This window comes from Klebsiella sp. X13 (assembly GCF_003323835.1).
In the GTDB taxonomy this organism is placed as follows: domain Bacteria; phylum Pseudomonadota; class Gammaproteobacteria; order Enterobacterales; family Enterobacteriaceae; genus Klebsiella; species Klebsiella ornithinolytica.
On record NZ_CP030874.1, the window covers coordinates 4,129,886 to 4,187,556 of the forward strand.

52 protein-coding genes and 1 other RNA gene (1 of these 53 cut by a window edge) are annotated in these 57,671 nt (G+C 55.8%); 25 read left to right on the forward strand and 28 right to left on the reverse strand.

What is annotated here, in order from left to right:
* Positions 1–72: 72 nt before the first annotated feature.
* The gene (locus tag DSD31_RS19625) at positions 73–1,344 is read left to right on the forward strand and encodes a maltoporin (RefSeq protein WP_004858775.1); all 1,272 of its coding nucleotides are present in this window, start codon (positions 73–75) and stop codon (positions 1,342–1,344) included.
* A gap of 139 nt (positions 1,345–1,483) precedes the next feature.
* On the opposite strand, the gene DSD31_RS19630 is transcribed toward DSD31_RS19625, so the two are convergent.
* From DSD31_RS19630 to DSD31_RS19655, 6 genes are all read right to left on the reverse strand, one after another.
* The gene (locus tag DSD31_RS19630) at positions 1,484–1,798 is read right to left on the reverse strand and encodes a glucose PTS transporter subunit EIIB (protein WP_015585016.1); all 315 of its coding nucleotides are present in this window, start codon (positions 1,796–1,798) and stop codon (positions 1,484–1,486) included.
* Between the two features lie 69 nt (positions 1,799–1,867).
* Positions 1,868–3,925: a beta-galactosidase gene (locus DSD31_RS19635; protein ID WP_088402142.1), complete on the reverse strand. Its 2,058-nt coding sequence runs from the start codon at positions 3,923–3,925 to the stop codon at positions 1,868–1,870.
* Positions 3,926–3,956: 31 nt separating this feature from the next.
* On the reverse strand, positions 3,957–5,159 hold the full coding sequence (locus DSD31_RS19640; protein ID WP_004858772.1) for a glycoside hydrolase family 53 protein: 1,203 nt from the start codon (positions 5,157–5,159) through the stop codon (positions 3,957–3,959).
* Positions 5,160–5,163: 4 nt separating this feature from the next.
* Positions 5,164–6,015, reverse strand: coding sequence for a sugar ABC transporter permease (locus tag DSD31_RS19645; protein WP_004858771.1), 852 nt, complete (start codon positions 6,013–6,015; stop codon positions 5,164–5,166).
* A gap of 10 nt (positions 6,016–6,025) precedes the next feature.
* Positions 6,026–7,333 carry a carbohydrate ABC transporter permease gene (locus DSD31_RS19650; protein ID WP_004858770.1) on the reverse strand — a complete coding sequence of 436 codons (1,308 nt, stop codon included), beginning with the start codon at positions 7,331–7,333 and terminating at the stop codon, positions 6,026–6,028.
* A 120-nt stretch (positions 7,334–7,453) separates the two neighbouring features.
* Positions 7,454–8,686 (reverse strand): maltodextrin ABC transporter substrate-binding protein, encoded by a 1,233-nt coding sequence (locus tag DSD31_RS19655; protein WP_113991267.1) that lies wholly within the window; start codon positions 8,684–8,686, stop codon positions 7,454–7,456.
* Between the two features lie 354 nt (positions 8,687–9,040).
* Here DSD31_RS19655 and DSD31_RS19660 point away from each other — a divergent pair, with 354 nt between their 5' ends.
* The 3 genes from DSD31_RS19660 (at position 9,041) to DSD31_RS19670 (ending at position 12,556) form a co-directional block, all read left to right on the forward strand.
* Positions 9,041–10,150 (forward strand): ABC transporter ATP-binding protein, encoded by a 1,110-nt coding sequence (locus DSD31_RS19660; RefSeq protein ID WP_004858768.1) that lies wholly within the window; start codon positions 9,041–9,043, stop codon positions 10,148–10,150.
* Positions 10,151–10,411: 261 nt separating this feature from the next.
* Positions 10,412–11,995 (forward strand): EAL domain-containing protein, encoded by a 1,584-nt coding sequence (locus tag DSD31_RS19665; RefSeq protein WP_032716762.1) that lies wholly within the window; start codon positions 10,412–10,414, stop codon positions 11,993–11,995.
* 15 nt (positions 11,996–12,010) lie between these two features.
* On the forward strand, positions 12,011–12,556 hold the full coding sequence (locus DSD31_RS19670) for a flavin reductase family protein (protein ID WP_032716760.1): 546 nt from the start codon (positions 12,011–12,013) through the stop codon (positions 12,554–12,556).
* A gap of 47 nt (positions 12,557–12,603) precedes the next feature.
* On the opposite strand, the gene DSD31_RS19675 is transcribed toward DSD31_RS19670, so the two are convergent.
* Both DSD31_RS19675 and yczE read right to left on the reverse strand, forming a co-directional pair.
* Positions 12,604–12,957, reverse strand: a complete 354-nt coding sequence (locus DSD31_RS19675; RefSeq protein ID WP_004858763.1) for a DUF1428 domain-containing protein — start codon at positions 12,955–12,957, stop codon at positions 12,604–12,606.
* Positions 12,958–13,049: 92 nt separating this feature from the next.
* Complete coding sequence (yczE, locus tag DSD31_RS19680) at positions 13,050–13,664, reverse strand: membrane protein YczE (protein WP_004858761.1); 615 nt, start codon at positions 13,662–13,664, stop codon at positions 13,050–13,052.
* A gap of 92 nt (positions 13,665–13,756) precedes the next feature.
* Between yczE and yczR the strand changes: the two genes are divergently transcribed.
* On the forward strand, positions 13,757–15,184 hold the full coding sequence (yczR, locus tag DSD31_RS19685) for a MocR-like transcription factor YczR (protein WP_113991268.1): 1,428 nt from the start codon (positions 13,757–13,759) through the stop codon (positions 15,182–15,184).
* Between the two features lie 132 nt (positions 15,185–15,316).
* Here yczR and DSD31_RS19690 read toward each other — a convergent pair whose 3' ends face one another.
* The 3 genes from DSD31_RS19690 to ffs form a co-directional block, all read right to left on the reverse strand.
* Positions 15,317–15,532 (reverse strand): hypothetical protein, encoded by a 216-nt coding sequence (locus tag DSD31_RS19690; RefSeq protein WP_004858752.1) that lies wholly within the window; start codon positions 15,530–15,532, stop codon positions 15,317–15,319.
* A complete protein-coding gene (locus DSD31_RS19695; RefSeq protein WP_015585023.1) occupies positions 15,529–15,786 on the reverse strand; it encodes a hypothetical protein in 258 nt (85 codons plus the stop codon). Before DSD31_RS19695 ends, DSD31_RS19690 begins: the two co-directional genes overlap by 4 nt.
* Positions 15,787–16,180: 394 nt before the next feature.
* Positions 16,181–16,277: signal recognition particle sRNA small type (ffs, locus tag DSD31_RS19700), an RNA gene on the reverse strand.
* Between the two features lie 463 nt (positions 16,278–16,740).
* On the opposite strand from ffs, the gene DSD31_RS19705 reads away from it, so the two are divergent.
* Positions 16,741–17,052 carry an MGMT family protein gene (locus DSD31_RS19705; protein WP_004858749.1) on the forward strand — a complete coding sequence of 104 codons (312 nt, stop codon included), beginning with the start codon at positions 16,741–16,743 and terminating at the stop codon, positions 17,050–17,052.
* 37 nt (positions 17,053–17,089) lie between these two features.
* Here the strand turns inward: DSD31_RS19705 and DSD31_RS19710 are convergent, their stop codons facing one another.
* Positions 17,090–17,602 carry a YbaY family lipoprotein gene (locus DSD31_RS19710; protein WP_004858747.1) on the reverse strand — a complete coding sequence of 171 codons (513 nt, stop codon included), beginning with the start codon at positions 17,600–17,602 and terminating at the stop codon, positions 17,090–17,092.
* Positions 17,603–17,821: 219 nt separating this feature from the next.
* Between DSD31_RS19710 and tesB the strand changes: the two genes are divergently transcribed.
* A complete protein-coding gene (gene tesB / locus DSD31_RS19715) occupies positions 17,822–18,685 on the forward strand; it encodes an acyl-CoA thioesterase II (protein WP_004858746.1) in 864 nt (287 codons plus the stop codon).
* Between the two features lie 98 nt (positions 18,686–18,783).
* Here the strand turns inward: tesB and amtB are convergent, their stop codons facing one another.
* The 5 genes from amtB to DSD31_RS19740 all read right to left on the reverse strand — a co-directional run bounded on the left by amtB (position 18,784) and on the right by DSD31_RS19740 (position 24,729).
* The gene (amtB, locus tag DSD31_RS19720) at positions 18,784–20,070 is read right to left on the reverse strand and encodes an ammonium transporter AmtB (RefSeq protein WP_004858745.1); all 1,287 of its coding nucleotides are present in this window, start codon (positions 20,068–20,070) and stop codon (positions 18,784–18,786) included.
* Between the two features lie 33 nt (positions 20,071–20,103).
* Positions 20,104–20,442 carry a P-II family nitrogen regulator gene (glnK, locus tag DSD31_RS19725; RefSeq protein WP_004858743.1) on the reverse strand — a complete coding sequence of 113 codons (339 nt, stop codon included), beginning with the start codon at positions 20,440–20,442 and terminating at the stop codon, positions 20,104–20,106.
* Positions 20,443–20,684: 242 nt separating this feature from the next.
* Entirely contained in the window at positions 20,685–22,463 is a 1,779-nt protein-coding gene (locus DSD31_RS19730; RefSeq protein WP_032716758.1) for a SmdB family multidrug efflux ABC transporter permease/ATP-binding protein, read from the reverse strand.
* Positions 22,456–24,228 (reverse strand): SmdA family multidrug ABC transporter permease/ATP-binding protein, encoded by a 1,773-nt coding sequence (locus DSD31_RS19735; RefSeq protein ID WP_004858741.1) that lies wholly within the window; start codon positions 24,226–24,228, stop codon positions 22,456–22,458. Before DSD31_RS19735 ends, DSD31_RS19730 begins: the two co-directional genes overlap by 8 nt.
* Positions 24,229–24,270: 42 nt before the next feature.
* Positions 24,271–24,729, reverse strand: a complete 459-nt coding sequence (locus tag DSD31_RS19740; protein WP_004858739.1) for an Lrp/AsnC family transcriptional regulator — start codon at positions 24,727–24,729, stop codon at positions 24,271–24,273.
* A 115-nt stretch (positions 24,730–24,844) separates the two neighbouring features.
* On the opposite strand from DSD31_RS19740, the gene DSD31_RS19745 reads away from it, so the two are divergent.
* Positions 24,845–25,897, forward strand: a complete 1,053-nt coding sequence (locus DSD31_RS19745) for a PLP-dependent cysteine synthase family protein (protein WP_113991269.1) — start codon at positions 24,845–24,847, stop codon at positions 25,895–25,897.
* Positions 25,898–25,942: 45 nt separating this feature from the next.
* Here DSD31_RS19745 and cof read toward each other — a convergent pair whose 3' ends face one another.
* Positions 25,943–26,761 carry an HMP-PP phosphatase gene (gene cof, locus DSD31_RS19750; protein WP_004858732.1) on the reverse strand — a complete coding sequence of 273 codons (819 nt, stop codon included), beginning with the start codon at positions 26,759–26,761 and terminating at the stop codon, positions 25,943–25,945.
* 710 nt (positions 26,762–27,471) lie between these two features.
* On the opposite strand from cof, the gene DSD31_RS19765 reads away from it, so the two are divergent.
* Both DSD31_RS19765 and queC read left to right on the forward strand, forming a co-directional pair.
* The gene (locus DSD31_RS19765) at positions 27,472–29,172 is read left to right on the forward strand and encodes an SgrR family transcriptional regulator (protein WP_113991270.1); all 1,701 of its coding nucleotides are present in this window, start codon (positions 27,472–27,474) and stop codon (positions 29,170–29,172) included.
* A 66-nt stretch (positions 29,173–29,238) separates the two neighbouring features.
* Positions 29,239–29,934 (forward strand): 7-cyano-7-deazaguanine synthase QueC, encoded by a 696-nt coding sequence (queC, locus tag DSD31_RS19770; protein WP_004858727.1) that lies wholly within the window; start codon positions 29,239–29,241, stop codon positions 29,932–29,934.
* A 215-nt stretch (positions 29,935–30,149) separates the two neighbouring features.
* Here queC and DSD31_RS19775 read toward each other — a convergent pair whose 3' ends face one another.
* The 9 genes from DSD31_RS19775 to bolA form a co-directional block, all read right to left on the reverse strand.
* Positions 30,150–30,551, reverse strand: a complete 402-nt coding sequence (locus DSD31_RS19775) for a YbgC/FadM family acyl-CoA thioesterase (protein ID WP_004858725.1) — start codon at positions 30,549–30,551, stop codon at positions 30,150–30,152.
* Positions 30,552–30,661: 110 nt separating this feature from the next.
* Positions 30,662–31,030, reverse strand: a complete 369-nt coding sequence (locus tag DSD31_RS19780) for a helix-hairpin-helix domain-containing protein (protein WP_004858724.1) — start codon at positions 31,028–31,030, stop codon at positions 30,662–30,664.
* A 148-nt stretch (positions 31,031–31,178) separates the two neighbouring features.
* Entirely contained in the window at positions 31,179–33,053 is a 1,875-nt protein-coding gene (ppiD, locus tag DSD31_RS19785; RefSeq protein WP_004858720.1) for a peptidylprolyl isomerase, read from the reverse strand.
* Between the two features lie 213 nt (positions 33,054–33,266).
* Positions 33,267–33,539 carry a nucleoid-associated protein HU-beta gene (gene hupB, locus DSD31_RS19790; RefSeq protein WP_002444653.1) on the reverse strand — a complete coding sequence of 91 codons (273 nt, stop codon included), beginning with the start codon at positions 33,537–33,539 and terminating at the stop codon, positions 33,267–33,269.
* A gap of 207 nt (positions 33,540–33,746) precedes the next feature.
* The gene (gene lon / locus DSD31_RS19795; protein WP_004858717.1) at positions 33,747–36,101 is read right to left on the reverse strand and encodes an endopeptidase La; all 2,355 of its coding nucleotides are present in this window, start codon (positions 36,099–36,101) and stop codon (positions 33,747–33,749) included.
* A 183-nt stretch (positions 36,102–36,284) separates the two neighbouring features.
* Positions 36,285–37,559 carry an ATP-dependent protease ATP-binding subunit ClpX gene (clpX, locus tag DSD31_RS19800; protein ID WP_004858716.1) on the reverse strand — a complete coding sequence of 425 codons (1,275 nt, stop codon included), beginning with the start codon at positions 37,557–37,559 and terminating at the stop codon, positions 36,285–36,287.
* Between the two features lie 132 nt (positions 37,560–37,691).
* Positions 37,692–38,315 carry an ATP-dependent Clp endopeptidase proteolytic subunit ClpP gene (gene clpP, locus DSD31_RS19805; RefSeq protein ID WP_004858713.1) on the reverse strand — a complete coding sequence of 208 codons (624 nt, stop codon included), beginning with the start codon at positions 38,313–38,315 and terminating at the stop codon, positions 37,692–37,694.
* A gap of 358 nt (positions 38,316–38,673) precedes the next feature.
* Positions 38,674–39,972, reverse strand: a complete 1,299-nt coding sequence (tig, locus tag DSD31_RS19810; protein WP_004858711.1) for a trigger factor — start codon at positions 39,970–39,972, stop codon at positions 38,674–38,676.
* Between the two features lie 342 nt (positions 39,973–40,314).
* A complete protein-coding gene (bolA, locus tag DSD31_RS19820; RefSeq protein WP_015585028.1) occupies positions 40,315–40,632 on the reverse strand; it encodes a transcriptional regulator BolA in 318 nt (105 codons plus the stop codon).
* A 427-nt stretch (positions 40,633–41,059) separates the two neighbouring features.
* Here bolA and DSD31_RS19825 point away from each other — a divergent pair, with 427 nt between their 5' ends.
* The 7 genes from DSD31_RS19825 to cyoE all read left to right on the forward strand — a co-directional run bounded on the left by DSD31_RS19825 (position 41,060) and on the right by cyoE (position 48,425).
* Complete coding sequence (locus DSD31_RS19825; protein ID WP_004858708.1) at positions 41,060–41,638, forward strand: lipoprotein; 579 nt, start codon at positions 41,060–41,062, stop codon at positions 41,636–41,638.
* Positions 41,639–41,681: 43 nt separating this feature from the next.
* Entirely contained in the window at positions 41,682–43,157 is a 1,476-nt protein-coding gene (ampG, locus tag DSD31_RS19830) for a muropeptide MFS transporter AmpG (RefSeq protein WP_004858707.1), read from the forward strand.
* A gap of 480 nt (positions 43,158–43,637) precedes the next feature.
* Positions 43,638–44,585 carry a cytochrome o ubiquinol oxidase subunit II gene (cyoA, locus tag DSD31_RS19835; protein ID WP_004858705.1) on the forward strand — a complete coding sequence of 316 codons (948 nt, stop codon included), beginning with the start codon at positions 43,638–43,640 and terminating at the stop codon, positions 44,583–44,585.
* Between the two features lie 19 nt (positions 44,586–44,604).
* Positions 44,605–46,596, forward strand: coding sequence for a cytochrome o ubiquinol oxidase subunit I (gene cyoB, locus DSD31_RS19840; RefSeq protein ID WP_004858703.1), 1,992 nt, complete (start codon positions 44,605–44,607; stop codon positions 46,594–46,596).
* Positions 46,586–47,197 carry a cytochrome o ubiquinol oxidase subunit III gene (locus DSD31_RS19845; protein WP_004129790.1) on the forward strand — a complete coding sequence of 204 codons (612 nt, stop codon included), beginning with the start codon at positions 46,586–46,588 and terminating at the stop codon, positions 47,195–47,197. Before cyoB ends, DSD31_RS19845 begins: the two co-directional genes overlap by 11 nt.
* A complete protein-coding gene (locus DSD31_RS19850; RefSeq protein ID WP_004858696.1) occupies positions 47,197–47,526 on the forward strand; it encodes a cytochrome o ubiquinol oxidase subunit IV in 330 nt (109 codons plus the stop codon). The genes DSD31_RS19845 and DSD31_RS19850 overlap by 1 nt, the downstream gene beginning before the upstream one ends.
* A gap of 11 nt (positions 47,527–47,537) precedes the next feature.
* The gene (gene cyoE / locus DSD31_RS19855) at positions 47,538–48,425 is read left to right on the forward strand and encodes a heme o synthase (protein ID WP_004858694.1); all 888 of its coding nucleotides are present in this window, start codon (positions 47,538–47,540) and stop codon (positions 48,423–48,425) included.
* Between the two features lie 51 nt (positions 48,426–48,476).
* On the opposite strand, the gene DSD31_RS19860 is transcribed toward cyoE, so the two are convergent.
* A complete protein-coding gene (locus DSD31_RS19860; RefSeq protein WP_004858693.1) occupies positions 48,477–49,235 on the reverse strand; it encodes an IclR family transcriptional regulator domain-containing protein in 759 nt (252 codons plus the stop codon).
* 152 nt (positions 49,236–49,387) lie between these two features.
* Here DSD31_RS19860 and DSD31_RS19870 point away from each other — a divergent pair, with 152 nt between their 5' ends.
* From DSD31_RS19870 to DSD31_RS19905, 8 genes are all read left to right on the forward strand, one after another.
* On the forward strand, positions 49,388–50,209 hold the full coding sequence (locus DSD31_RS19870) for a shikimate dehydrogenase family protein (RefSeq protein WP_004858692.1): 822 nt from the start codon (positions 49,388–49,390) through the stop codon (positions 50,207–50,209).
* On the forward strand, positions 50,206–51,900 hold the full coding sequence (locus DSD31_RS19875) for an FAD-dependent oxidoreductase (protein ID WP_004858689.1): 1,695 nt from the start codon (positions 50,206–50,208) through the stop codon (positions 51,898–51,900). Before DSD31_RS19870 ends, DSD31_RS19875 begins: the two co-directional genes overlap by 4 nt.
* Positions 51,897–52,217, forward strand: a complete 321-nt coding sequence (locus DSD31_RS19880; RefSeq protein ID WP_004858687.1) for an NIPSNAP family protein — start codon at positions 51,897–51,899, stop codon at positions 52,215–52,217. The genes DSD31_RS19875 and DSD31_RS19880 overlap by 4 nt, the downstream gene beginning before the upstream one ends.
* Before the next feature lie 10 nt (positions 52,218–52,227).
* Positions 52,228–53,931 carry an FAD-dependent oxidoreductase gene (locus tag DSD31_RS19885; RefSeq protein WP_032716755.1) on the forward strand — a complete coding sequence of 568 codons (1,704 nt, stop codon included), beginning with the start codon at positions 52,228–52,230 and terminating at the stop codon, positions 53,929–53,931.
* A gap of 66 nt (positions 53,932–53,997) precedes the next feature.
* Positions 53,998–54,816 (forward strand): sugar phosphate isomerase/epimerase family protein, encoded by an 819-nt coding sequence (locus tag DSD31_RS19890; RefSeq protein WP_004858682.1) that lies wholly within the window; start codon positions 53,998–54,000, stop codon positions 54,814–54,816.
* A gap of 10 nt (positions 54,817–54,826) precedes the next feature.
* Positions 54,827–56,191, forward strand: a complete 1,365-nt coding sequence (locus DSD31_RS19895; RefSeq protein ID WP_113991271.1) for an MFS transporter — start codon at positions 54,827–54,829, stop codon at positions 56,189–56,191.
* On the forward strand, positions 56,188–57,216 hold the full coding sequence (locus DSD31_RS19900; protein ID WP_015585033.1) for a Gfo/Idh/MocA family protein: 1,029 nt from the start codon (positions 56,188–56,190) through the stop codon (positions 57,214–57,216). The genes DSD31_RS19895 and DSD31_RS19900 overlap by 4 nt, the downstream gene beginning before the upstream one ends.
* Before the next feature lie 445 nt (positions 57,217–57,661).
* Positions 57,662–57,671, forward strand: the 5' portion of a protein-coding gene (locus DSD31_RS19905; RefSeq protein WP_004858665.1) for a Gfo/Idh/MocA family protein. 1,169 nt of this gene lie beyond the right edge of the window; the window shows 10 of its 1,179 coding nt (coding positions 1–10); the start codon lies at positions 57,662–57,664; its stop codon lies beyond the right edge, outside the window.

Here is a 57,671-nt window from a genome sequence, read left to right on the forward strand (position 1 = left end):
GCCTGAAGTTACGTTTAGGCATTTCATGACACCGTTAATGTGAACGTAATACAAAACAATAAGAGGATAGACATGAACACTACGCTGCGCACAGTCTCTGTTGCGTTGGCCGCCGCGCTGATTTCACCATCCGTGCTCGCGGCTTCCGCCTCTGTTCCTGGAATCGATTTTCATGGTTATATGCGTGCCGGGGTTGGGGTCTCCGGGGATGGCAGTCTGGCCGAATGGCAAAAAAACAAAATTGGTCGTCTGGGTAACGAATCTGATACCTATGGCGAGCTGGAGTTGGGTTCTGAGGTGTATAAGAAGGATGACGTCAGCTTCTATCTCGATAGCATGGTCAGCATGGTCTCTGACGGTTCTAACGATAACGAAACCACCCTCAATGACGATGCGCAGTTTGGCCTGCGTCAGCTGAACCTGCAAATTAAAGGCCTGATCCCCGGCGATCCTAACGCGGTCATTTGGGGCGGCAAGCGCTACTATCAGCGCCACGATCTGCACATCATCGATACCAAATACTGGAACATCTCCGGTTCCGGGGCCGGGATCGAAAACTATACCTTAGGCCCAGGCGCCGTTTCACTTGCCTGGATCCGCGGTGATGCAAACGACGTCGATTACCGCGTCGACGGCGACAGCAACGTCAATATCAACTATGTCGATCTGCGCTATGCGGGCTGGAAACCGTGGTCCGGCGCCTGGACCGAATTTGGTATCGACTACGCGATGCCCAACACCACCAAAAAACAGGATAGCTACGGCGGGCTGTACGATGCCGATAACGGCGTGATGCTGACCGGCGAAATCAGCCAGGATATGCTGGGCGGCTACAACAAGCTGGTTCTGCAGTATGCAAATAAAGGGCTGGCGCAGAACATGGTCTCCCAGGGCGGCGGTTGGTACGACATGTGGAACTATGTCAACGATGCCACCGGCTATCGCGTGATCAACACCGGTCTGATTCCGATTACCGACAAATTCTCGATTAACCATGTGCTGACCTGGGGCTCCGCCGACGACATCACCGATTACACCAATAAAACGCGTTTACTCTCTCTGGTCGCACGCGGACAGTATCAGTTCACCGAGTATGTCCGTCTGATTGGCGAAGTCGGCGGTTTCTACCAGAAAGACAGCTATAAAAACAATACCGACTACAAACAAGCCGGCGAGAAATACACCATTGCGCTGGGTCTGGCCGATGGCCCGGACTTTATGTCACGCCCTGAATTACGTATTTTTGCCTCCTATCTCAATGATTCCGAGAATGGTAAACCGTTTGAAGATCAAACCGCCAGCAATACGTGGAACTTCGGCGTCCAGGTCGAAGCCTGGTGGTAAACGTATTTTTGTTATCTGAAGCTTTTTATCTCCAGCTGTAAGGTCGTAATTACCCTCCGGTAATGATTATTGCCATTGTTTTCTTTGTCTTGTTTTGGGGATAACTCTATATTGAGTTATCCCTTTTTATTTATGAATTTTATTTACGGCTGGTAAAATGCTCATCTAATAGTTGACGTAAGGTATCAGACTGCTTGCCAAAAATAGCGTGCACCTGTTGCCCGATAATAATTACACCCAGCGCCCCTTGCTGCTGTAGCGCCTGAGAATCGACGATAGCCAGATTATTCACCGTGACCCGTAAACGCGTAATACAGGCGTCGACATTAACAATATTTCCCTCCCCACCAAACGCCTGAATTAAATCCTGTAGCTGTTGCTTTTCAACATCACTTAACGGCACCGGTTGGCGAGGCTGGGCGAAATAATGCAGAAAGGATTTTAAACTTACCATCATGCACTCCTGATAATATCAAGGTAAAAAAAAGCCTGCTCGCAGGAGCAGGCTCGGATAACGCAGTGATTACGCTTTACGACTGAGAATACGGCAGTCCCATGCGGTTAAGGTCAACGGCGCGCTAATGGCCGCACCGGAGAGACTGTCCTGATAGCCCTGCGGCAGGCTTACGCTGTGCTGCTGAGCGCTGTAGTTCTGCAAGAAAACATAGGTCGTTTCGCCATCGGTGCGGGCCGTGGCGACCACGCCCGGCGGAAGCTCACTCTCGATCGCCCGCGGTAAGGCCAGCTCCCGGCTGATAACCGCGAAGAAATCGCGCTGGAAAGCCAGGTCGTTGCGTGAGGCGACATGCCAGGCCTTCCCCTTGCCGAAATGATTAACGGTCACCGCCGGGCGGCCGGCGTAGAAATCATCACGATAGGTTGCCAGCGGCCGGGCGCTTTCGGCATGAATCAGCTCGCACAGATGGCGCACCTGATACGGCCCCTGTAACCCGCCTTCGTTGCCTGCCAGCCCCTGAACCAGGTTGCGCTCGCCGTCATTCAGGCAATCAATCTCCTCCGCCCAAATCCCCAGCAGGTTGCGCAGCGGTCCCGGGAAACCACCAAGGTGGCAAAGATCGGACTCATTAACGATCCCCGTCCAGTAAGTGGTCACCAGATTGCCTCCGTCGGCGACAAACGCTTCGGCGCGCGCGGCAAACCCATCGCGAACCATATACAGCATCGGGGCGATAACCAGCTGGTAGGCGCTCAGGTCGCCATCGGCATCGATGATATCGACCGCAATACCCTGCTCCCAGAATGGCCGGTAGTGTTCATTAACGGTATTTTCATACTCCATCCCGAGATTACGCGGGCCCTGCGCATCATCCAGCGCCCAGCGGTTTTGCTGGTCAAAGATAATCGCCACTTTCGCATCGGTGCGACAGCCCACCACGCCAGGCAGACGACTGAGCATATCACCCAGCCGGCTGACTTCGCGGCCGACGCGGGTATCCAGATGACCAACGTGGTCAATGACCGCGCCGTGGAATTTCTCCACCGAGCCACGGCTCTTACGCCACTGGAAATACTGAACTGAGTCTGCCCCGTGGGCGACAGCCTGCATGGAGGAGAGAATATGCATCCCCGGTTTTTTCAACTTACTGGTCGGCTGCCAGTTGGTGGCGCTCGGCGTTGATTCCATCAGCACGAACGGCTTGCCGCCCTTCAGACTGCGCATCATGTCATGGTACATCGCGGTATAGCAGGCCAGCGTGGTTTCATCTTTGTCGCGATGCCACATCGGATAGCTATCCCAGGAGATGAAATCCAGCGCCTGCGCCAGCTGCCAGTAGTCGTAATCGTAGAAGTACTCCATGAAGTTGGTGGTCACCGGCAGGTCGGCATTCGCCGCCTTCAGCGGGGCAATCTCATGGCGGCAGAAGTCCGTGACCTGCGCCGTGTTAAAGCGACGCCAGTCAAGGTTCAGCCCGTGAATGGACACTTCCCCCTGCGGTGCCGGCGACTCAATCTGCGACCAGTCGCTGTAGGTATGGCTCCAGAAAGTGCTCCACCAGGCGTGATTGAGATTATCCAGCGTTTGATAACGCGCTTTCAGCCAGTCGCGGAACCGCGCCTGACAGCGTTCACAATGGCAATCTCCGCCATATTCATTGGAAATATGCCAGCCGAGAACCGCCGGATGCTGTGCGTAGCGTTCCGCGAGCAGGCTGTTGATTTTAAAAATCTTCTCCCGATAAACCGGTGACGTCATACAGTGGTTATGCCGTCCGCCGTGCAGCGCCGGTACCCGGTCGCGCCCCACTCGCAGCACCTGCGGATAGGCCTGCGACATCCAGGCCGGGCGCGCGCCGCTTGGCGTAGCCAGAAATACGTGAATACCGGCGGCGTACAGCTTATCCAGAATGCTGTCCAGCCAACCAAATTCAAATACGCCTTCCTGAGGTTCAAGTTTGGCCCAGCTGAAAATCCCCACCGACATGACATTGCATTTAGCCTGCTGCATCATGGCAATATCTTGATCGATAATACCGGGATAATTTTCCCACTGTTCCGGGTTATAGTCAGCGCCATGCAATAGCGCATTGACCTTCGGACTCAAAGGCGCAAATTTATTCATAATAAACATCCTGAAGTGTAAAACTTAACGATTAATTAAAGACTTTTGCTGAAGGTAATACTTTTCCCTGGCAATCAAACAGCGCCTGATTTTCCCGGGCATTACCCTGCTTCCATTCATCGTGGATATATTTCATTCCCGCCGGTGTAGCCCAGGTATTTCCCGGCACGGCGATCCAGGTCGGTTCCCAATAAAAAATACCTTTCCCGCGCTGGTCGGGAACATCGGCAACGGCCTGCATTAAATCGTGGATATAATTATATTGTCCCTGTACCGTGGCCGGATAACCGCCCTCTTTTTCTTCTTTGGCCTGGAAACTGTTTTCCGCGTTATCGCAATTTTCCAGGGTATAGGCATAGGCGGCTTCCACGACGATCACATCTTTGTTATAGCGCCTGCTGATATCATCCATATTCGCTTTCAGCGCACTAATCGGGCCGTTCCAGTAGGTGTACATCGACAGACCGATGATGTCGTACGGTACGTTGCGCTTACTGATTTCATCAAACCACCAGCGGAAGGTATCGTTCTTAGTGCCTTCAGCCAGATGAAGCATGATTTTCACCTGCTCGCCATTCTGCAGATTCTCTTTCAGGCCGTCGATTGCCGCATTCAGCAGGCCAGCCAGACGGTCAAATTCACCGCCGCCCTGCCCCCAGCTTTTGCCTTCCGGCCACAGCATGCCGCCATTTATCTCATTGCCAATCTGCACCATATCCGGCAGAACGCCTTCCTGTTTAAAGCGGGCGATGGTGTCACGGGTGTAGTCGTGAATGGTCGTTTTCAGCTGCGGATAATCCATTTTTTCCCAGGCTTTCGGTTTGAATTGTTTACCCGGGTCGGTCCAGAAATCGCTGTAGTGGAAATCCAGCAGCAGCTTCATACCCTGCGCTTTTGCCCGCTTCGCCAGCGCCAGCGTCGCCGCCAGATCGTTATCACCGCCGCCGTAGCCCTGACCCTGCGCATCTTTCGGGTCAACCCACAGGCGCAGGCGGACATAGTTCACGCCATCGGCCTTCAAAATGGCGATCGGATCCTGCTGCTGGTTGTTGTGGTTATAAAACTTTGCCCCGTGCTTTTCCGCATCCAGCAGCGTAGAGATATCAGCGCCTTTAATAAAATCCGCAGGCAGCGCGCGAAATGCGCGCGTTTGCAGCGCCTCGGCGGCCAGTGCAGCGGGGGAAAAACTGCATGCCAGACAAACAGCAAGCAACGCGGGTGTTAATCTTTTCATGGGGTTATCCTTTTGTACTGCCAGAGGTCAGGCCGGAAACAAAGTATTTTTGTAATGCCAGGTAGAGAATCGCGACCGGAACGGCAATCAGCACCGCTCCTGCTGCGTAAGTGGTGTAGCTGGCGCCCATTTTTTGCGCCACCAGGTTGTACAGGCCAATCGGCAGCGTGTATTTGTCCGGCGTACGCAGGATGGTGCTCGACAAAATAAAATCGCCCAGCGGACCGGTGAATGAAAACAGCGCCACCACCGCGAGAATCGGTTTTGACAGCGGCATAATGATCTCAAAGAAAATACGGAAGCTGCTGGCACCGTCCATTCTTGCCGACTCATCCAGATCTTTCGGGATCGCGTCGAGATAGCCCTTCATCAGCCAGGTATTCATCGGGATCATGCCGCCAACGTAGATCAGCACCAGCGCCAGATGGCTGTTGATCAGTCCCAGCAACTGCGAGAGCACGAAGATCGCAATCAGCGCAGAAAACTGCGGGATCATCTGCAGCAGCAGGAACAACATCAGTCCATTCTGCCGCCCTTTAAAACGAAAGCGGGAAAAGGCGTAGGCGGTAAAACTGACGCTGATTAAGGTCAGCACCATGGTCATGAAGCTGATTTTCATCGAGTTCCAGTACCAGGTGAGGTAGTTCACATTGCCGTTGAACAGGTCGGCATAGTGCTGGAATGACAGGTTCTCCGGAATAATCGAGGTGCTGAGCAGGCTGTTTCCGGCATTCAGCGACGCGCCGACGGTCCAGACCAGCGGATAGATAATCACCACCGAGACCAGGATAACAATCAGCCAGGTGAGTGACAGGCGAATCCACTTTTCGCGTTTAATACTGGGTGATTTAGCCATGTTGCTTCCCTTACGCCATGTCATCGTTTTTGAAGGATTTTGTGGCGCGGAACTGCCACAGTGCCAGGCCGACGACAAATATCGACAGCAGGATAGTAATGGTCGCCGCAATGGCATATTGCGAAGACGACATCGTCAGTTTGTAGATCCACGACACCAGAATGTCCGTCCCGCCGGCGTTCGAACCGGCGACCGCTGGACCGCCGTTGTTGAACAGGTAAATGATGTTGAAGTTGTTAAAGTTGAAGGTGTACTGGGTGATAATGATCGGCGCGATCGAGTACAGCACCAGCGGTAACGTAATGGTCCGCAGGCGGGTAAAGGCGCTGGCGCCGTCCATGGTCGCAGCTTCATAAAGATCGTCAGGAATCGCCTGCAGCACGCCGGTGGTCATGGCAAAGACAAACGGAAAACCCAGCCAGGTTTGCATCATGATCAGCGCGGTCTTCGTCCAGAACGGATCGGTCAGCCACGCCTTCGGGCCAATGCCAAAGAACGACAGAATCGCGTTGTTGATCACCCCAAACGAGTCGTTAAACATCCCCGCAAACACCAGGATCGTGACAAACCCCGGAACCGCCCACGGCAGGATAAAAATAGTGCGAATCATCGGTTTAAAGCGCAGATCTTTCTGGTTCACGAGGATTGCCAGCAGCACACCGACGGTGCATTGCAGAGTCGTTGCCAGCAGCGTCCACACCACCGTCCACTGCAGCACGTCAAAGAAGGTCGAGCGCCAGATAGAGAGCGTGAAAATATTGATAAAGTTTTTAAAACCCACCCAATCCACCAGCTTCGCCGGCGGCGTGTGGTAGAGGTTGTAGTTAGTGAACGCGATGGCAAAGCCAAAAAGAATCGGGAAGATGACAACGAACACCAGCAAAATAAAGCCGGGGCTGATCATCAGATACGGAAACCCCTGGTTCAACAGCATCTGATACTGTTTGCGCACGCTGTTCAGCGCCACGCCTTCATCGCGCTTTCTGCCGTTAACCCAGGCGTCGCGCAACGAAAGAGAGTAAATGAGCAGGCCAAAAGCGACGATCAGCACGCTGATGATCCCTTCCGCCAACAGGAAAATGGAGTTATCCCTCGGGACTTCCTCGCCCAGGGTGTAGAGCCCCCACAGGCCTTCCTGCAGGAAGTCATAAAAAACCCCCATGAAACTGCTCAGCAGGACCAGGAAGACAAGCCCCTTCAGCCACTGGCGATGATAAAACTGGCCAAAACCCGGCACGACAGCCAGCAGCAGGCCGCACCACGCATGACGTCCTGCGCCGCGCGACTCGGCAATATTTTCGCTGGGATTGATAATCACACACCACTCCTTCTGAAAACGGGAGGTCCTCCTCCCGCTTCTTTACATCTATGCCCTGATAATCCGGGTAACAGGTCAGCGGCCAACGCGCCTGTCACCTTAAAATGACGGACATCACGATTACTGGTTGCTGGCCTGCATAGCCTCGATCTGCATCTTGATCTGTTTCTCGGCATTATCGAGCGCCGTCTGCGGCGGCTGTTTGCCGGTCAGGCTGAGCTCCAGCGCCGCGTTCGCCGGCCCCCACACTTCGCCCATTTCCGGGATACCCGGCATCGCCGTGGCGCGAGCAGATTGCACCGCCACCGCGCTGGCTTTCTCGTCATTCTTGATAAGCGGATCGTCAATCATTGCTTTCAGCGCCGGGATCTCGCCGGTTGCCACATAGCGCGCCTTCACGTACTGAGGCTGGTTGATAAACTCAATAAACTGCTGCGCCAGCGCTTTGTCTTTGCTCCAGGTCGACACCACGTACCCTTTTACGCCAAGGAACGAGCTCATCGGTTTGCCGTCTGGCAGCATCGGCAGCGGCGCAACGCCGTAGTTAATCCCCGCCGCTTCGTACGGCTGGAACGCCCATGGACCGTTGATCACCGCCGCCGCTTTCTTCTCCGTGAATAACGAGTCGATAGCATTCAGCCCGTTATCTCCGAGGATCCCCGCCGGGAAGACCTTGTCGCTATAGAATTTTTTCAGGAAGGTAACGGCTTCGACCGCGCCGGGTTTATTCAAACCGACGTCCTGCGGATTAAAACCGCCCTTCTCGTTTTTGCCGAAGATATAGCCGCCCATCGGGCCAATCGCCCCCCAGCTGTAATAGATCTGATCGAACTTGGCCAGCAGGCCATATTTGTTCTGCGCCCGCTGCGCTTTCGAATAGTCAAACCACGCCTGCAGGCTATCCAGCGGTTTGTCGATCAGCTCTTTGTTGTAAATCAGCACCAGGGTTTCCACCGCTTTCGGCACGCCATACAGCACGTTATCCAGCCGGAAGGCATTAATTGACGCCGGGGTGAATACCTCCTGCTTCGCCTGATCCAGCGTCAGCGGCGACAGCAGCCCCTGCACAACCGCCCCCCCGAGCTGGTCATTCGGGATCACCAGCACATCCGGGCCAATCCCGGCCGGACCATCAAGGCGCAGCTTTTCCAGCTGCTGTGCATAAGGCATCTCCTGCACGTTGACCTTAACGTCGTACTGTTTTTCAAAATCGCCGATCGCGGCTTTAATCCCGTCGGATTTCTTGATGTCTTCCCAGACGTTCAGCTGACCGGCGGCGTGCGCCTGCAGGCTGACAAGCTGCCCGGCAGCCAGAGTCGTGAGGATAAGTGCAGCAAGGATGTTCTTTTTCATTATCAACCTCATGTGAAGGTATAACAATTTATTGGTTTTTATTTGATGAATTCATTTATCGCTGTGTTTGAATCAACTGATAAATGGCGACTTACAACGCTAAATCCAGATTTTCCTGATTTGTTATACGCTACGCTTTGAAGGCGTATAAAACTACACCAGACTACCAGTTGTGTGATCGTGATTGCAGAAATGAAACATCGATGTAGGGCTCAAAAATACTGGAAGTTATAGTCATCCCATGATTTCAGCGCTGTTGAGCATTGTTCAGCCTGGTTGTTACACGTAATACAAAAAACCACTGCAACCCTAATCCCAACGGCAAATAACGATTACTAACCCCGGGGAATGTTGATGTCCAATATACGACTGAGGAATGTCACCAAACGGTTTGGTACTACCGTGACGCTGCACCAGGTCAATCTTGATATCGAAGACGGTGAATTTGCGGTCTTTGTCGGGCCATCCGGCTGCGGGAAATCGACCCTGCTGCGGATGATCGCCGGACTTGAGGAGGTCAGCGATGGCGAGGTGCTGATCGGTGATGAGGTGATGAATGATGTGGTGCCCGCCCACCGCGGGGTGGCCATGGTTTTCCAGTCCTATGCGCTCTATCCGCACATGACGGTGGCGGAAAATATGGGCTATGGCCTGAAGGTTAATAAAGTGCCAAAGGACGAGATTCGTCGTCAGGTCGAAATGGTGGCTAAAACGCTACAGCTGACCCATCTGCTGGACCGCAAACCGAAACAGCTCTCCGGCGGCCAGCGCCAGCGTGTGGCAATCGGCCGCGCCATCGTACGTAACCCGCGGGTGTTTATGTTTGATGAACCGCTCTCGAACCTGGATGCGGAGCTGCGCGTCGAGATGCGTCTGCACATCGCCAAACTGCACCATGAGCTAAAAACCACGATGGTGTATGTCACCCACGATCAGGTGGAAGCGATGACCCTGGCCGATAAAATCGTGGTGATGAACTACGGGAAAGTCGAGCAGATGGGGTCGCCGATGGCGCTGTACTACAACCCGGTCAACCGGTTCGTCGCCGGTTTTATCGGCTCACCGAAAATGAACTTCCTGCCCGCCACGGTCAGCGCCTGGCAGCCGGGGCAGCTCACCGTACAGATGGCGCAGCATCATAGCCTGACGCTGAATATCACCACCTCGCCGCTGCAACCCGGTGATGCGGTGACGCTGGGGATTCGCCCGGAACACCTGTCGACCGACGTTCGCAGCGGCACGGTCGTGGAGTTTCAATGTGAAGTGGTTGAACGCCTGGGGAACAACACCTACCTGTTCGGCCAGTGCTATGGACATGACAACGTAAAAATTCTGCTGCCCGGCGATGTTCACTTCCGCCCGTGGCAGAAAATCGACGTCGCCTTCGACGACCGCTTCTGTATGGTTTTCGATGAAAACGATCTGCGGATCAGCGCCGATATTACTGCGCCGGATGCTCATTAAAAAACATCTGGCTGTCATGATTACGCGGTAAACTGAACCCGGATGCTGATAACGCAAGCTATCGGCATCCAGCTCCAGCCCTCGTTTTAATTCGCACCGCTCATTGCCTCGACCGCTGCGGATCATCCACTGTTAGCCCGATATCCGCGCCATGTCGTGATTCGGGCATTTTTTAAATCCAATAATAATTGTCGCTCGTCTGCGACCTTTCTCCGCTATCGGATATACTCATCAAAACCCCAATAACATAAGGACATGCGCATGACGACCAGGAATCTGGTGAGTCTGGTGACCGGGGTATTGATACTCGCCGTTATTGTACCGATTGCCTTAAGCATCTGGCTGGCGACCAGCCAGGCAACAATACTGTTTTATTCCGAACTGGATAACTACTCTTCCCGCGTGCTGATGCGCATTCAGCAGGTGGCGAGCCAGGCAAGAGAAGCGCTGCAGGAAGCCGATGCCCACAGCGCTGCCGCCTGCAGCCCACAGCATCTGCTCGCGATGCGCCGAATCGCCTATACCCATCGCTATGTGCAGGAGGTACTGTGGCTCAAAGGTTCGGTACCGCAATGTTCTTCTCTTGAAGATCGCAGTACCCCGGTCTCCTTTCCAGCCCCCGACCACCTCACCACCGACGGCTATCGGGCCTGGCTCACTACGGTCAACGATCTCGGTCTGAAGCACAAAATGACGGCGTTAGGCAGTCAGAATCATGTCGTGATGATCGATCCCGCCTCATTTATCGATATCATCTCGCCCGGCCATGAAAATATTCACGCCATTCTGTTTGGCATGAAAGAAAAGCAGGTCATTACCAGCAGCGAACCTCTCGACCCGGTGGTCTGGGAGCAAATCAAGCACCTGGATGGCCAGACGCTCACCGTCGATAACACGGTTTATCGCCTCCATCGTATTCCTGAACTGGGGCTGGCTATCGCCACCTGGTCATCCACGCTACCGCTGCAGGAAAAATTCCGCCATCAGCTGGTGCTGTGGCTTCCCCTCGGCCTGTTTATCAGTCTGCTGACCTCATTTTTGCTACTGCGACTGCGCCGCACCTTACGCTCGCCGCGCTATGGGATGCTGGATGCGCTGCACTCCGACGCGATTCGGGTCCATTACCAGCCCATCGTCTCGCTGAAAGATGGCAAAATCGTCGGCGCCGAGGCCCTGGCGCGCTGGCAGCAGCCCGACGGCAGCTTTTTATCGCCGGATATTTTTATTCCGCTTGCCGAAGAGACCGGGCTCATTACCCATTTAACCGAAGATATTGTGCGGAAAATTTTCGCCGAACTCGGCCGGTGGCTGCACATGCATCCGGAACTCCACATTTCGATTAATCTGTCGGTCGACGATCTGCGCTCGCCTACCCTGCCAGCCCTTCTGGCCGATCTGTTGCGGCAGTGGGAGATCGCGCCGGCGCAAATTACGCTTGAGCTGACGGAGCGCGGTTTCGTCGATCCCGAGACCACTCTGCCGGTGATCGCCCGCTATCGTCAGGTGGGGCACCGTATTTCAATCGATGATTTCGGAACCGGCTATTCCAGCCTCAGCTACCTGCAAAAACTGGATGTCGATATCCTGAAAATTGACAAATCCTTCGTCGATACCCTCGAATATAAGCCGCTGACGCCGCATATCATCAAAATGGCAAAAGCGCTCCATCTGGCCACCATTGCCGAAGGCGTCGAAACAGCAGAACAGCGCGACTGGCTGTGTCAGCACGATGTGCTCTACGCCCAGGGCTGGCTATACAGCCCGGCCTTGCCGAAAGAGCAGTTTATTCTGTGGGCGGAAAATAACCTTAAAGCGCATTGCGCTACGCTTAAGGTAAATCCATGAAGGGAGACGTCCCAGATGCAAAAATATCCCTGGCCTTTACACGATGTGCGCCACTGGCTGGAACCCGGCGCCGTCGTCTTAATCAGCAGCCGCTGGCAGGATCGAAATAATATCATGACCCTTGGCTGGTATACGGTGCTGGAGTTTTCCCCCTCGCTGGTAGGTTGCATGATTTCCGCCGGCAATATCAGTTTCGACATGATTCGCCGCAGCGGGGAGTGCGTTATCAACCTGCCAGATGCCGCAATGGCGGAGACGGTCGCCAGAATCGGGAACTGTGACGGTGACGCGGTGGACAAGTTTGCCGCCTTCCGGCTCACCGCGGAAGCCAGTGAACAGGTCTCCGCGCCGTCCATTGCCGAATGCCACGCCAGCTTTGAATGCCGGATCTTCGACGATGCGCTGGTGGACAGCTATAACTTCTTTATTTTTGAAGTGGTGGCGGCACGCGTAAAACCGCAGCCCAGGTGGCCGCAGACCCTGCACTATAGCGGCGGCGGTCTGTTTCGTACCGACGGCGAGGTGCGCGATTATCGCCATCTGTTTACCAAAGTATCCTGACCCCGCCCCTGCCGTCCCCTTGCACAGGAAAGGGACGGCGGGACAGATTATTCATCCAGTAATGGCAGGAAGCCGCCGAAAATCATTCGTTTACCATCAAACGGCATGCTATCGCCGAACGCTTTCATCCTTGGGTCGGCCATCATGGTGGCATTCGCCGCGTCGCGCACCTCTTTTGACGGATATTCTATCCAGCTGAACACGACCTCTTCGTCGCTCTCGGCTTTCACCGCCATGCGAAAATCGGTGAGCTTACCGTCCGGCACATCGTCCGCCCAGCACTCCACCACCCGTAGCGCACCAAACTCTTTAAACAGCGGCGCGGCCTTTGCTGCCAGCTCGCGATAGGCCTCCTTATTTTTCGCGGGCACGGCAACGACAAAACCATCAACGTACTTCATGAGTATGATCTCCGAAGTGAACAGCGCGACCGGCGAACCCGGCCGCATCTGTAAGGCTAAGTTTAGCCCTCATCCCTGGTCACGGGATAAAATCAGGAGACGACCTCACCGGTAGCGTTGACCGCTTTGCGCACCGTCGGCTGGCGAAACCAGGGTAAACACAGCTGGATGAGCGGCCCAATCGTCAGCGCATAAAGCACGGTGCCGACGCCAACGGTACCGCCCAGCGCCCAGCCGATCGCCAGGACCGATAGCTCAATGACGGTGCGGATCCCCCGCAAAGACCATCCGGTACGGGCATGCAAACCGGTCATCAGCCCGTCACGCGGTCCGGGGCCAAAACCGGCGCCAATATACATCCCCGTGGCCAGAGCATTCAGCACGATAGCGCCGATCAGCATCAGACCGCGCAACACCAGCGACTCCATCGGCGGCAGAACGGCCAGCGTGGCGTTTGCCGCCAGCCCCAGCACGATCACATTGCTGACCGTTCCCAGACCCGGCATTTGACGCAGCGGGATCCACAACAGCAGTACCGCAGCCCCGGTCAGAATAATCACCGTGCCAAAATCGAGGCCAAACTGCTTACCCACGCCAAGATGAAAAACATCCCACGGATCGGCACCCAGATTGGCATGAACAAACAACGCGGTCGACACGCCGTACAGAACAAGACCGATATAGAGCTGCACTAATCGACGTAACATTTTTTATTTTACCTCTGGATGATTGCGGACCTCGCCATCATCAGCAAAAATGGATTGATAATTAATGGCCAGTTTTTTAAAAGTGGATCGCTATGGTTTCTCGTCGCTTCGGTACGCAATCGCTGGTACGCCTGCTGGGCCACTGGCAAGAGTCTTCGACCCGAACGCCGCTCTGGCGCCAGCTGGCGGACGCCCTGCGTCTGCTGATTCTCGATGGTCGCCTGACGCTGGAGACGCGCCTCCCGGGCGAACGGGAGCTGGCCGCGGCCCTGAACGTCAGCCGCACTACCATCGCCAGCGCGCTCGGCCAGCTGCGTGAAGAGGGATATCTTTACAGTCGTCAGGGAAGCGGTTCGCGTATCGCGCTGCCGGAACGAGCGGACACGGTGACAAAAGTGGACTTCCGTCCCTCATCGGTCAATCTGGCCACCGCCGCTCTGAGCGCCGGACCTGAGATTCACCAGGCCTATCATCAGGCCCTGACAATGCTGCCGCAGCATCTGTCCAATACCGGTTACGATCAGCACGGTCTGCCGGTATTGCGGGAGGCGATAGCCCGCCGCTACTGCGAACGAGGTCTTCCAACCCGCAGCGAGGAGGTGATGATTGTGAACGGCGCACTGAGCGCATTTTCGCTGGTGCTTCGCCTGCTAACCGGACCAGGCGACCGGGTGGTGATTGATGCGCCATCCTATCCCATGGCGCTCAGCGCCATTCAGGGCGCCTCCTGCCGGCCGGTCGGCGTCGCCCTGCCGCAGCACGGCTGGGACTGCGACGGACTGGCGGCAACCATTGCGCAAACCGCGCCGCGGCTGGCATGGCTGATGCCTGATTTTCATAACCCGACCGGTCGCTGTATGGATAGCGCCACCCGTCAGCGGGTGGCCGATATGGCGGCACAAACGCGTACGACGCTGGTGGTCGATGAGACAATGGTGGACTTATGGTACAACGCTCCGCCACCGCCGCCGCTGGCGACCTTCAATCCCGAGGCGCCGGTGATCACGATTGGCTCGGCCGGAAAAAGTTTCTGGGGGGGATTGCGTATCGGCTGGATCCGCGCCTCCTCACGTACCATTGCCTCGTTAGTTCAGGCCCGGGATTCACTCGACCTGGGCACCCCGCTGCTTGAACAGCTGGCCTGCAGCTGGCTGCTCGAAAACGATCGCACCTGGCTCCCGGCGCGTCGAGCAATGCTGGCCGCGCGCCGCGATATGTGTGGCGCGCTCATGACGGAATACTTTCCCCGCTGGCGCTTCACATCGCCTGAAGGCGGACTGTCGTTTTGGGTAGAATTACCGGGCATGCTGGCGACGATCTTCTCAGCAAGAGCGGAGAGTCTTGGGATTCATATTGGTACCGGGACACGCTTCGGTCTGGCTGGCGCCTTTGACCGCTACTTGCGTTTACCTTTCACCCTCGACGATGAGGAGTTGCGCAATGCGTTTACAACCCTGCAGCCAGTGTGGGCGGGTCTGACGCAACAGAGTGAAAATACGCGAATGCGTAAAATAATATAATAAAATATCGACGGGCTGGGTTCAGCCCGTCAAAAGTCATCATCCATGACGCATATGAGATGTTTTTTATAAATTGCACTTCATGATGTCATTGCTATATGTCAGCCCGATGACATCAATGAATAAATTTCATTAATGCTGGCGTGGGATAGGAAAGCTTTTTAACGAGATAATAAAACCATCTTCATCTTTTTTTATTTTCGCCCCGGTATCACACCAGTCGGAGGCAATGCGAAAGAACTCATCACTACCGATATTCCAGTTGAGGCGAACATGCTTAACATACCCTGAACGTAATAAGTCGCAGGCTTCGCTATAGTTGCTGGCTGTAGAGAGTTGTTGTTTCATTTTTTCTTCTTCAGAATTTTTCTTAATGCTTTGATTTCTTTAGGGGTTAATGGAGAAGCTTCCTCTTCGGTATGCTGGCTATCGATATCCTCTTCCGAAACCCCCGCCTCACCTGCTGAATCTGCTATTTGAAATGCCAGCAGCAGCAGTTTCTCCGTTGCAGTACCCAGATTCTCGTTATTTACTTCCGCATAATGACGCAGCTTTTCTTTTAACTCCGCATCAATTTTTACGTTCAAAACTACTGTAGTCATCGTCATGCTTCCCGTGCAATAAATTTATCATAATTAATACACGAAGTTAACAAACTGATCCAGACATATATTTTCAGCTGCCGATCGGGCAATAAATTCCCAGAGATAATCTGCCAGTTATTTGTGACATGAAAATGACATTAATATTTCATTATTATTTCAAATTTATGACATATGTTTTTAAAGCATAAACCGAGGGGGTTTTTAGAGGCGGTACTGGCAGGCACGATGATCCGCAAACTTTCCGCTACTTCTCGTGCTGGCACGATTCGGGAGCACAATAATCAGGGAAAAACAGTCCAACATGCAGAGTGCGAAAGCGGGTCTTTTTGCTGTACGCTGGAGCATGGGAAAAACAAGGAAAGAGACAGGGATCCCCAGAATTGGGTGGGGGCCCTGCCAGCTACATCCCGGCACACACGTCGTCTGCTCTGGCTGCTTCCTTCCGGATCTGACCTGGTAAACAGAGTAGCGTTGCGGGAGAACCAACAGAGCCCCCATTGAGAGCGTCGTTATCCAACGCGCAGCCGCATTATCCCTACTGGACCAACGAATTGCAAGCTCACCCCAACCGGATGCTGGTTTATTGTGCAGCGACGGGCGAAAAGCTTGTCTAACCCTGGCGAGACCGGCAACGCGACGTCGCCCCGGCTGCGGTGCTCTATTCCACGGTCAGCGTCCTGCGGCGTAGTGATTTGCGCAGACGGCCCTTCGAAGCCCGCGGCCGCCTCGTCTGCCCGATTCTCTGCGGGCCACGCTGATTATCAATCCTCGTTCCCGGTACCTGAAATTTTTCGAAAGCTTGATAGCCATCGGTTCGCACGGCAACGTGCACGGGATGTCGATTTCTGGCCTCGCACTCGATTTCACTATCGTCAACCCCTTATAGCCCCACGCTGTACAGCCACTCAGTCAGCGCTTATTCTGAGCCTTTCCCGGTTTACAGGACGCACGATGGATTCTCACGACACTTTTCCCCGGCGGGTCTGGCAAATTGTGGCCTCAATTCCGGAAGGTTACGTCGCCACCTATGGCGATATCGCACGGCTGGCGGGTTCACCCCGTGCGGCGCGCCAGGTTGGCGGGGTCCTCAAGCGCCTGCCTGAAGGCTCCACGCTTCCCTGGCACCGGGTGGTCAACCGCCACGGCGACATTTCCCTTACTGGCCCGGATCTGCAGCGCCAGCGCCAGGCGCTGCTGGCTGAAGGTGTCCAGGTGTCCGGCAGCGGCCATATCGATCTGCAGCACTATCGCTGGATTTACTGAAGGTAAAAAAATGCCCCTCGGCAGGGGCATAGATGGCTTACTGCGCGGCAGGAGCATCGCTGCTGGCGACCGGTACGGCCGTCTGCTGTACCGGCACCAGAATCAGGTCGGCCCGGTTCCCTCCCCCATTCACCACCGTCTGCACGGTATCGGTGATAAACATCATCTGACCGTTAACCGTAATGGCCGAGCTCAGCAAAATGCGGGCATTCGGTTTAATATCCGCCGGGTTGTAAGGCAGGACAAAGTTATACGGCGGCTGCTGACCTTCGGTACGAACCGTTTTCTGCGCCAGGACATGCGCCGGCGCATCGGCCAGTGACGCATCCGATAAGGTGACAGTCAGTACCGCATCCGGCGGTAGGGCGACTCTCTGCCGGATCGAGATAGTCCCTGATACATTAGGCTGCTGCTGCGAAGAAGTCAGTGACGCAATGCCATATGGATCGGGGGCAGCCGCGTTATTGGCCGTCGTGGCGCCGTGATTATTCGCGCAGGCGGTCAACGCGGTTGCAACGGCTAAAGCACTTAACATATAGGCAAATTTCATTATGTTCTCCTTTTCATCCCTTTACTTGCAGGAGTATGTCCTGCCGACTGGCGAGCAGTAACATTGGCATCGTGGATAAGTGTGGCACAGATCTCAGTTCTCTTCCTGCAAATGGCCCTTTATTCAGATTATTACACCCATCGGACCACTTGCGATTCCAGGTTATACTTGGCCTCAATACGCGCTGCGCAAGGCAGTTATCATTGATTGAGGGTAAATATGAGTCAGGCACTAACCAATCTGCTGGCATTATTGAATCTGGAAAAAATTGAAGAAGGGTTATTCCGCGGGCAGAGTGAAGATCTGGGTTTACGTCAGGTTTTTGGCGGCCAGGTCGTCGGTCAGGCGCTGTACGCGGCGAAAGAAACCGTGCCTGCCGAGCGTCTGATCCATTCATTCCACAGCTATTTCCTGCGCCCTGGCGATAGCCAGAAACCGATTATTTATGACGTCGAAGTGCTGCGCGATGGTAACAGCTTCAGCGCCCGTCGGGTCGCGGCCATTCAAAACGGGAAACCCATTTTTTATATGACCGCCTCTTTCCAGGCGCCAGAACCCGGCTATGAGCACCAGAAATCGATGCCGGCCGCCCCTGCGCCGGATGGTCTGCCTTCCGAAACCGACATCGCGCGCAAGCTGGCGCACCTGCTGCCGCCGCAGGCCAGAGATAAGTTCCTCAGCGACAAACCGCTGGAAATCCGCCCGGTTGAGTTTCACAACCCGCTGAAGGGCCACGTTGCGGAGCCGACCCGTCAGGTGTGGATCCGCGCTAACGGCGCGGTGCCGGAGGATATTCGTATCCATCAATATCTGCTGGGCTACGCTTCCGATTTCAATTTCCTGCCGGTGGCGCTCCAGCCGCACGGCGTCGGGTTCCTGGAGCCGGGGATGCAGGTAGCGACGATCGACCACTCGATGTGGTTCCATCGCCCGTTCAACATTAACGACTGGCTGCTGTACAGCGTTGAGAGCACTTCTGCGTCCAGCGCCCGGGGCTTCGTTCGCGGTGAGTTTTATACTCAGGATGGCACGCTTGTGGCATCAACGGTGCAGGAAGGGGTCATGCGTAACCGTAACGCGTAAGATGTCATGGGCGAGGGATAACGCCTGATGCTGTCCCTCATGACGAAAAAAAGCCTCCCGACGGGAGGCTTTGCTGCTACTGGAGATGACTCAATTTATCAGGCGTTGTAGGCGTTTTCGCCGTGGCTGTTGACATCCAGACCTTCGCGTTCCTGCTCTTCCGGAACACGCAGACCTACGGTCATATCCGCCACTTTATAACCGATGAAGGCCACAATGCCGGACCAGACGATAGTGATGCCGATACTTTCCAGCTGTACCAGCAGCTGATGGCCCATGGTAACGCCTTCCGCATAGCCGACGCCGCCCAGAGAGGTTGCGGCAAAGATACCGGTCAGGATACAGCCCACGATACCGCAGACACCGTGTACGCCGAACACATCGCACGGGTCATCAACACGCAACCAGCGTTTCAGAACCGTTACCCCCCACAGACCCGCCAGGCCGGAGGCGAGACCCACAATCAGTGAGCCGCCTACACCGATGTAACCACATGCCGGGGTAACGCCAACCAGACCAGCAATCGCCCCGGAACAGGCACCTAACAGAGAAGGTTTACCGCGGGTCGCCCATTCGCCGAAGGTCCAGGCCAGAATAGCCGCAGCGGTCGCCACAACGGTGTTGACGAAAGCCAGCGCGGCAATTTCGTTCGCCGCACTCGCGGAACCGGCGTTAAAGCCAAACCAGCCAACATACAGGATTGCCGTCCCGGTGAAGACCATCGGCAGGTTATGCGGTTTGAACGCTTCTTTGCCAAAGCCAACGCGTTTGCCCATCATATAGGCGCCCACCAGACCGGCAACGGCGGCGTTGATATGCACTACGGTACCACCGGCGAAATCCAGCGCGCCGTGCGTCGCCAGCAGACCACCGCCCCATACCATGTGTGCAATCGGCACATAGGAGAGCGTCATCCAGACGACGACGAAAATCAGCACCGCGGAGAAGCGAATACGTTCAGCCAGCGCGCCCACGATCAGGCCAACGGTGATGCAGGCGAAGGAGCCCTGGAAAGCGACGTGGATGTACTGATAGAAGGTCCCCATCAGCGCTTTCAGCTCTATGTTTTTCAATAATACCCAGTCGAAGCTGCCGAAGAAGCTGCCGCCGGTACCAAACGCCAGGGTGTAGCCATAAACCACCCACAGCACACATACCAGCCCAAAGGTGACGATGACCTGGGTCAGCATAGAGAGCACGTTTTTACCGCGAATCAGGCCACCATAGAACAGCGCAATGCCCGGAATGGTCATAAACAGCACCAGCGCGGTGCAAATCATCATAAAGGCGTTGTCGGCTTTATCTGCCACCGCCGGTGCGGCCATCGCCAGCCCCGGAAGCAGTGCCAGCGAACCCAGACCCGTTTTCATTGTTGCTATTTTCATTTTCTCGATCCCCATCACTGTGTGGTCTGGACGTTACAGTGCCGCTTCGTCGGCTTCGCCGGTGCGGATGCGAATAACGCGTTGCAACTCGGCGACGAAAATTTTGCCATCGCCAATTTTTCCGGTGTAGGCCGCTTTACTAATCACATCAACGACCTCATCAAGCTGATCGTCGGCAATCGCGACATCAATCTTCACCTTTGGCAAAAAATTGACGCTGTATTCGGCACCACGGTACAGCTCGGCGTGGCCTTTCTGACGGCCAAACCCTTTTACCTCAGTGACCGTCAGGCCCTGAATGCCGATGGAAGATAACGCTTCACGCACATCTTCCAGTTTGAATGGTTTGATTACCACGGTAACCAGCTTCATAAGTCCCCTCCGCTCTGAATTCGTAATGGCAGCAGCTAACACACAGGGAATAAAGCAAGGGCTATGCCAGAAATGAAAAAGGGCCGCATAGCGGCCCTTTTAACGAAGAAAACAGCACAACAGTGGCAGAAGGTAGCGGAAAAACGCCGACCACAGCCAAAAACGCACCATTTCAGTGCATCAGGCGTTGCATTTTTGCACCATGCTAAACCGCGCCAGCACGGGTGCTTGCTTATAGTGCATCAGGCGATCAGCGACTCTTCCTGCGCGCTGGCAGCCAGCTCTTCGCCGGCCAGCTGCAGCTGATACATTTGCCAGTAGCGCCCTTTTGCTGCCAGCAACTGCTGATGATTGCCACGCTCAACCGCCTGCCCACGGTGGAGCACCAGAATGGTGTCGGCATCAACAATCGTCGACAGACGATGTGCAATCACCACCAGCGTGGTGTGCTGACGAACTTTAGCCAACGCTTGCTGAATCGCCTGTTCGGTGCCGGAATCGATATTCGCCGTCGCTTCATCGAGAATCAAAATCTGCGGGGTATCCACCAGCACCCGCGCCAGCGCCAGCAGCTGCTTCTGTCCCACCGACAGATTATTCCCCTGCTCGCCCAGCTGCGTATAAATCCCCTCGCTCATTCCGCGCGCCAGTTCTGCCAGCTGCACCGACTCCAGCGCCTCCCAGACCTGCGCCTCGCTGATATCGCGACCGAGCGTGACGTTGGCATAAAAGGTATCCGCCAGCACCACCGGATCCTGCTGCACCATGGCAACGCCCTGGCGCAACGCGCTGTGGCTCAGTGAAGCGAGCGGGCGACCGTCGATACGAATTTCCCCTTTGCTCAGCGGGTAGTAGCCCATCATCAGACTGGCCAGGGTGCTTTTACCGCTGCCGGTGTGCCCCACCAGCGCCACAAAACCACGGGACGGAATATCCAGGTTAATGTCCTGCAGTACCAGACGATCGCCACGATAAGCAAAAGAGAGATTCTCAATTGACACGGTGCCGCTGCGCAGCGGCGCACTGTCCTGGCCCCACGCCTGACGCGGGCGATCCATCAGTTCGAAGACGCGCTCGCCGGCGACGACCGCCTGCTGAAGCATCGACTGCTGGGTTGTTAGCTCGATCAGCGGCTCATTCAGGCGCCCCAGGTAGCTGATAAAGGCGTACAGCACCCCGACTTCAATTGTGCCGGCCGAGCTGAATCCAAACAGCATCAGCAGCCCGCAGAGCACCAGCGTTGAGAACAGGCTCAGCAGCGGACGCAGCAGGAAACCATCGAGGCGCAGCGTTTGCATCCGCGCCAGATAGTGCGCATAGCTGGCTTCGCGCATCCGCTCGCCAAAACGCGCCTGCTGGCGGAACTGCTGGATCACACCCATCCCGTTGATGACTTCATTAAAGCCGTCGTTGATATCGGCCAGCCAGGCCCGTACCCGACGCACGATCGGCGTGCTGTAGCGTTGATAAATCATCATCACGATCAACACCGCCGGGAAAATAGTCAGCGCCACCAGCGCCATGCGCCAGTCAAGGCTGAACATCGCCACCAGCATTGCGCCTATCAGCGCCGCGCTACGCAGCACCGTCGCCACCACCGTGACGTACAGATCGCGGATCACTTCCGTGTCGTTGGTGACGCGGGAGATCAGTTGCCCGACCGGCTGGGTATCAAATTCGCTCAGCGGCTGGCGTAGCGCGGCATCCATCACATCACTGCGCAGCTGCTGCACCACGCCAACAGCGGCGCGGTTAAACAGCAGCGACTGGTTATAGTGCAGGGTCGCCGCAAGGATCTGCAGGCCGAGGTAGGCCGCGGCAAGACCGCAGACCAGCTTCAGCGGCACCGAGTTCTTCGCCACCATATTATCGATAAAGTAGCTAATCAGCAGCGGACCACTGACCTCGGCGGCCGCGGCAATCCACATCATCACCACCGCGATAATCAGCGGTTTACGCCACGGGGAACCGTAGGCCAGCAGGCGTTTTAACGTCGGCCAGAGCTCGGAAAAACTACGCATCAGCGGCCTCCTCGTGATCCTGCGGCGCATCGTCCAGCGCCGCTTCCAGCTGTTGATAGCGATACATATCGCGATACCAGCCGGGCTGCGCCACCAGTCCATCGTGACGACCACGCTGGACAATATGCCCGTGTTGCATCACCAGAATCTCGCTGGCCTCAGTCAGTGCCGACAGGCGATGGGCGCTGATAATAACCGTTCGCCCCTCTCCCCACTGCCGCAGATTATGCAATATCTGATGCTCGGTCCGGCCATCCACCGCCGACAGCGCATCGTCAAGAATCAGAATCTCGGCTTCCAGCAACAGCGCGCGGGCGATGGAAATGCGCTGTTTTTGCCCGCCGGACAGCATCACGCCGCGTTCGCCGACTTCCGTTTCATATCCCTGCGGCAGGCGCAGAATATCGTCGTGCACGCTGGCCAGCCGCGCAACATGCTCAATTTGCTCCGGCGTTGCATCGGGCCTGCCGAGCGCGATGTTGTTGGCGACGGTGTCGGAAAACAGAAACGGCGTCTGGTTCACTACCGCCAGCCGGGCGCGCCAGCTATCGAGCTGCAGCCGCGTCAGCGGAATATCATGGAAGCGAATATCCCCTTGCGTGACGTCAAAGTGGCGCTGAATCAGCGCCAGAATCGTGCTTTTCCCTGCGCCGGTTGGCCCGCAAATGCCCAGCATTTGCCCAGGCTGGAGCACGAAGTTGACCTTCTCCAGCGAGGCCTTATTCGCCTGCGGATAGATAAATTCGCGTACGGCGACGCTCAGCGCACCGCGCCCTTCCGGGGCCAGCTCATGACCATCGTTGACGGTCGGCGCCTCCTCGAGCATCGTGCGGATCCGACTGTAGGCCGCGCTGCCGCGTTCCACGATGTTAAACATCCATGCCAGCGCCAGCATCGGCCAAATCATCAAACCGAGATACATCACAAAGCTGGTTAGCTGGCCGAGGGTCATACTGCCCTGCAGCACCATCCAGCTCCCGCCGCCGATCGCCAGCAGGTTAGCCGTGCCAATCGCGATATAGATAGTCGGATCAAAGCGCGCATCAATCCGCGCCACGCGCATGTTTTTCCTGCCGGTATCCGCCGCATCGGCAGCAAACTGCGCCGATTGCCGGTCCTCCAGGCCAAAGGCCTTAATCATGCGGATGCTGGTCAGGCTCTCCTGAGTACGATCGTTGAGGCTGGAGAATGCCGCCTGCGCGACGCGGAAGCGTTCATGGAGCGCATCACCGTTACGCTTGATAACCAGGGCCATCACCGGCATCGGCAGCAGCGCCAGCAGGGTGAGCTGCCAGCTGATTTGCGTCGACATCACGATCAATACCGCACAGCCCATCACCATCGAGTCCACCAGCGTCAGCACCCCTTCCCCCGCAGCAAAAACCACTCGATCAACATCGTTGGTGGCGCGCGCGATCAGGTCGCCGGTGCGGTGGCGCAGGTAAAAAGCCGGATGCTGACGGCTGAGCTGACGGTAAAAGTCCTCCCGTAGCTCCACGGCCAGCTGATAAGAGGCACCAAAAAGCAGCACGCGCCAGACGTAGCGCAGCAGATAGACCATCACCGCGATCAGGACCAACGCGCCGATCCACATCCACACCTTCTCCGCGGTGTAATGTTGTCTGGTGACGCCGTCAACCACGATTCCCACCACCTTTGGCGGAATCAGCTGTAAAACGGCGATAATGGCCAGCAGGGCAATAGCACCGAGATAACGGCGCCACTCCCGGCGGAAGTACCAGCTAAGTTGAGCAAATAATCGCAAGCAGTTAAATCCTGAGTGTATAAATCGTCGCGGCAAACGCCGTTAATCAATAGGTAAGGCAGTGGTGTATTTTATCTGTTCCATCGCGAAACTCGAAGTGACATCAGACAGCCCGGGGACGCTGTTCACCAACCGTTTATAAAAATCATCGTAGCGTTTCATATCCGCCACCTGCACCCGCAGCAGGTAATCATACTCTCCCGCCATACGCCAGAAGCCGAGGACTTCCGCCATCTGCGTGACTTCGCTGACGAAGCGGCAGTACCAGTCGCTGCTGTGATGCTGGGTCTTAATCAGTACAAATGCCGTCAGACCGAGCCCCAGCTTTTCGGCATCCAGCAGCGCCACGCGCCCGAGCAGGATCCCCTCATCTTCCAGCCGCTTCAGCCGTTTCCAGCAGGGCGTGGTGGTCAGATTAACGGCATCAGCCAGCGCCTGCAAAGAGAGGGTGCAGTCAGTTTGCAGTAAAGAAAGCAGCTTACGGTCAATTTTATCTAGCATGAGGCACCTCCGGAGAAAAATTTTCTCCCTTCATTGTAATTGAAAGGCTAAATAGCAACAATTTTTCCTCACACTTCCGTTAAGCTGGGCACAAAATGACAAACAGGAAATGACGATGAATAGCGCCTGGGTAAAACACGCAATCAGTGAAATCAACGCCGATTATCAGCGTTCCGCCGACACGCACCTTATTCGCCTCGTGCTGCCCGGGTTCCCGGGTATTCAGATCTACCTGAAAGATGAGAGCACCCATCCTACCGGCAGCCTGAAACACCGCCTGGCGCGCTCTCTGTTCCTTTACGGCCTGTGTAACGGCTGGATTAAGGAAGGGACGACGATTATCGAAGCCTCTTCCGGCTCGACGGCGGTTTCTGAAGCCTACTTTGCGCGCCTGCTCGGTCTGCCGTTTATCGCCGTTATGCCTTCCTGTACGGCAAAACGCAAAATTGAGCAGATTGAGTTTTATGGCGGACGCTGTCACTTTGTCGAGAGCGCGTGTGAAATCTATGCCGCCTCCGAAAGACTGGCTCGCGAACTGAACGGCCATTATATGGATCAGTTTACCTTCGCTGAACGGGCGACGGACTGGCGCGGCAATAACAATATTGCCGACAGCATCTTCCGGCAGATGACCCATGAACCGCATCCGCAGCCCTCATACATCGTGATGAGTGCGGGGACCGGCGGGACTTCGGCCACGATTGGCCGCTATATCCGCTGTCAGGGCTATGATACGCAGCTGCTGGTGGTTGATCCGCAAAACTCGGTGTTCCTCGACTACTGGCAGAGCCGCGATGCCGGCCTGCGCAGCCCGGTCGGAAGCAAAATCGAAGGTATCGGTCGTCCGCGCGTCGAGCCATCATTTATTCCTGATGTCGTCGATGAGATGCTGCGGGTCCCGGACGCGGCCAGCGTCGCCACCGCCCTGTGGCTGGAAACGCTGCTTGGTCGCAAAGTCGGCGCCTCCACCGGCACCAATATGTGGGGCGTGCTTGAGCTTGCCGTGCGTATGCGCGCTGAGGGGCGTACCGGTTCTATTGTCACTCTGCTGTGCGACAGCGGCGAACGCTATCTGGAAAGCTATTACAACCCGCAGTGGGTCGCGAGCCAGATCGGCGATATCACTCCGTGGCAGGCAAAAATCGCGGCGATGGTGAACACCCAATAAAAAAAGCCAGACACCGAGGGTGCCTGGCTTGCTGGAAGGGTCTGTTTATTCGGGGGAATAAGGAAGATCGGGATTATCCAGCCAATGAGTTAAAAAATGGGAGACCGCTTCATGGCGACAGTCTCCAATAACCGGTAAATGCGGCAGTTCAGCTTTGAGCTGCGGCATTGCGTTACCCATAATGACCCCGCGCCCCACGCTACCGAGCATTTCGCGGTCGTTCATGGCGTCGCCAAACGCCATACAATCCTGCATCGACAGGCCCAGATGCTGGCTGAGTACCGCCAGCGCAGCGCCTTTATTACAACCATTCGGCAGCACTTCCAGGCAGTCGAACGCTGAAAAACAAATATGCGCGCGATCCCCGAGTGCTTCAGCCAGCTGAACGTTGAGCCGCTGGAGATCGTCGTGATCGCCGCAGAAGCAGACTTTGGTGACGTTATCCGTCGGCATCCGCCTGGGATCGTATATCTGATAGCGGAAGCCGCTGAAAATATGCGCTTTGAGCAACTCGGGCATCGCTTGCCCGGTAAACCAGCCACCGTCGTTAAAGACGTGCATACTGGCCGCCGTATCCCAGCGACGGTGGAGCACCGCTTCCGCGACGCCAGGATCAAGATCGCTACGGTGCAGTTCTTCACCATCCAGCGCGTGAATCCGCGTACCGTTGCCGGTAATTAAGTAAGCATCCAGCGAGAACTCACCGATGACGTGGCGCATTTCCAGCGCATGGCGTCCCGTGGCAAAGGTCAGGGTAATGTCACGATCGCGCAGGCGCTTCAGCGTTGAGAGCGTTGACGTTCCCAGACGATGGTCCGGCAGCAGCAGCGTGCCGTCCATATCAAAAGCAGCGAGTCTTGCCATGTGAGCTCCCAAAAGCACGGTGAGTTTTACTTGAGTTCCAGTATCACCTGAGATATACGGAAGTAATAGTGAATAGATAAATTTTATTGTTCCGGTTTTACAAACCGCGCTCGCGCAGGCTCCGAAGGGGCGAGGCCGAAGGGCAGCCTGGGTAACAGGTGTGAATAATCGCAAGCAGCACAGAGGCAGTCTTGTCAGGTGAGATGAATATACACAGAATCATCCGGCCTGCATCAAGGCGGCAAGTACGCGAATCCCCGGGAGCTTACTCCAGTAAATGACCGGGTGAGCAAGCGCAAGCAGCGCAGAGGCAGTCTTGTCAGGTGAGATGAATATACACAAAATCATTCGGCCTGCATCAAGGCGGCAAGTGCGCGAATCCCCGGGAGCTTACTCCAGTAAATGACCGGGTGAGCAAGCGCAAGCAGCGCAGAGACAGTCTTGTCAGGTGAGATGAAGATACACAAGATCATTCGGCCTGCATCAAGGCGGCAAGTGCGCGAATCCCCGGGAGCTTACTCCAGTAAGTGACCGGGGTGAGCAAGCGCAAGCAGCGCAGAGGCAGTCTTGTCAGGTGAGATGAATATACACAAAATCATTCGGCCTGCATCAAGGCGGCAAGTACGCGAATCCCCGGGAGCTTACTCCAGTAAGTGACCGGGGTGAGCAAGCGTAGCCAACGCAGAGGCAGGTTGAAGGATGAAGTGTATATGAGATTACTGAACCGGCTGAACCAGTACCAGCGCCTGTGGCTCCCCTCCTCCGGCGCGCCACAGCAGGTGACCGTAAGTGAGCTGGCAGAACGCTGCTTTTGCAGCGAGCGCCATATTCGAACGCTGCTTCGCCAGGCGCAGGAGGCCGGCTGGTTGAGCTGGCAGGCGACTCCCGGGCGCGGAAAACGCGGCACGCTGATTTTTCATACCGCACCAGATGCCTTACGTAATGAGATGATGGAGCTGGCGCTGAATAACGGCCAGCAGAAAAATGCGCTGGAGCTGGCTCAGCTGGCGACGGAAGAGCTGAAGGCGCTGCTGTCACCTTTTCTTGGCGGTCAGTGGCAAAACAATACGCCGACTTTGCGCATTCCCTACTATCGCCCGCTTGACGCTCTGCAGCCGGGGTTTTTACCCGGTCGCGCCGAACAACATCTTGCCGGGCAAATTTTTTCTGGCCTGACGCGCTTCAGAGCACAAAATAGCGCTCCGGCCGGTGATTTAGCCCACCACTGGCAGGTATCGCCGGACGGCCTGCGCTGGCAGTTTTATATCCGCTCAACGCTGTTCTGGCATAATGGCGATCCGATAGAAACGCTGCAGCTTCGGCGGCGGCTGCTGATGTTGCTGGAGCTGCCCGCCCTGCGTACCCTGTTTGCCAGCATTAACCGAATCGATGTCACGCATGCGCAGTGTCTGACGATTACGCTGCATCGCCCGGATTACTGGCTACCGTTCCGCCTCGCCAGCGACGGCAGCTTACTGGCGCATCCCGATGAACCAACGGTCGGTAGCGGGCCGTTCCGTCTGAAACTGTTCAGCCCGGAGCTGGTGCGGCTGGAGAATCATCCGCGCTATCATCTGAACCACCCGCTGATCCAGGCGGTGGAGTACTGGATCACTCCCCAGCTGTTTGAGCAGAATCTGGGCACCAGCTGCCGCCACCCGGTGCAGATTACCATTGGCGATCCGGACAAGCTGGCAAATCTTCGTCAGGTCAGCAATAGCATCAGCCTCGGGTTTTGCTACCTGGCGCTGCGTCAGAGCCCTCGCCTCAGCAAAGCTCAGGCGCAACGTCTGGTATCGCTGATTCACCGCTCTTCACTGCTGAAGACGCTTCCGCTCGACGAAGATTTGATTACCCCCAGCAACGAGGTGTTGCCCGGATGGACCATTCCCCAGGGGCCAGAGAATCAGGATATTCCTCTGCCCGAACAGCTTACGTTGCTGTATCACCTGCCGGTCGAACTGCACACGATGGCAGAACAGCTCCGCCTACGGCTTGCCGCCCTCGGCTGTGAACTGAAGCTCATTTTTCGCGACGCCAAAAACTGGCACGGTTGCCAGGAACTGGCGCAGGCGGATTTGGTCATGGGCGATCGGCTGATCGGCGAAGCGCCGGAATACACGCTGGAACAGTGGCTGCGTTGCGATACGATGTGGCCTCATTTATTGACCGGGGCACAGTATGCTCATCTGCAGGCCACCCTCGATGCCGTCCAGGCGCAGCCTGAAGAACGCAGCCGCAACGAAGCGTTGCGCAATGTCTTCAATATCCTGATGGACGATGCCATCATGACGCCGCTATTTAATTACAATTATCGCATCAGTGCCCCACCGGGCGTAAACGGCCTGCAGCTTAACGCCCGGGGCTGGTTTGATTTCACCAGCGCCTGGCTACCGGCATCGCCGCCGTGATGAAGCTGGTCGCCGCGCCCATCAGGCGCTACCATATCGCTTTCACTTTGATTGTCAGGAATTGCCATGAAACGCGCCGTAGTTGTCTTCAGCGGAGGACAAGATTCAACGACCTGCCTGGTGCAGGCTCTGCAACAGTACGATGAAGTGCACTGCGTCACTTTTGATTATGGCCAACGCCACCGCGCGGAAATTGACGTCGCTCGCTCTCTGGCGTTAAAGCTGGGCGCCGTTGCCCATAAGGTGCTCGACGTGACGTTGCTTAACGAGCTTGCCGTCAGCAGCCTGACCCGCGATAACATCCCGGTGCCGGACTATGAGCCGGAAGCCAGCGGTATCCCGAATACCTTCGTGCCCGGGCGTAATATCCTGTTTTTAACCCTGACGGCGATTTACGCCTACCAGGTTAAGGCAGAGGCGATCATTACCGGCGTGTGCGAAACCGATTTTTCCGGCTACCCGGACTGCCGCGACGAGTTCGTGAAAGCGCTGCACCATGCCGTCAGCCTCGGAATGGCGAAAGATATTCGCTTCGAGACGCCGCTGATGTGGCTTAACAAAGCCGAGACATGGGCCTTAGCCGATTACTGGGGCCAGTTAGCACTGGTGCGCCATGAAACCCTGACCTGCTATAACGGCATTAAAGGCGACGGCTGCGGACAGTGCGCGGCCTGTAACCTGCGCGCCAACGGGCTAAGCCAGTACGAGGCCGATCGGCCGGGTATTATGGCAGTGATGAAACAGAAAACCGGGCTACAGTAACCGGTCATTTCCCGGTAGCGGCTGACGCCATACCGGGCCTGTAAGATCCGCGCATGACATCAAGCCCGTAGCCGGTCAGCACAATTCCAGTACCAAATCCGCAACGCACCGTCGGCCGGGTAAGGCATCAGCCACCGCCCGGCATTTTCTCTATGGCCGTTAGCTGAGACGGATGCGCGATAGCGCATCCGGGACACATGCCTCCGACTGGCCTGTCAGCAAGGCTCCAGCTGAATCAGTTTCTCGCGCAGTTCCCCCTCCAGCGGCAGCGCCTTCTGCGTTTTAAGATCGATGCAGACAAAGGTGATTAGCGCATCGGCTACCCCTTCGCCGTTAGGATTGAGGGTTACCACCTGGCTTAATGTTCCGCTTTTCCCGTTCAGCTGTTCCAGTTTGCTGGTGACGGTAAGCACATCGCCTAACACCGCCGGGCGGCGATAATTGATATTGATATTCACCACCACGAAGGCGATGTTGCGTGCGGTCATCCAGTGAAAAGCCGGGCTGCTTTCCAGGCCGTCCCAACGCGCCTCTTCGAGAAATTCCAGATAACGCGCATTATTGACGTGCTGATAGACGTCGAGATGATAGCCGCGAACTTTGATTTGTGTCTGCATAGCGCACATGCCTTATCTTTCATTGTTGTTTTGAGGTCAGAGGTCACACCACTTATGTGACCTCTTCATTCTGGCAAATAATGACGACTGTGCAAACTTGTGCTGAAAATTTATAACTTCAGATGTGACAGATTTCTCTCCACCAGCGAGTGCCCCATCCCCGGGACCTGCTTAAGATCGTCAACGGTTTTAAATGGTCCGTACTCTTCGCGATAGCTCACGATTGCCTGCGCTTTCTTCAGACCGACGCCATTCAAAGCCTTTGCCAGCTCCTCTGCGCTGGCACTATTGATACTCACCCTGATTCCATCACTCTCAGTCGCGTTTAACGTCTCAGGCACCTTCGCCTGCGGCGTCTGCACGCTCTCCTTTGCCGTCGCCGACGTTTTCCCGCTGGAAGGGGCGGCAAGTACACCCTGATGTCCTGCCGCGCAAACCAGTACGGCGGCGGCAATAAGCGTTTTCAATCCACGTTTCATGCTGTTATCTCCTTGTTTGTAGACAGCGGGATCACAATAGCGAGGGTGGAAATGGAGTACAAAAGACAAACCGCAGAAATGGAAAAGGCCGCGAAAGCGGCCTTTGAGGATTACATCACGTTACTGATTTTTGCGAAGCGTCACGAAATTATTGCTGTTGGTCGATAGCATCGCCGAGTTTAATTTTCGCGGACTTACGCAGGTTGCTCATCAGCGCTTCGAAAGCAATCTGAGCATTGTTCTGCGTGATGCCTTGCACCATGGCTTTTTTCTGCGCTTCCGGCATGTCGCCGGCTTTGACCTCATCCAGCGCCAGCAGCACCACGTTGCCTTTGATGTCGCTACCCATACCGTAGACAGGTTTACCCTGCTGCGGCAGCGGCAGAGCAAACGCCGCCTGGCTCAAGGGATCCTGACCGGTACGTGCCAGCGTCTGCGCCGGGCCGAAGCTTAAACCTGCGGCTTTCATCGCCTCGTCACCTTTACCATCTTTGAGCGCGGCCAGCAGCTTGTCTGCATCCAGCTTCGCCTGCTGTTCAGCTTTGGTATGTTTGACGATATCGATAACCTGCGCTTTCACATCTGCCAGTGGCTTCACGGCTTCCGCTTTGTGCTCGCTGATACGCAGAACAAAGGCGCGATCGCCATCGACGGTGATGATATCGGAGTTGCTGCCCGGCGTACCGTTCTCGCCCACCAGACCGCCGTTGAAGATAGCATCGGCAACCGGTTTAAAGTTCAGCTCTTCTGGCAAATTGTCACGCCCAAACCAGCCGGTTTCGGTCACTTTCACATTCGCAGCCTGTGCGGCGCTGGCCAGCGATTCGTTATCATTGCTGGCGGCATCGCTCACTTTCTGCTGCAGCGCGTAGTAAGCATCCAGCGCTTTTTCCTGCTTCACTTTCGCCGCGATATCATCGCGAACTTCGGCCAGCGGTTTAACCTTCGCCGGCTGAACATCATCAAGACGGACAACCAGGAAACCAACGGAAGATTTAATCACGCCAGAAAGCTGGCCTTTTTCTTTCAGACCGGCATTTTTCAGCTCTGGTACCGTCGCAGCATCGTCCATCCAGCCCATATCGCCACCGTTGCGGGCAGAGATAATGTCGGTAGATTTTTCTTTCGCCAGGGTGGCGAAATCGGCCCCTTTCTTCAGCTCATCCAGAACCGTCTGGGCATCGGCTTCGGTCTTGGTCTGAATCACGCTGTAGCGGTTACGCTGCGGCTGCGTGAACTGATCCTGATGCTGATCATACCAGGACTGGATTTCCTCGTCAGAGGCGTTCTCCTGCATGCCAGCCGCATCCATTTTGATGTAGCTCACGCGGAACTGCTCCGGCGCCATGAAACGGGCCTGGTTTTGCTGGTAGTAAGCGTTGACTTCCTCATCGGTCACCGTCTGCTTCGCCGCCAGTGCATTGACATCGATGGTGGCTTCACGCACTACGCGTTGCTGGGATACCAGCGCAGCCAGCTGATCGGATTCACCGGGCAGCATAAAGTCAGTACCGGCAATGGCATTAATCAGCTGCTGAGTTGTCAGCTGGTTGCGCAGCGCCTGCGCGTACTGATCGGTGGTCATGCCCATTTGATTCACGATACCGCTAAAACGTTCGTTATCAAATTTGCCGTCAGTCTGGAAAGCCTGAGTCTGGAAGATAGCCTGTTTGACTTGAGCATCGCTGACGCTCAGTCCGAGTTCGCGGGCGTACTGGTCAAGCAGCGACTCGTCAATCAGACGGTTCAGCACCTGCTGACGCATGGTTTTCATGTAGTTTTCGTTGGCCGCCAGTTCAGAGAACTGATCGCCAAGCTGCTGCTGCATACGGTTACGTTCGCTGGCAACGGCATTTTCAAACTGTGAGCGACCAATTTCCTGGTCGTTAACTTTCGCGGCATAATTGTTACTGCCGCCAATCAGGTAACCACTCACCCCGGTCAAAATGAACGAGATAATGATGATACCGAAAATAATCTTGAGCACGACGCTATTGGCGGCCGTGCGTAGGTTGTCCATCATGGTGTAACAACGCTCCGCTGTAGATGACTTTAGCTCGCGCAGCATAGCACGTGATGGCTGCCGCGCGTGAGGACCTATTTTGACAAGAAAATGGGGTGATTGTCAGCCCACAAGTGCGTACAAACACACATAAAGTCGGGTTCCGGGCAAATAAAAAAGGCACATCTCGCGATGCGCCCTTGTACTTCGTCACATTCCCTGATGGGAAGCCGATCAGTTTACCGCGTCTTTCAGCGCTTTACCGGCACGGAAACCCGGCACTTTGGCAGCAGCGATGGTAATTTCTTTACCTGTTTGCGGGTTGCGACCAGTACGGGCAGCGCGCTCTTTCACAGCAAAGGTACCAAACCCGACCAGCGCAACGTCATCTCCAGCCTGCAGAGATTCAGTAACAGAAGCAATTAAAGCATCTAACGCACGTCCGGCTGCAGCTTTAGAAATGTCCGCACCCGCAGCAATTTTGTCAATCAGTTGAGATTTATTCACTGTTCTCTTCCTCTCTTTATAATTTATATCGCACCAGAATCCTTCGTGGTGCGACCGCGCAGCAGTTATATCAGGACTGTCATGCCCTTACAACAGAGTTGTAGATGACCCCCTGCCAGCGATCTAAGTTAGCTACACAAAAAAAGGCTGGCAAGTACGAATTTACTTCCCAGCCCCACTTTTCTTAGCGCTATTTGCGCGAAATCACTATTTTGCCGTGACGACCTGCATGCCGAATGGTTCGTTCTGCAACGCAAGTGTCAGAACTTCTTCGATTCGTTTCACCGGATGGATATCTAAATCGGCAATAACGTTATCTGGAATTTCTTCAAGGTCACGTTTATTTTCATCAGGAATCAGAACAGTCTTAATGCCGCCGCGATGTGCCGCCAGCAGTTTTTCCTTCAGACCGCCGATTGGCAGCACCTGACCACGCAGGGTAATTTCCCCCGTCATCGCGACGTCAGCGCGTACCGGATTCCCCGTCAGACAGGAGACCAGCGCGGTACACATCGCAATACCGGCGCTCGGACCGTCTTTCGGCGTCGCCCCTTCCGGAACGTGAACGTGAATATCACGTTTTTCGTAGAAATCCGAATTAATTCCCAGCTTATCCGCACGCGAACGGACCACGGTCAGCGCAGCCTGAATAGACTCCTGCATCACTTCGCCCAGCGAACCGGTATAGGTCAGCTTGCCTTTACCCGGCACACAGGCGGTTTCGATGGTCAGCAGATCGCCGCCCACTTCCGTCCATGCCAGACCGGTGACCTGGCCGACGCGGTTTTCGCTATCCGCACGACCGTAGTCATAGCGCTGCACGCCAAGGAAATCATGCAGGTTATCACCATTAATCGTGATGTGCTTCAGTGACTTATCCAGCAGCAGCTGTTTAACCGCCTTACGGCACAGCTTGGAAATTTCACGCTCCAGCCCACGCACGCCCGCTTCACGGGTGTAATAGCGAATAATCCCGACGATCGCGCTGTCCTCTACGGTCAGCTCGCCTTTCTTCAGCGCATTACGCTCAATCTGCTTAGACAGCAGGTGACGTTTGGCGATGTTCAGTTTTTCGTCTTCGGTATAACCGGACAGACGAATCACTTCCATACGATCCAGCAGCGGCGCCGGAATGTTCATGGAGTTAGAGGTCGCCACAAACATCACATCGCTCAGATCGTAGTCCACTTCCAGATAGTGGTCGTTAAACGCCACGTTCTGTTCCGGATCTAACACTTCCAGCAGCGCTGAGGCCGGATCGCCGCGCATGTCGGAGGACATTTTGTCGATCTCATCCAGCAGGAACAGCGGGTTTTTCACCCCCACTTTCGCCATTTTCTGGATCAGTTTGCCCGGCATTGAGCCGATGTAGGTCCGGCGGTGACCGCGGATTTCCGCTTCATCACGCACGCCGCCCAGCGCCATACGCACGTACTTACGGCCGGTGGCTTTAGCGATGGACTGGCCCAGCGAGGTTTTACCCACCCCCGGCGGTCCAACCAGGCACAGAATCGGCCCTTTCAGCTTGTTGACGCGGCTCTGTACTGCGAGATACTCAAGGATACGATCCTTCACGCGCTCCAGGCCGTAATGGTCGGTATCGAGGATCTCCTGAGCCTGACGCAGATCTTTTTTGACCTTGCTGCGCGCGCTCCACGGCACCTGTACCATCCAGTCGATGTAGCCGCGTACGACGGTCGCTTCTGCCGACATCGGCGACATCATCTTCAGCTTTTGCAGTTCCGCTTCGGTTTTTTCTTTCGCCTCTTTCGGCATTTTTGCCGCGTCGATCTTGCGCTTCAGCGCTTCGTTCTCGTCCGGGGCATCGTCCATCTCGCCAAGCTCTTTCTGGATGGCCTTCATCTGCTCATTCAGATAGTACTCACGCTGAGACTTTTCCATCTGCTTTTTCACGCGGTTGCGAATACGCTTCTCAACCTGCAGCAGATCGATTTCCGATTCCATCATCGCCATCAGATATTCCAGACGTTCGTTAATGTCGGACATCTCGAGGACGGACTGCTTATCTGCCAGCTTAAGCGGCATGTGCGCAGCAATGGTATCAGCCAGACGCGCAGGATCGTCGATGCTGTTGAGCGACGTCAGCACTTCCGGCGGGATTTTCTTGTTCAGCTTGATGTAGCCTTCAAACTGACCGATCGCGGTGCGCACCAGGACTTCCTGCTCGCGTTCGTCGATCGCCGGCGATTCCAGGTACTCTGCTTTCGCTGAAAAATGCTCGCCGTTATCAGACAGTGCAGAAATACGCGCGCGCTGCAGGCCTTCAACCAGCACTTTGACGGTGCCATCAGGCAGCTTCAGCATCTGTAAAATTGACGCCACGGTCCCGACGGTGAAAAGATCATTTACACCCGGCTCATCCGTCGAAGCTTCTTTCTGCGCAACCAGCATGATTTTTTTATCATGGTCCATAGCCGCTTCAAGACAACGGATAGATTTTTCCCGCCCTACAAACAGGGGTATGACCATGTGCGGATAAACCACCACATCGCGCAACGGCAATACGGGGATTTCAATGCGTTCAGAACGCTCAGGATTCATAGAGCTCTCTCTTAGTTTAAAGTCCGCCAGGTAGCCAGCGGCACGACTCGTCATCGCGACGCCGTTAATATGTAATCCAGTATATGGGGATGTATTCCACACATTCAACGGCGGGAATGCAGGAAAAATAAAAGGGGAGATAAAATCCCCCCTTTTTGTTAACTGCTTGAGCAAGTTGGCTAATTATTCACCAGACGCCTGCTGCGCTTCCGGTTTGCCATAGATCAGCAACGGCTTGCTTTGTCCGTCGATAACGGAAGCATCGATGACCACTTTTTCCACGTCTTCCATTGACGGAAGATCGTACATGGTATCGAGCAGCGCGGCTTCAACGATGGAACGCAGACCACGAGCACCGGTTTTACGCGCCATCGCTTTTTTGGCGATCGCGTCCAGCGCTTCATCGCGGAACTCCAGCTCAGCGCCTTCCAGGTTAAACAATGCCTGATACTGTTTGGTCAGGGCATTTTTCGGCTCTTTCAGGATCTGAATCAGCGCTTCTTCGCTCAGCTCATTCAGCGTTGCAACGACCGGCAGACGACCGATGAACTCCGGAATCAGACCAAATTTGATCAGATCTTCCGGCTCAACCTGAGACAGCAGCTCACCTTCGCTCGCTTTGTCAGATTTGGCTTTTACCGTCGCGCCGAAACCAATACCTGAACCGGTTTCGACACGATGGGAAATAACCTTATCCAGACCGGCAAACGCGCCGCCGCAGATAAACAGAATCTTGGAGGTATCAACCTGCAAGAACTCCTGCTGCGGATGCTTACGTCCGCCCTGCGGTGGTACCGCGGCAACGGTTCCTTCGATAAGCTTTAGCAGCGCCTGCTGCACGCCTTCGCCGGAGACATCGCGGGTAATCGACGGGTTATCCGATTTACGGGAAATTTTGTCGATCTCATCGATGTACACGATACCGCGCTGCGCTTTCTGTACGTCGTAGTCACATTTCTGCAGCAGCTTCTGAATGATGTTTTCGACGTCTTCACCGACATAACCGGCTTCGGTCAGGGTGGTGGCGTCCGCCATGGTGAACGGTACATCCAGCAGACGCGCCAGCGTTTCCGCCAGCAGCGTTTTACCGGAACCTGTCGGCCCGATCAGCAGAATGTTACTTTTACCCAGCTCAACACCGTTGCTGGTATCACCATTGCGCAGGCGTTTGTAGTGGTTGTATACCGCAACGGCCAGCACTTTTTTCGCCGGCTCCTGGCCGATAACGTAATCGTCCAGGTGGTGGCGGATTTCGTGCGGAGTCGGCAGCGCACTGCGTTCACGATGCGGCGCGACTTCTTTAATCTCTTCGCGAATGATGTCGTTACATAAATCAACGCATTCGTCGCAGATATACACGGATGGCCCGGCGATCAGCTTACGCACTTCATGCTGGCTTTTGCCGCAAAAAGAGCAATACAACAGTTTGCCCGAACCATCTTTGCGTTTATCTGTCATGAGTCCAAACCTCTTATTAAGTTCTTTGTGCCGCACACGACGACGCAAATGCCATTCTCAGGCGCAAGCCGCTGATAAGCGTTGTGCCGCCCTACTCCAGACAAGTATAGCGGCCCCCTTGCGCCAGGGGCATCAATTACGATGGGTCAAAATGGAATCGACCAGGCCGTATTCCACCGCTTCGGAGGCTGACAAGAAACGGTCACGCTCGGTGTCGTTCTCAATCTGCGCAAGGGATTGACCCGTATGGTGTGCCATCAGTTCATTCATCCGCCCTTTCACTTTCAGGATCTCGCGGGCGTGAATTTCGATATCCGTCGCCTGACCCTGATAGCCGCCCAGCGGCTGGTGGATCATCACGCGGGAATTCGGCAGGCAGAAACGCTTGCCTTTTGCCCCTGCGGTCAGCAGGAACGCGCCCATCGATGCCGCCTGGCCCATACAAATGGTGCTCACGTCAGGCTTGATGAACTGCATGGTGTCGTAAATCGACATCCCGGCGGTGATCACCCCGCCCGGAGAGTTAATGTACAGATAAATGTCTTTTTCCGGGTTCTCTGCTTCCAGAAAAAGCATCTGCGCCACGATCAGATTCGCCATGTGGTCTTCCACCTGGCCGGTCAGAAAGATGACGCGTTCCTTGAGCAGACGGGAGTAGATATCAAAAGAACGTTCACCGCGCGAGGTCTGTTCAATGACCATCGGCACCAGGGCCATATGGGGTGCAAAGTTATCTCGTTCGCCACTGTATGACATTTCCGTCTCCTGGATTAATTTTGAATAAACCTGCCGCACTGATTGTAACCTTATGGACGGATTATCAGCCAGAGTCTTCTGTCCGTCATCGTTCAAATTACCTGGATATCGGCCTTACGCCCGTAACCTGAACAAATCCCGACAGACACGCTTCGTCATTATGCATGATTTCACGCGTGCAGTTTCGTCTCCTCGTTGTGGGGACGATGCAATCATAATTCAAGCATAACAAGCTTTTGTCGTAACGCTATCATTGATATCGCGTTTTCGCACTCATCCTGAAGCTATTGCTGCGATAAAAAAAAACCCGCCGCCTCTCGGCAACGGGTTTTACCTGAACGTTAAACCGTGGGCGAAATTACGCCTGCTGGTTCATCAGTTCATTGAAGGTCGTGGCTTTTTCAGACACTTTCGCTTTTGCCAGAACGGCTTCAACAGCCTGCTCTTCCAGCGCAACGTTACGCATGTTGTCCATCAGTTCGTTGTTTTTGCTGTAGAACTCAACAACTTCTTTCGGATCTTCGTAAGCGGAAGCCATCTCTTCGATCAGGCCTTTAACACGCTCTTCGTCAGCTTTCAGCTCGTTGGTACGAATCACTTCGCCCAGCAGCAGACCGACAACTACGCGGCGTTTAGCCTGCTCTTCGAACAGTTCGCGCGGCAGTTCCAGAGCCTGCTTCTCATTGCCACCGAAACGCTGAGCAGCCTGACGACGCAGAACGTCGATTTCGCTGTCGATCAGGGCAGCCGGCACGTCGATGTCGTTCGCTTTAACCAGACCTTCGATAGCCTGAGACTTCACGCGGTTACGCACGGCGCCTTTCAGCTCGCGATCCATGTTTTTACGCACTTCAGCGCGCAGACCTTCTACGGAACCATCTTCAACGCCGAAACGTTTGATGAATTCAGCAGTCAGTTCCGGCAGCTCGCGCTCTTCAACTTTCTTCAGGTTGATAACGAACTTAGCCGCTTTACCTTTCAGGTTTTCTGCGTGGTATTCTTCCGGGAAGGTCACATCGATAGTGAACTCTTCGCCCGCTTTGTGGCCTTTAATACCGTCTTCAAAGCCTGGGATCATACGACCCTGGCCCATCGCCAGTACGAAGTCAGTCGCTTTGCCGCCTTCGAACTCTTCGCCGTCAACAGAACCGGTGAAGTCGATGGTTACGCGGTCTTCTGCATCAACAGCGCCATCTTTGTCTTTCCAGTTAGCCTGTTGCTTACGCAGCGTGTCCAGCATGGTGTCGACATCAGCTTCGGTCACTTCAACAACCGGTTTTTCAACTTCGATAGTTTCCAGACCCTGCAGCGCAACTTCCGGATAAACTTCGAACTCTACCGCGTAGGTGAAGTCTTCACCCAGCTTGTATTCGCCCGGAACGTAGTTCGGTGCGCCGGCTGGATTGATTTTCTCTTTGATGATCGCGTCAACGAAGTGACGGCTCATCAGGTCGCCCAGCACGTCCTGGCGAACGGATGCGCCATAACGCTGAGCAACAACATTCATCGGCACTTTCCCTTTACGGAAGCCGTCAATGCGAACTTTTTTCGCCACGTTGACCAGCTCGCTTTTGACAGCATTCTCGATGCTGTCAGCGGCGATAGTAATCGTTACACGGCGCCCAAGGCCCTGAGTGGTTTCAACTGAAACTTGCATCTTGTTACCTCAAAAAAATCACAGTGCTCGGTCAACTCTGGAAGCGCGTGTACGTTGCTTCGCAGAACCGGGATGCCCTCTTCAATCAGAAACACATTCCCTGTCGCCAGAATCATCCCGAAGACATTCATATAAGACGCGGCATTATAGCGGCATCACTTTTGTGAGTCGAGAACGGTTGTCGCCCACGGCTGCGGCATTTTTCACAATTCCCGCGCAAATTTGTCTTTAAAAGCGCCCACTGCACACATTTTCAGACAAAACAAAACGGCCCGCAGGCCGTTTTTTGATAAATCTTCACGCAACATACTGGAAAAGTTCCCGCGGTTGCAAATACGATTTCTAGGCGATACTTCCCGCACCGCGACAAGGAGGAGATGCAAATACCGTGTCCTGGAGCCCTTCCCACTCTTTAATCGTATAGGTATGCAGCGCCAGCGCATGCACAGTGCTCGACAGCTCCTCAGTCAGCGTACCGTAGATCATACGGTGACGGTTCAGAAAACGCTCGCCGGTGAAACGATCGCTCACCAACACCACTTTAAAATGACTTTCAGAGCCAGCCGGGACATTGTGGCGATAACTTTCATCCACGACTTCGAGATACACGGGGTCGAACGCTGCCCTAAGTTTTGCTTCGATCTGTTCACGTATCATCATGAATTTTCTCCTCCGACAACGCTGAGATGCCGCCATTCCTTTTAAATGTTAGCCGCTTTTACCGCTTCCATTAGGGGAAAACAACAAAAAATTAGCATTCTTCTGATATTTTCATTCAAAAGTATCAAGTTTACTCACTCTCTCCCCCAGAACGTCCGCCTGGATCGCGATAAAAATGGGAGGCGGCGATAAAATGTACAACGCGATGAATTTACATGCGTTGCCACTTCCCCTCGCCGTTGGCGATGTTATGATGGCGGTAATTTTCCTCAATGACCCGAAATAGATTTGAGCGACGGAAAGGCTACAAACGGGAGAGTCCTCAGGCGCTTGCTGAAGCGAGTGACGAGGGCGAACAAGAGCCGCTAACGCAACCGTTGCCTGAAGTATGACGGGTATAACAACACCATGCGCTGAGACCCTGAACATGTTTAAGAAAATTCTTTTCCCGCTGGTCGCGATGTTTATGCTGGCAGGATGCGCGACGCCTCCGACTACCATTGATGTATCGCCGAAAATGAGCCTGCCGCAGCAGGACCCAAGCCTGATGGGCGTCACCGTCAGCATTAACGGTGCGGACCAGCGTCCGGATCAGGCGCTGGCGAAGGTTACCCGCGATAACCAACAGGTTACGCTGACCGCCTCCCGCGACCTGCGCTTCCTGCTGCAGGAAGTGCTGGAAAAACAAATGACCGCGCGCGGTTATATGATTGGGCCGAACGGCGCAGTCGATCTGCAGATTATCGTGAATAAACTGTATGCCGACGTTTCCCAGGGCAACGTGCGCTACAACATCGCCACGAAGGCAGATATCGCGATTATCGCCACCGCCGCGAACGGCACCAAAATGACCAAAAACTATCGCGCAAGCTACTCTGTTGAAGGCGCCTTCCAGGCCTCCAACCAGAATATCGCCAATGCGGTGAACAGCGTCCTGACCGATACCATCGCCGATATGGCGCAGGACACCAGCATTCATGATTTCATCAAGCAAAACGCGCGTTGATCGTTCGCCAACCCGGCCTCGCGCCGGGTTGGCGCCATAAACCATGTCCAACCACTACTTACGCATTTTCCAGCAGCCTAAATCAGCTATTTTGCTGATTCTTGGGTTTGCTTCCGGCTTGCCTCTGGCGCTGACCTCCGGCACGCTCCAGGCGTGGATGACCGTTGAAAATATCGATCTGAAAACGATCGGCTTCTTCTCGCTGGTTGGCCAGGCTTACGTCTTTAAGTTTCTCTGGTCGCCGTTAATGGACCGCTACACGCCGCCGTTTCTTGGCCGGCGCCGCGGCTGGCTGCTGACCACGCAGTTTCTGCTGCTTATCGCCATTGCCGCCATGGGATTCCTTGAGCCTTCGACCCAGCTCCGCTGGATGGCCGCATTAGCGGTCGTTATCGCCTTCTGCTCCGCATCGCAGGATATCGTCTTCGATGCGTGGAAAACCGATGTGCTGACGGCAGAGGAGCGCGGCGCTGGCGCGGCCATCAGCGTGCTGGGCTATCGCCTGGGGATGCTGGTCTCCGGTGGCCTGGCGCTGTGGCTGGCTGACCGTTGGCTCGGCTGGCAGGGAATGTACTGGCTGATGGCCGTGCTGCTGATTCCCTGCATTATCGCCACCCTGCTGGCGCCAGAACCGAGCGATGTGATTCCGGTACCAAAAAGCCTCGAACAGGCGGTCGCCGAACCGCTGCGCGACTTCTTCGGACGTAACAACGCCTGGCTGATCCTGCTGTTAATCGTCCTTTATAAGCTCGGCGATGCCTTTGCGATGAGTCTGACCACCACGTTTTTGATTCGCGGAGTCGGTTTTGATGCCGGCGAGGTGGGAATGGTCAATAAAACGCTGGGACTTTTCGCGACGATTGTTGGCGCACTTTACGGCGGCGTACTCATGCAGCGCCTCACCCTGTTTCGCGCCCTGCTGATTTTCGGCGTGCTACAGGGCGTATCCAATGCCGGCTACTGGCTGCTGTCGATTACCGATAAACATCTTTACTCCATGGCGACGGCGGTCTTTTTCGAAAACCTGTGCGGCGGTATGGGCACGGCGGCATTTGTCGCCCTGTTAATGACCCTGTGTAATAAATCGTTTTCCGCCACCCAGTTTGCTTTGCTGTCCGCGCTATCGGCAGTCGGTCGCGTGTACGTCGGGCCCATTGCCGGCTGGTTCGTCGAAGCTCACGGTTGGCCGACATTTTATCTGTTCTCTGTCTTTGCCGCCGTCCCGGGAATTGTGCTCCTGCTGCTCTGCCGGCAAACCCTGGAGTACACGCAACGCACCGGAAGCTTTATTCCGCGCACGGACTATCCACAGACCTATACGCTGGCGCTGCTGATTCTGGCCGTGGGTTCGCTGATGCTGGGCATATGGCTGCTGTTGCTGATACTCAATGCCCTCGACTTCACCTCTTTTTCCTTCCTGCCCACGCTACTGGAAATTGCGGCCCTCACCGCCATCGCCGGCGTTGTGCTCGGAAGTCTGCTGGATTATCTGGCGTTACGGAAGAGTGCGCTGATTTAACGCATCATTGCGCTGTTATTAGCCGTTGTAATCACTGTTCGTAATTATAACGGCTTATTAACGATTTTATATTGTTCATTTTTCATTTGTTGTTTTGTGCGCTTTACATTTTTGGAAGTTATTGACAACTTTTATTCAAAACATTAAATAATTTAACCGATTCAGCAAAAGCGATTTATTATCGCCACCGCGCAATGTCTTTTATTTGATAATTAATTGTTAATTAGTTGTGTTATTTTTCGGGTGTTTATACTCATTACCCCATAAGCCCATCCATTCTTATCTCTTTCGTTATAGATCCTGCATATAACGTGCTTTGCAAGCATCAGCGTCACACTCGGTTACATATGTGACAAAGCGAGCAGAACCCGCTAACACAGAACTGACACAGCCCCAATCATGTTTACAGTAATGCAACCTTCCCGTAAAATGCCCGTACACTTTAAGCGCCACCAGATTCCGTGGAATTGAGGTCGTTCAATGAGACTTAGGAAATACAATAAAAGTTTGGGATGGATGTCATTAATCGCAGGTACTGTATTACTCAGTGGTTGTGATTCTGCGCTCCTTGACCCAAAAGGACAGATTGGACTGGAGCAACGTTCTCTGATACTGACGGCCTTTGGCCTGATGATGATTGTCGTTATTCCCGCCGTCTTAATGGCAGTAGGATTTGCCTGGAAGTATCGTGCGAGTAATAAAGATGCGAAGTATAGCCCGAACTGGTCACACTCCAACAAAGTTGAAGCTGTGGTCTGGACGGTTCCTATTCTGATCATCCTGTTCCTGGCCGTTCTGACCTGGAAAACCACTCACGCACTTGAGCCAAGCAAACCGCTTGCTCACGAAGAGAAACCGATCGTCATCGAAGTTGTTTCGATGGACTGGAAATGGTTCTTCATCTATCCGGAACAGGGTATTGCTACCGTCAACGAAATCGCCTTCCCGGCGAACGTACCGGTACACTTCAAAGTGACCTCTAACTCCGTGATGAACTCGTTCTTTATCCCACGTTTAGGCAGCCAGATTTACGCAATGGCCGGGATGCAGACTCAGCTGCACCTCATCGCGAATGAAACTGGCACTTATGACGGTATCTCCGCAAGCTATAGCGGCCCGGGCTTCTCTGGTATGAAGTTCAAAGCTATCGCCACGCCGGATCGTGCAACCTTCGATCAGTGGGTAGCGAAAGCGAAACAGTCGTCGAACACCATGGACTCCATGGCGGCCTTCGACAAACTGGCTGCGCCTAGCGAATACAACAAAGTGGAATACTTCTCTGACGTGAAACCGGATTTGTTTAAAGATGTTGTGAACAAATTTATGTCTCATGGCAAGAGCATGGATATGTCCCAACCTGAAGGCGAGCACGCAGCGCACGAAGGGATGGAAGGCATGGACATGAGCCACGCGGAAACCGCTCACTAAGGGGCCGAGGAAGAAAACGATGTTCGGAAAACTTACACTGGATGCAGTGCCCTACCACGAACCCATTATTGTGGTTACGGTGGCTGCGATTATCATCGGGGGACTGGCGCTTCTGGCGGCAATCACTTACTTCGGTAAGTGGTCCTACCTTTGGAATGAGTGGCTGACTTCGGTCGACCACAAACGACTCGGTATCATGTATGTCATCGTAGCAATAGTGATGTTGCTGCGTGGCTTCGCTGACGCCGTTATGATGCGTAGCCAGCAGGTGCTGGCCTCGGCCGGGGAAGCAGGGTTCCTGCCGCCTCACCACTACGATCAGATCTTTACCGCCCACGGCGTTATCATGATCTTCTTCGTAGCGATGCCGTTTGTTATCGGTCTGATGAACCTCGTGGTTCCGCTGCAGATCGGTGCGCGCGACGTTGCCTTCCCGTTCCTCAACAACCTGAGCTTCTGGTTCACCGTTGTGGGCGTGATTCTGGTTAACTTGTCTCTGGGCGTCGGTGAATTCGCTCAGACCGGTTGGCTGGCCTATCCGCCGCTGTCGGGAATCGAGTACAGTCCGGGCGTTGGGGTCGATTACTGGATCTGGGCTCTCCAGCTCTCCGGTATTGGTACGACGTTAACCGGTATTAACTTCTTCGTGACCATTATCAAGATGCGTGCCCCTGGCATGACGATGTTCAAGATGCCAGTATTTAGCTGGGCATCTCTGTGCGCCAACATCCTGATTATCGCCTCCTTCCCAATCCTGACCGTCACCGTCGCGCTGCTGACCCTGGACCGCTACCTGGGCACCCATTTCTTTACCAACGATATGGGTGGCAACATGATGATGTACATCAACCTGATTTGGGCCTGGGGCCACCCGGAAGTGTATATCCTGGTTCTGCCGGTCTTCGGGGTGTTCTCCGAAATCGCTGCAACCTTCTCGCGTAAGCGTCTGTTTGGCTACACCTCGCTGGTATGGGCAACAGTGTGTATTACCGTTCTGTCGTTCATCGTTTGGCTGCACCACTTCTTCACCATGGGTGCCGGCGCGAACGTCAACGCCTTCTTCGGTATTACCACCATGATTATCGCCATCCCGACCGGGGTTAAGATCTTCAACTGGCTGTTCACCATGTACCAGGGCCGCATCGTCTTCAACTCAGCCATGCTGTGGACTATCGGCTTCATCGTGACCTTCTCTGTTGGTGGTATGACCGGCGTTCTGCTGGCGGTACCGGGCGCGGACTTCGTGCTGCACAACAGTCTGTTCCTGATTGCCCACTTCCACAACGTCATTATCGGTGGTGTGGTATTCGGTTGCTTTGCTGGTCTGACCTACTGGTGGCCGAAAGCCTTTGGCTTCACGCTGAACGAAACCTGGGGCAAACGCGCTTTCTGGTTCTGGATCATCGGCTTCTTCGTTGCATTTATGCCGCTGTACGTGCTGGGCTTCATGGGGATGACCCGTCGCCTGAGCCAGCAGATTGACCCGCAGTTCCACCCGATGCTGGTTGTTGCGGCATGCGGTGCGGCGCTGATTGCCTGCGGTATCCTCTGCCAGCTGATTCAGTTCTACGTGTCTATCCGCGATCGCGAACAGAACCGCGACCTGACCGGTGACCCGTGGGGCGGCCGTACTCTGGAGTGGGCAACCTCTTCTCCGCCTCCGTTCTACAACTTCGCTATCGTTCCTGTCGTTCACGAACGTGACGCGTTCTGGGAAATGAAAGAAAAAGGCGAAGCGTATAAGAAACCGGCTGGCTATGAAGAGATTCATATGCCGAAAAACAGCGGCGCCGGCATCGTTATTGCTGCTTTCGCAACGGTGTTTGGTTTCGCGATGATCTGGCACATCTGGTGGATGGCGATTGCAAGCTTCGTCGGTATCCTGGTGACCTGGATTATTAAGAGCTTTGACGAGGACGTGGATTACTACGTGCCGGTTGCAGTAGTCGAAAAACTGGAAAATCAGCATTTCGATGAGATTAACAAAGCAGGGCTGAAAAATGGCAACTGATACTCTTGCGCATAACGCCCACGCGCATGAACACGGGCACCACGATACAGGGCCGATGAAGGTATTCGGCTTCTGGATCTACCTGATGAGCGACTGCATTATCTTCGCCACCCTGTTTGCTACCTATGCCGTTCTGGTGAACGGCACGGCTGGCGGACCGACCGGTAAAGATATTTTTGAACTGCCGTTCGTTCTGGTTGAAACCGCGCTGCTGCTGTTCAGCTCCATCACCTACGGCATGGCGGCTATCGCCATGTACAAAAACAACAAGAGCCAGGTTGTCTCCTGGCTGGCGCTGACCTTCCTCTTCGGGGCAGGGTTCATCGCGATGGAACTCTATGAATTCCATCACCTGATTGTTGAAGGTATGGGCCCGGATCGCAGCGGCTTCCTGTCAGCGTTCTTCGCGCTGGTCGGAACCCACGGTCTGCACGTCACCTCCGGTCTGATCTGGATGGCGGTGCTGATGGTTCAGGTTTCACGTCGTGGCCTGACCAACACTAACCGCACCCGTATCATGTGCCTGAGCCTGTTCTGGCACTTCCTGGACGTTGTGTGGATCTGCGTGTTCTCGGTTGTTTATCTGATGGGGGCAATGTAATGAGTCATTCTAGCGATCATAACGGCGCTTCTCACGGCAGCGTAAAGAGCTACATGACAGGGTTCGTCCTGTCGATCATTCTGACGGTTATTCCGTTTGCTATGGTTATGAGTGGCTCCGCATCGCATGCGGCTATTCTTGGAACTATCCTGGTCACTGCTGTTGTGCAGATTCTGGTACACCTGGTGTACTTCCTGCACATGAACAGCAAGTCTGACGAAGGTTGGAACCTGACCGCGTTTATCTTCACCGTAATCATCATTGCTATCGTTGTTGTTGGCTCCATCTGGATTATGTGGAACCTGAACTACAACATGATGATGCACTAAGAGCGGCAAGTATGTTTAAGCAATACCTGCAAGTAACGAAACCTGGCATCATTTTTGGCAACCTGATCTCCGTGATCGGCGGTTTCCTGTTGGCCTCCAAGGGCCACATCGACTATCCGCTGTTTGCATGGACGCTCCTTGGGGTGTCCCTGGTGGTCGCCTCGGGTTGTGTATTCAACAACTACATCGACCGTGACATCGATCGTAAGATGGAACGGACGAAAAACCGGGTGCTGGTCAAAGGGCTGATCTCGCCACAAGTTTCGCTGGTATACGCCACCTTGCTGGGTATTGCTGGCTTCATGCTCCTGTGGTTTGGCGCTAACCCTCTGGCCTGCTGGCTGGGGGTGATGGGGTTCGTGGTTTATGTCGGCGTCTACAGCCTGTACATGAAACGCCACTCCGTCTACGGCACGCTGATTGGTTCTCTCTCCGGCGCTGCGCCGCCGGTGATTGGCTACTGTGCGGTGACCGGTAATTTCGATAGCGGCGCGGCGATTCTGCTGGCTATCTTCAGCCTGTGGCAAATGCCTCACTCCTACGCCATCGCGATTTTCCGCTTCAAGGATTATCAGGCGGCGAACATTCCGGTTCTGCCGGTCGTGAAAGGTATTTCCGTGGCGAAAAACCACATTACGCTGTACATCGTGGCTTTTGCTGTCGCTACGCTGATGCTGTCGCTGGGTGGCTACGCCGGGTATAAATACCTGGTCGTTGCGGCCGCGGTGAGCGTCTGGTGGCTGGGGATGGCGCTGCGCGGTTACAAAGTGGCGGATGATAAAGTCTGGGCGCGTAAGCTGTTCGTCTTTTCTATCGTCGCCATTACCGCGCTGTCGGTCATGATGTCCGTCGACTTTATGGTGCCGGATTCACACAATCTGCTGGCCTACGTCAGATAAGATTGTCGCTCTGACAAACCCCGCTCCGGCGGGGTTTTTTATTGCCCGGAGTTATCCCACCAGCATCGCCTGCGCGCTATACAGCAGATCCAGATGGTCGCGACACAACGCATCCAGCGAAGTCCGCGACTGATGAGAGGTCAGGCTCAGCGCCCCCCAGTACATCCCTTCCCTGTCGGATAGAGGCACCGCCAGAACCAGCATCCCAATTTCAAACTCCTGCTCGATAGTGGCAAACCCCTGGCGCCGCACCAGCGCAATTTTGTCCATCAGCATCGCCACGTCCGTCACCGTATACGGCGTGCGCTGTTCGCGTTTGATTCGCCGCAAAATCATCTCGCACTCGTCTTCCGGCAGCGAGGCCAGCCAGAGTCGCCCGCCGGCGGTGCAGAATATTGGCACCCGCTCCCCTAACCGCACCGAGGTCGAGTTAAACGGCGTATGTTTGCTGCGCGCGATATACACCAGTTCATCTTCATCAATCACCCCTACCGACGCATGCTCTTCCGTGCGGCTGGCAATGTACTCAACGATGGGGCGGACCATGCGCGGGAACTGGGCCGAATCAACATAGGCCTGCCCCAGGCGCAGCGCTTTTGGCGTCAGCCAGTAGTAGCGCCCGTCGGTCTGTACATAGCGTTCGTGCAGCAACGTCAGCAGAAAACGTCGCGCGGCGCTCTGCGTCAGGCCACTCATTTTCGCCGCCTGAGGCACGCTGAGCCGGGGAAAATCTTTGGAAAAAAGCTGGATCAAGGCCAGTCCTTTTTGCAGACCGACTATCAAATCGCGCGGATGTATTGTGTTTTGCATATCAGCTCACATTTCTGCAACATTGCCATCGATTCACTGCGATTATCGCAGTGGTGGTGCGATTAACAACCAATACGTCCGAATTCTGCGTTGTCGCTCTCAGGTTCCGCTGAAATACTTTCACAACATTCATTTAACAAATGAGGTTTGAAATGGTCAGTGGATTCACGCAGGTCGTTGCCGTTATCGGCCATCCGATTACTCAGGTTAAATCACCGGAAAACTTCAACCGCTACTTCGCCGACCAGCAGATGGACAGCGTGATGATCCCGGTCGATATCGCCCCGGAAGCGGTGGCGGATTATTTGCTGGCGTTACGCGGATGGCTGAACATGAGCGGTGTACTGGTCACCGTGCCGCATAAACAGCGCGCCGCCACGCTGGTGGATGAGTTAACGCCGCGTGCCCGCCATCTCAACGCGGTGAATGTCATTCGCAAACTGGCGGATGGTCGTCTGCAGGGCGATATGCTGGATGGCGTCGGTTTCTCTCTGGCCGCGGCGGCCCACGGTTTTCAGGCTGAAGGGAAGAGCGCGCTGCTCTCCGGCTGCGGCGGCGTCGGCAGCGCCATCGCCTGGGGGCTGTGTGAAGCCGGCATCCGCCAGCTGGCGCTACACGACCAGAATCCGACCACGTTGCAGCTGCTGCATAACCGCCTCGCCACCCATTTCCCCCAGGTCCAACTCACCGCGCTGCCTGACACCCTGAACGGTCTCGATCTGCTGGTAAACGGCTCTCCGGCCGGGATGGCAAACTTCGATCCGCTGCCGCTGCCGCAGGCTTTACTGGAAACCCTCACCCCGACAACCCATGTCGCGGACGTCGTTACCGCACCGGCAATCACGCCGCTGCTGACTTTCGCCCAGGCGCGCGGCTGCGTGGTACAAACCGGCCCCGAAATGGCGCTGGCGCAGATGAAGCTCATGGGGCAGTTCATCGGAGCCATCCCGCAGGAACAGGGGGCCGCGGCATGAAAAGCTGGGATGTGATTGTCATCGGTAGCGGCGCCGGCGGATTTGCCGCCGCGGTCACGGCCTGTTGCAAAGGGCTGTCGGTGCTGATGCTGGAAAAAGCGCCGCAGTTTGGCGGTACCTCGGCAATCTCCGGCGGAGCGGTATGGATCAACGATACCGATCAGGCGCGTGCGCAGGGGAAAAGCGGCGCGGCGGACGCGATCAAAACCTACCTGAAAACGATCGTCGGCGAACAGAACTATCGTCCGGACATCGTCGATGCGTTTGTCGCTTCTGGGCGCGAGGCGCTGGCGTTCCTCGAAAAAGAGGGCGCGGTGAAGTACAGTCTGCGCCCCCTCTCACCGGACTATTATCCTGATGAGCCGGGCGCCGTTGATTGCGGACGCGCGCTGGAGGTTGTGGAGTACGACGGGCGCCAGCTCGGCGATCGCTTTCGCGATCTGCGCGCTCCCCCACCGGGAATGTTGTTATTTGGCGGCATGATGGTCAACCGCGTGGATATCCAGCATTTTCTGGACATGCGCCGCTCGCTGCGCTCGTTATCGCACTGCGCGAAGCTGCTGCTACGCTATGCGCGCGACCGCATCAGCCACCCGCGCGGTACCCGGCTGGCGATGGGTAACGCCCTGATTGCCCGCATGGCCACCGTGGCGCTGCGCAAAGGCATGACGCTCCGGCTGAACGTCAACGTCCTTTCTCTGATTGAGCACCAGGGCGCGGTCACCGGCGTCAATATTGAATGCGACGGCCGACAAGAGACCTTACAGGCGCGCTGCGGCGTGGTGCTGGCCGCCGGCGGCTTTGCCGCAGGAGAGCTGGCGGCACGCTACCGGCCGCATACCCGCGAGCATTACTCCATGTCGCCAGCCGGCAATGATGGTGCCGCCTTCCGTCTCGCCAGCGCACTCAACGCCTGCGAAGGCGCCGACCTGCCGTCCAATTTTTTCTGGGCGCCGGTCTCGGTACTGCGCCACGCCGACGGGCGCGAAGAACGCTTCCCGCACCTGGTCACCGACCGGGCCAAGCCGGGAGTTATCGCCGTCAACCAAAAGGCGGAACGTTTCGTCAACGAATCAAACTCCTACCACCACTTCGCCAGCGCCATGCAAAGCCAACCCGAAAACGCCCCCTGTTTTCTGATCTGCGATGCCCTGGCGATGAAACGCTACGGCCTCGGTCTTGCGCGGCCCGCGCCGGTTAACAACGATGCGCTGATCGAGGCCGGCTACCTGCACAAAGCGGACTCCCTCGCCCGGCTTGCTCAACAGTTGGGACTTGACGCACAAGCGCTCGCCGGGACGGTGGCCCGCTACAACCGCGATGCCGCGCAGGGAGAAGATCCGCAGTTCGCCAAAGGCGGCAACAGCTATAACCGCGCGATGGGCGATCCGGGCCATCAACCGAACGCCTGCAATGCCCCGCTGCTGAAGGCTCCGTTTTATGCCATCACCCTCTACACCGGAGATTTAGGCACGTCGCGAGGCCTGGTCACCAGCGAGAATGCCCAGGTTCTTAATCAACAACGTCAGCCGATCCAAGGCCTTTATGCCGTTGGTAACGATATGGATTCCATGATGGCGGGCACCTACCCCGGTCCCGGCATTACGCTCGGCCCGGCGCTGACCTTCGGCTATCTCTGTGCCCGTCATATGACACACCAACTAACCCCATCAACAGGAGAAACATCATGATCTATGAAAAACGCACCTACACCCTCAATCCGCTGAAAATGGCCGACTGGCTGGCGCTGTACAAAAGCGATGCTTACGCGGTCCAGACCGAGCACCTCGGTAAGCTGATCGGTTTTTTCTTCACCGAAATCGGCGTCGTGAATCAGGTGGTGCATATCTGGGCTTACGAGAGCCTCGACGATCGCCTGGTACGCCGGGCGCGCATGGCGCAGGACGAACGCTGGCTGACCTTCTCGCGTAAAAACCGCGAACTGGCGGCCGTTGAGCGGCTGGAGTCGGTCCTGCTGCGTCCTGTTGATTTTTCACCACTGCAATAAGGGGCCGGAGATGAGCGGGCATAAAAAGGTGGATGTGCTGGTCGTCGGTTCCGGCGCGGCGGGGCTTTCCGCCGCGGTGACCGCCGCCCTCAAGGGCGCCAGCGTCCTGCTGGCCGAAAAAGAGTCGGTCATCGGCGGCACCAGCGCCTGGTCAGGCGGCTGGCTGTGGATACCGCGCAACCCGCTCGCCCGCGAAGAGGGCATTCAGGAACAAGAGGACGCGCCGCTAACCTATCTGCAGCATGAAATGGGTGGTCAGCCCGCCGATGCCCGCCTGCTCACCTTCCTGCAGCAGGGCCCGGAGATGATCGATTTCTTCCGCCGCCATACGGCGGTGCAGTTTCTCTCCGGCAGTAAGATGCCGGATTTTCACATGTCACCGGGCTACGCCCAGGGGGGGCGTTCGGTGACGGCACAACCGTTTGACGGACGCTTGCTTGGCGACTGGCTGCATCGTCTGCGCCCGCCGCTGGAAACCATCAGCCTCGCCGGCATGGGCATCGCCGGCGGTAGCGACATGGCGCACTTTTTTAATGCAACCCGCTCCCCGCGATCGGCGCTGTATGCCGCCCGGCGTCTGCTGCGCCACGGCTGGCAGCGACTGCGAACTGGCCGCGGGCAGTATCTGGTTAATGGTAACGCGTTGATGGGCCGCCTGCTGCGTTCGGCGCTCGACGCTGGCGTCAGTATTCAATTGAATGCCCCCGTCGCTCGCCTGCTGACATCATCGACCGGGGTCAGCGGCGCGGTACTGCGTAGCGATGATGGTGATATTGAGGTTCACGCCGGCGCCGTGATCCTCGCCTGCGGCGGCTTTCCACACGATCGCCAACGCCTGGCGCAGCAGGTTCCCCATGCAGCGGACGGCTATGGCCACTTCTCCGCCGCGCCGCCGGGTAATCAGGGGGACGGTATCCGGCTCGGGGAGTCGGTCGGCGGTCAGTTCGACGCCTCGCTCAAACACGCCATGGCCTGGGCACCGGTCTCCCGCGTCACCCTCGCAAGCGGCCTGCAGCTGGTCTTCCCGCACCTGGTTGAACGCGCGAAGCCGGGGTTTATCGCCGTATTGCCCAATGGAAAGCGTTTTACTAATGAAGCCGACTCCTACCACGACTTTATTGCCGCGCTGCTGGCCGCAACGCCTGCGGGAGAGCAGCCGACAGCGTGGCTGCTGGCCGATAGCCGGACGCTGCGCCGCTATGGTCTGGGCCACGCCCGCCCCTTTCCATTTTCGCCGGCAGCATGGCTGCGCACGGGCTATCTCCACTCGGCCCCCACGCTGGCGGCGCTGGCGGAACATTGCGCCATCGATGGCGGGCAGTTGGCAGAGACGGTGGCGCGTTTTAACGACTACGCCGCGCGAGGAGAGGACCCGGAATTTCAGCGCGGCGTCTCGGCCTATAACCGGGCCCAGGGGGATGCCAGGCATCCTCATCATCCAACGCTGGGTCCGCTGCGCCATGCGCCCTTTTATGCGGTGCGTATTTTACCGGGTTCGCTGGGCTCTTTTAGCGGGCTGAAAACCGATGAACAGGCGCGAGTGCTGGATGCGCATCAGCAGCCGATCGCTGGCCTCTACGCCATTGGCAATGATATGTCGAGCGTGATGCAGGGGTACTACCCCAGCGGCGGTATTACGCTCGGTCCGGCCATGACCTTTGGCTATCTGGTGGGGAAAACACTGGCCGCCAATATAACAAAAACAGCATCGTAACCGACATCTTACCAGGGACGGCAGTACACATAACAACAATCACCTGCAACTGTACCGGAGTCTTTTATGAACATGCGAACCCTGTCCCTCGCCGCGCTCACCGTGCTCGACGTTCCGCCACCGGAACAGGTGCGGATCGCGGCACAAAGCGGCTTTACTCATGTCGGCCTGCGTCTGCTCCCTGCCACGCCGACCGATCCTGACTACGATATGCTCGGCGATACCGCGACCGTTCGCGCAACGCTCTCTGCGCTGATGGAGACCGGTATTCGCGTATCAGATGTCGAAATCGTGCGTCTGACGAGCGACTTTTCGCTTAATGCCCGCCTGGAAAGCTTCCTTGAAACCGCCGCGCGCCTGGGCGCTCGTCAGGTGCTGGTGGCCGGCAACGATAACCACCTGACCCGCAGCGCTGAAAATCTTGCCGCGCTCGCCGAAGCCGGCCGGGGGTATGGCTTAACCATGAATCTGGAGCCCATGCCGTGGACCCAGCTGCGTACTATCGCTGACGCCAGGCGGCTGATTTCGGCCAGCGGGCGAGCGGATATTGGGATTCTGATTGACGCCATCCACTTCTGGCGCGCGGGAGAGTCGCTCTCCAGCCTCGCCGACCTGCCGCCAGAGTGCCTCAACTATATGCAGCTGTGTGACGCTCCGGCGCAGATTCCCGATAACGAACAGGAACTGATCCACCAGGCCCGCGCCGCGCGGAAGGTGCCGGGCGAAGGCGGGCTGGATCTGCATGGGCTGATGTCCGCGCTGCCGACGACGCTACCGGTATCGCTGGAAGTCCCGTTAAGCGGCGCCCAGGGCGCTCTGCCCGCCCTCAACCGCGCGCGGTTGCTGTTCAATGCCGCGCAGTCTTACCTGCACACCTGCGCATAAGGAAAACCCTATGACTCAGACCCAACGCCTGGATGTCAGAGAGTTAATCAACGGTAATCCGCTCAGCCGTTTCCAGAAACTGGTGGTTTTCTTAGGCTTTTGCGTGATTGCGCTCGACGGTTTTGATATTGCGATTATGGGGTTTATCGCCCCGACGCTGAAGCATGAATGGGGGGTAACCAACTACGAGCTCGGCTTCGTCATCAGCGCGGCGTTGATTGGCCTGGCTCTGGGGGCGCTCCTCTCCGGGCCGCTCGCCGACTGGTTGGGGCGAAAGAAAATCATCGTCAACAGCGTCTTTTTCTTTGGCTTCTGGACGATCGTCACCGCCTTCTCGCAGAACATCGAACAGATGATTTTCTTCCGTTTTATGACCGGACTGGGACTCGGTGCGGCGATGCCCAATATCGGCACGCTGGTATCGGAGTATGCCCCCGAGCGCCAGCGCTCATTTCTGATTACGGTGATTTTTTGCGGCTTTACCTTTGGCGCGGCGGCGGGCGGCTTTTCCGCCTCGTGGCTGATCCCGCGCTTTGGCTGGCATTCGCTGATGGCGCTCGGCGGGGTTCTTCCGCTGCTGTTCGCGCCGTTGCTTATCTGGCTGCTGCCGGAGTCGGTGCGCTTTCTGGTGGTTAAACGCGCGCCGGCGGCACGAATCCGGGCGATATTACAACGGCTCTATCCGGGGCAAATTGCGGATAACGCTGAATTCACGCTCCCGGCGCAGCCCGCCAATACCAACGCCATGCGCCTGGTCCTCTCGCGCCACTACCGCCTCGGCTCACTGATGCTATGGCTGGTCTATTTTATGGGCCTGTTTCTGGTTTATATCCTCGGCAGCTGGCTGCCGACGCTGGTCAAAGAGGTGGGACTGACCGTCAGCCAGGCGGCGGTGATGACGGCGATTTATCAGGCCGGCGGCACCGTAGGCTCTCTGTTTGCCGGCTGGCTAATGGATCGCATCAATCCCCATCGCGCGCTGGGGCTGATTTATGCCATCGGCGGACTGTTTACGATGGCCATGGGCTACGCTGCCGCCAGTTTTGCGCTGCTGTGCCTGCTGGCCTTCGTCGGCGGCGCTTGCCTGAACGGCGCGAATACCGGCATGAATGCGCTCTCCGCCCGCTATTATCCGACCCAGGCGCGCGCTACCGGCTCCAGCTGGATGCACGGCGTCGGCCGAATGGGCGCCATCCTCAGCGCCTTTGCCGGCGCGGAAATGATGGCGCTCAATCTCAGCTTCGAAAACGTCTTTTTAATCCTTGGGATCCCGGCGGCATTAACCGTCGTCGGTCTGGTGGTGAAGGGGCTATTTGCCAGCGATGCTGAATCTACCTCCCCTGCCCCGTCCCCCACGCTGAGGAGTCTGTCGTGAGCAAAATTCGTCTTGCCGTCATTGGCGCGGGCGCCATCGGACGCAAACATATTGCGGTGATCCGCGCTAACCCACGGGCTGAGCTGGTCGCTCTGGCCGATCCTTCACCTCAGGCGCAGGCGCTGGCGCAATCGCTGGGTATCGCAGGGTATGACAACGTTGAAACCATGCTGGACGCGGTCCAGCCGCAGGGGGTGATTAACGCCACGCCCAATATTCTGCACCTGCCCTGCGCTCTGGCCTGCATCGAACGCGGGATCCCGGTGCTGGTCGAAAAACCTGTCGCCGACTCGCCGCAACGCGCCCGGGAACTGGTCGACGCCGCTGCTCGCCATCAGGTTCCGGTGCTGGTGGGGCACCACCGGCGGCACAACGCGCTGATCGCCGCGGCAAGGACATTGATCGACAGTGGCGAACTCGGGCAAATCGTCACCGTCTCCGCGCACTGGGTACTGCAAAAGCCGGATGATTATTTTGACGTTGCCTGGCGCCGTGAACCCGGCGCGGGACCGCTGCTGGTCAATCTGGTCCATGATATTGACCTGATGCGCTACCTGTTTGGTGAAATCGACCAGGTGCAGGCCTTTACCTCCCATGCCGTACGCCGCTTCGCCAACGAAGACAGCGCGGTGGTAAACCTTCGTTTCGCCAGCGGAGCATTAGGTAGCGCGGTACTCACCGATTGCGGCGTCGGCCCCTGGAGCTGGGAGATGAACTCGGGAGAAAATGCGATCTACGCCCACGCGCCGGAAAACTGCTATCTGATTTCCGGTACCCGCGGCGCGCTGGCGATCCCGCAGATGCAGTGGTGGCGCTATGGCGAAGCGCGCGGCTGGCTCCACCCGCTGCTGAGTGACAGGCTTCAGGTCGAAGCTATCGATCCCTTCATGCTGCAGCTTGACCACTTTTTGCAGGTCATCACCGGCGAGGAGAAACCGCTGATCGATGCTGCCGATGCGCTGCGTTCCCTGGAGATCGTTGCCGCCATTCAGCGGGCGGCAGGCCAGGCGGGCCAATCCACATAAACAGATGTCGGCGTAATCCCCCGTTGCGCCGACTTTTCCGCTGTCTTTATTGCGGAGAAAAAGAAAAATAAATTTCATTTAAATACTAAATGAAATCATATTGCTCATTATCTCAGCACATCCCCTCGCGCGCTCACACATCCCTGTCCATAAACATCAATAAAAGCAGGGTTAATCATCTAATTTGATACGCTTTTAGTCAAATCGTCGCTTTTCAGCGCCCCACTGGACGGTGAGGATAATCTTGATAATTTTTCGATCCCTCTCTCATAAATAAAAATTTAATTTCATATAATAATAAAAATGAAATAAATATTTTTAATCTACCTTGCCATTCCTCAGGCGACAGTTTCGTCGCCAGGAGTGGCGCCAGGGTCCTGTCCCGCTTCCTGGAGCAGGGAGCGAATCTCATCAGACATCCGTACTTTGTATCAAGGAGAACACCATGTTAAACG

Excerpts from the sequence above, each read along its gene's own strand:
- DSD31_RS19625 (WP_004858775.1), top strand. The coding sequence starts at position 73 with ATGAACACTACGCTGCGCACAGTCTCTGTTGCGTTGGCCGCCGCGCTG.
- DSD31_RS19630 (WP_015585016.1), bottom strand. The coding sequence starts at position 1,798 with ATGGTAAGTTTAAAATCCTTTCTGCATTATTTCGCCCAGCCTCGCCAA.
- DSD31_RS19635 (WP_088402142.1), bottom strand. The coding sequence starts at position 3,925 with ATGAATAAATTTGCGCCTTTGAGTCCGAAGGTCAATGCGCTATTGCAT.
- DSD31_RS19640 (WP_004858772.1), bottom strand. The coding sequence starts at position 5,159 with ATGAAAAGATTAACACCCGCGTTGCTTGCTGTTTGTCTGGCATGCAGT.
- DSD31_RS19645 (WP_004858771.1), bottom strand. The coding sequence starts at position 6,015 with ATGGCTAAATCACCCAGTATTAAACGCGAAAAGTGGATTCGCCTGTCA.
- DSD31_RS19655 (WP_113991267.1), bottom strand. The coding sequence starts at position 8,686 with ATGAAAAAGAACATCCTTGCTGCACTTATCCTCACGACTCTGGCTGCC.
- DSD31_RS19660 (WP_004858768.1), top strand. The coding sequence starts at position 9,041 with ATGTCCAATATACGACTGAGGAATGTCACCAAACGGTTTGGTACTACC.
- DSD31_RS19665 (WP_032716762.1), top strand. The coding sequence starts at position 10,412 with ATGACGACCAGGAATCTGGTGAGTCTGGTGACCGGGGTATTGATACTC.
- DSD31_RS19670 (WP_032716760.1), top strand. The coding sequence starts at position 12,011 with ATGCAAAAATATCCCTGGCCTTTACACGATGTGCGCCACTGGCTGGAA.
- DSD31_RS19675 (WP_004858763.1), bottom strand. The coding sequence starts at position 12,957 with ATGAAGTACGTTGATGGTTTTGTCGTTGCCGTGCCCGCGAAAAATAAG.
- yczE (WP_004858761.1), bottom strand. The coding sequence starts at position 13,664 with ATGTTACGTCGATTAGTGCAGCTCTATATCGGTCTTGTTCTGTACGGC.
- yczR (WP_113991268.1), top strand. The coding sequence starts at position 13,757 with ATGGTTTCTCGTCGCTTCGGTACGCAATCGCTGGTACGCCTGCTGGGC.
- DSD31_RS19690 (WP_004858752.1), bottom strand. The coding sequence starts at position 15,532 with ATGAAACAACAACTCTCTACAGCCAGCAACTATAGCGAAGCCTGCGAC.
- DSD31_RS19695 (WP_015585023.1), bottom strand. The coding sequence starts at position 15,786 with ATGACTACAGTAGTTTTGAACGTAAAAATTGATGCGGAGTTAAAAGAA.
- DSD31_RS19705 (WP_004858749.1), top strand. The coding sequence starts at position 16,741 with ATGGATTCTCACGACACTTTTCCCCGGCGGGTCTGGCAAATTGTGGCC.
- DSD31_RS19710 (WP_004858747.1), bottom strand. The coding sequence starts at position 17,602 with ATGAAATTTGCCTATATGTTAAGTGCTTTAGCCGTTGCAACCGCGTTG.
- tesB (WP_004858746.1), top strand. The coding sequence starts at position 17,822 with ATGAGTCAGGCACTAACCAATCTGCTGGCATTATTGAATCTGGAAAAA.
- amtB (WP_004858745.1), bottom strand. The coding sequence starts at position 20,070 with ATGAAAATAGCAACAATGAAAACGGGTCTGGGTTCGCTGGCACTGCTT.
- glnK (WP_004858743.1), bottom strand. The coding sequence starts at position 20,442 with ATGAAGCTGGTTACCGTGGTAATCAAACCATTCAAACTGGAAGATGTG.
- DSD31_RS19730 (WP_032716758.1), bottom strand. The coding sequence starts at position 22,463 with ATGCGTAGTTTTTCCGAGCTCTGGCCGACGTTAAAACGCCTGCTGGCC.
- DSD31_RS19740 (WP_004858739.1), bottom strand. The coding sequence starts at position 24,729 with ATGCTAGATAAAATTGACCGTAAGCTGCTTTCTTTACTGCAAACTGAC.
- DSD31_RS19745 (WP_113991269.1), top strand. The coding sequence starts at position 24,845 with ATGAATAGCGCCTGGGTAAAACACGCAATCAGTGAAATCAACGCCGAT.
- cof (WP_004858732.1), bottom strand. The coding sequence starts at position 26,761 with ATGGCAAGACTCGCTGCTTTTGATATGGACGGCACGCTGCTGCTGCCG.
- DSD31_RS19765 (WP_113991270.1), top strand. The coding sequence starts at position 27,472 with ATGAGATTACTGAACCGGCTGAACCAGTACCAGCGCCTGTGGCTCCCC.
- queC (WP_004858727.1), top strand. The coding sequence starts at position 29,239 with ATGAAACGCGCCGTAGTTGTCTTCAGCGGAGGACAAGATTCAACGACC.
- DSD31_RS19775 (WP_004858725.1), bottom strand. The coding sequence starts at position 30,551 with ATGCAGACACAAATCAAAGTTCGCGGCTATCATCTCGACGTCTATCAG.
- DSD31_RS19780 (WP_004858724.1), bottom strand. The coding sequence starts at position 31,030 with ATGAAACGTGGATTGAAAACGCTTATTGCCGCCGCCGTACTGGTTTGC.
- ppiD (WP_004858720.1), bottom strand. The coding sequence starts at position 33,053 with ATGATGGACAACCTACGCACGGCCGCCAATAGCGTCGTGCTCAAGATT.
- lon (WP_004858717.1), bottom strand. The coding sequence starts at position 36,101 with ATGAATCCTGAGCGTTCTGAACGCATTGAAATCCCCGTATTGCCGTTG.
- clpX (WP_004858716.1), bottom strand. The coding sequence starts at position 37,559 with ATGACAGATAAACGCAAAGATGGTTCGGGCAAACTGTTGTATTGCTCT.
- clpP (WP_004858713.1), bottom strand. The coding sequence starts at position 38,315 with ATGTCATACAGTGGCGAACGAGATAACTTTGCACCCCATATGGCCCTG.
- tig (WP_004858711.1), bottom strand. The coding sequence starts at position 39,972 with ATGCAAGTTTCAGTTGAAACCACTCAGGGCCTTGGGCGCCGTGTAACG.
- bolA (WP_015585028.1), bottom strand. The coding sequence starts at position 40,632 with ATGATGATACGTGAACAGATCGAAGCAAAACTTAGGGCAGCGTTCGAC.
- DSD31_RS19825 (WP_004858708.1), top strand. The coding sequence starts at position 41,060 with ATGTTTAAGAAAATTCTTTTCCCGCTGGTCGCGATGTTTATGCTGGCA.
- ampG (WP_004858707.1), top strand. The coding sequence starts at position 41,682 with ATGTCCAACCACTACTTACGCATTTTCCAGCAGCCTAAATCAGCTATT.
- cyoA (WP_004858705.1), top strand. The coding sequence starts at position 43,638 with ATGAGACTTAGGAAATACAATAAAAGTTTGGGATGGATGTCATTAATC.
- cyoB (WP_004858703.1), top strand. The coding sequence starts at position 44,605 with ATGTTCGGAAAACTTACACTGGATGCAGTGCCCTACCACGAACCCATT.
- DSD31_RS19845 (WP_004129790.1), top strand. The coding sequence starts at position 46,586 with ATGGCAACTGATACTCTTGCGCATAACGCCCACGCGCATGAACACGGG.
- DSD31_RS19850 (WP_004858696.1), top strand. The coding sequence starts at position 47,197 with ATGAGTCATTCTAGCGATCATAACGGCGCTTCTCACGGCAGCGTAAAG.
- cyoE (WP_004858694.1), top strand. The coding sequence starts at position 47,538 with ATGTTTAAGCAATACCTGCAAGTAACGAAACCTGGCATCATTTTTGGC.
- DSD31_RS19860 (WP_004858693.1), bottom strand. The coding sequence starts at position 49,235 with ATGCAAAACACAATACATCCGCGCGATTTGATAGTCGGTCTGCAAAAA.
- DSD31_RS19870 (WP_004858692.1), top strand. The coding sequence starts at position 49,388 with ATGGTCAGTGGATTCACGCAGGTCGTTGCCGTTATCGGCCATCCGATT.
- DSD31_RS19875 (WP_004858689.1), top strand. The coding sequence starts at position 50,206 with ATGAAAAGCTGGGATGTGATTGTCATCGGTAGCGGCGCCGGCGGATTT.
- DSD31_RS19880 (WP_004858687.1), top strand. The coding sequence starts at position 51,897 with ATGATCTATGAAAAACGCACCTACACCCTCAATCCGCTGAAAATGGCC.
- DSD31_RS19885 (WP_032716755.1), top strand. The coding sequence starts at position 52,228 with ATGAGCGGGCATAAAAAGGTGGATGTGCTGGTCGTCGGTTCCGGCGCG.
- DSD31_RS19890 (WP_004858682.1), top strand. The coding sequence starts at position 53,998 with ATGAACATGCGAACCCTGTCCCTCGCCGCGCTCACCGTGCTCGACGTT.
- DSD31_RS19895 (WP_113991271.1), top strand. The coding sequence starts at position 54,827 with ATGACTCAGACCCAACGCCTGGATGTCAGAGAGTTAATCAACGGTAAT.